The 55,689-nt window shown below is 64.4% G+C and carries 57 protein-coding genes (1 of these 57 only partly in view); 30 read left to right on the forward strand and 27 right to left on the reverse strand.

From position 1 onward, the window contains the following. Window positions 1-25: 25 nt before the first annotated feature. Window positions 26-268: a DUF2750 domain-containing protein gene (locus tag UC32_RS21180; protein ID WP_082072138.1), complete on the forward strand. Its 243-nt coding sequence runs from the start codon at window positions 26-28 to the stop codon at window positions 266-268. A 70-nt stretch (window positions 269-338) separates the two neighbouring features. On the opposite strand, the gene UC32_RS14750 is transcribed toward UC32_RS21180, so the two are convergent. Continuing rightward, window positions 339-866 (reverse strand): hypothetical protein, encoded by a 528-nt coding sequence (locus UC32_RS14750; protein WP_045731952.1) that lies wholly within the window; start codon window positions 864-866, stop codon window positions 339-341. Between the two features lie 695 nt (window positions 867-1,561). Continuing rightward, window positions 1,562-2,440, reverse strand: a complete 879-nt coding sequence (locus tag UC32_RS20400; protein ID WP_082072140.1) for a TIR domain-containing protein — start codon at window positions 2,438-2,440, stop codon at window positions 1,562-1,564. Between the two features lie 255 nt (window positions 2,441-2,695). Here UC32_RS20400 and UC32_RS14760 point away from each other — a divergent pair, with 255 nt between their 5' ends. Continuing rightward, the gene (locus tag UC32_RS14760; protein ID WP_045731953.1) at window positions 2,696-3,547 is read left to right on the forward strand and encodes a hypothetical protein; all 852 of its coding nucleotides are present in this window, start codon (window positions 2,696-2,698) and stop codon (window positions 3,545-3,547) included. On the opposite strand, the gene UC32_RS14765 is transcribed toward UC32_RS14760, so the two are convergent. Then, a complete protein-coding gene (locus tag UC32_RS14765) occupies window positions 3,544-3,996 on the reverse strand; it encodes a DUF488 domain-containing protein (protein ID WP_045731954.1) in 453 nt (150 codons plus the stop codon). The two genes, UC32_RS14760 and UC32_RS14765, sit on opposite strands and share 4 nt — an antisense overlap. 957 nt (window positions 3,997-4,953) lie before the next feature. Here UC32_RS14765 and UC32_RS20995 point away from each other — a divergent pair. After that, complete coding sequence (locus tag UC32_RS20995) at window positions 4,954-5,208, forward strand: hypothetical protein (RefSeq protein ID WP_235423677.1); 255 nt, start codon at window positions 4,954-4,956, stop codon at window positions 5,206-5,208. Between the two features lie 99 nt (window positions 5,209-5,307). Here UC32_RS20995 and UC32_RS14775 read toward each other — a convergent pair whose 3' ends face one another. From UC32_RS14775 to UC32_RS20600, 3 genes are all read right to left on the reverse strand, one after another. Next, complete coding sequence (locus UC32_RS14775; protein ID WP_045731955.1) at window positions 5,308-5,856, reverse strand: hypothetical protein; 549 nt, start codon at window positions 5,854-5,856, stop codon at window positions 5,308-5,310. Between the two features lie 96 nt (window positions 5,857-5,952). Continuing rightward, window positions 5,953-6,363, reverse strand: coding sequence for a hypothetical protein (locus UC32_RS14780; RefSeq protein ID WP_152642628.1), 411 nt, complete (start codon window positions 6,361-6,363; stop codon window positions 5,953-5,955). A gap of 130 nt (window positions 6,364-6,493) precedes the next feature. Further along, window positions 6,494-6,727 (reverse strand): hypothetical protein, encoded by a 234-nt coding sequence (locus UC32_RS20600; protein WP_152642629.1) that lies wholly within the window; start codon window positions 6,725-6,727, stop codon window positions 6,494-6,496. A 60-nt stretch (window positions 6,728-6,787) separates the two neighbouring features. Between UC32_RS20600 and UC32_RS14785 the strand changes: the two genes are divergently transcribed. Together UC32_RS14785 and UC32_RS14790 are read left to right on the forward strand one after the other, a co-directional pair. Further along, on the forward strand, window positions 6,788-7,366 hold the full coding sequence (locus UC32_RS14785) for a hypothetical protein (protein WP_152642630.1): 579 nt from the start codon (window positions 6,788-6,790) through the stop codon (window positions 7,364-7,366). Beyond that, window positions 7,353-7,775 (forward strand): DUF6228 family protein, encoded by a 423-nt coding sequence (locus UC32_RS14790; protein WP_052690598.1) that lies wholly within the window; start codon window positions 7,353-7,355, stop codon window positions 7,773-7,775. The genes UC32_RS14785 and UC32_RS14790 overlap by 14 nt, the downstream gene beginning before the upstream one ends. A gap of 201 nt (window positions 7,776-7,976) precedes the next feature. On the opposite strand, the gene UC32_RS14795 is transcribed toward UC32_RS14790, so the two are convergent. Beyond that, window positions 7,977-8,342: a hypothetical protein gene (locus tag UC32_RS14795; RefSeq protein ID WP_045731958.1), complete on the reverse strand. Its 366-nt coding sequence runs from the start codon at window positions 8,340-8,342 to the stop codon at window positions 7,977-7,979. 239 nt (window positions 8,343-8,581) lie between these two features. Between UC32_RS14795 and UC32_RS20405 the strand changes: the two genes are divergently transcribed. Next, window positions 8,582-8,869, forward strand: coding sequence for a hypothetical protein (locus tag UC32_RS20405; protein ID WP_152642631.1), 288 nt, complete (start codon window positions 8,582-8,584; stop codon window positions 8,867-8,869). A gap of 66 nt (window positions 8,870-8,935) precedes the next feature. Here the strand turns inward: UC32_RS20405 and UC32_RS14800 are convergent, their stop codons facing one another. Together UC32_RS14800 and UC32_RS14805 are read right to left on the reverse strand one after the other, a co-directional pair. Continuing rightward, window positions 8,936-9,520, reverse strand: a complete 585-nt coding sequence (locus UC32_RS14800) for an RNA 2'-phosphotransferase (protein ID WP_045731959.1) — start codon at window positions 9,518-9,520, stop codon at window positions 8,936-8,938. Between the two features lie 15 nt (window positions 9,521-9,535). Then, window positions 9,536-9,883: a hypothetical protein gene (locus UC32_RS14805; protein WP_082072144.1), complete on the reverse strand. Its 348-nt coding sequence runs from the start codon at window positions 9,881-9,883 to the stop codon at window positions 9,536-9,538. A 234-nt stretch (window positions 9,884-10,117) separates the two neighbouring features. Here UC32_RS14805 and UC32_RS14810 point away from each other — a divergent pair, with 234 nt between their 5' ends. After that, window positions 10,118-10,693: a recombinase family protein gene (locus UC32_RS14810; RefSeq protein ID WP_200896400.1), complete on the forward strand. Its 576-nt coding sequence runs from the start codon at window positions 10,118-10,120 to the stop codon at window positions 10,691-10,693. 60 nt (window positions 10,694-10,753) lie between these two features. On the opposite strand, the gene UC32_RS14815 is transcribed toward UC32_RS14810, so the two are convergent. From UC32_RS14815 to UC32_RS14825, 3 genes are read right to left on the reverse strand one after another with little or no spacing between them, the layout of a single operon-like run. Continuing rightward, the gene (locus tag UC32_RS14815) at window positions 10,754-11,770 is read right to left on the reverse strand and encodes a LacI family DNA-binding transcriptional regulator (RefSeq protein WP_152642632.1); all 1,017 of its coding nucleotides are present in this window, start codon (window positions 11,768-11,770) and stop codon (window positions 10,754-10,756) included. A gap of 37 nt (window positions 11,771-11,807) precedes the next feature. Further along, a complete protein-coding gene (gene iolB / locus UC32_RS14820; protein ID WP_045731961.1) occupies window positions 11,808-12,701 on the reverse strand; it encodes a 5-deoxy-glucuronate isomerase in 894 nt (297 codons plus the stop codon). 18 nt (window positions 12,702-12,719) lie between these two features. Then, on the reverse strand, window positions 12,720-13,460 hold the full coding sequence (locus tag UC32_RS14825) for a GntR family transcriptional regulator (protein WP_045731962.1): 741 nt from the start codon (window positions 13,458-13,460) through the stop codon (window positions 12,720-12,722). 280 nt (window positions 13,461-13,740) lie between these two features. On the opposite strand from UC32_RS14825, the gene UC32_RS14830 reads away from it, so the two are divergent. Both UC32_RS14830 and UC32_RS14835 read left to right on the forward strand, forming a co-directional pair. Then, window positions 13,741-15,159, forward strand: a complete 1,419-nt coding sequence (locus UC32_RS14830; protein ID WP_045731963.1) for a sugar porter family MFS transporter — start codon at window positions 13,741-13,743, stop codon at window positions 15,157-15,159. Between the two features lie 159 nt (window positions 15,160-15,318). Next, window positions 15,319-16,464, forward strand: coding sequence for an LOG family protein (locus tag UC32_RS14835; RefSeq protein ID WP_045731964.1), 1,146 nt, complete (start codon window positions 15,319-15,321; stop codon window positions 16,462-16,464). Window positions 16,465-16,495: 31 nt separating this feature from the next. Here UC32_RS14835 and UC32_RS14840 read toward each other — a convergent pair whose 3' ends face one another. Both UC32_RS14840 and UC32_RS14845 read right to left on the reverse strand, forming a co-directional pair. Next, window positions 16,496-17,437 carry a matrixin family metalloprotease gene (locus UC32_RS14840; RefSeq protein ID WP_045731965.1) on the reverse strand — a complete coding sequence of 314 codons (942 nt, stop codon included), beginning with the start codon at window positions 17,435-17,437 and terminating at the stop codon, window positions 16,496-16,498. Between the two features lie 27 nt (window positions 17,438-17,464). After that, window positions 17,465-18,655, reverse strand: coding sequence for a VIT1/CCC1 transporter family protein (locus UC32_RS14845; RefSeq protein WP_045731966.1), 1,191 nt, complete (start codon window positions 18,653-18,655; stop codon window positions 17,465-17,467). 278 nt (window positions 18,656-18,933) lie between these two features. Here UC32_RS14845 and UC32_RS14850 point away from each other — a divergent pair, with 278 nt between their 5' ends. Then, on the forward strand, window positions 18,934-19,158 hold the full coding sequence (locus UC32_RS14850) for a hypothetical protein (RefSeq protein WP_045731967.1): 225 nt from the start codon (window positions 18,934-18,936) through the stop codon (window positions 19,156-19,158). Window positions 19,159-19,287: 129 nt separating this feature from the next. On the opposite strand, the gene UC32_RS14855 is transcribed toward UC32_RS14850, so the two are convergent. Further along, window positions 19,288-20,814, reverse strand: coding sequence for a sodium:solute symporter family protein (locus UC32_RS14855; RefSeq protein ID WP_045731968.1), 1,527 nt, complete (start codon window positions 20,812-20,814; stop codon window positions 19,288-19,290). Window positions 20,815-21,076: 262 nt separating this feature from the next. Here UC32_RS14855 and UC32_RS14860 point away from each other — a divergent pair, with 262 nt between their 5' ends. Further along, window positions 21,077-21,652: a helix-turn-helix domain-containing protein gene (locus UC32_RS14860; RefSeq protein WP_045731969.1), complete on the forward strand. Its 576-nt coding sequence runs from the start codon at window positions 21,077-21,079 to the stop codon at window positions 21,650-21,652. Window positions 21,653-21,783: 131 nt separating this feature from the next. On the opposite strand, the gene UC32_RS14865 is transcribed toward UC32_RS14860, so the two are convergent. Beyond that, on the reverse strand, window positions 21,784-22,611 hold the full coding sequence (locus UC32_RS14865) for an endonuclease domain-containing protein (RefSeq protein WP_045731970.1): 828 nt from the start codon (window positions 22,609-22,611) through the stop codon (window positions 21,784-21,786). Window positions 22,612-22,899: 288 nt separating this feature from the next. Here UC32_RS14865 and speB point away from each other — a divergent pair, with 288 nt between their 5' ends. The 10 genes from speB (at window position 22,900) to UC32_RS14915 (ending at window position 36,982) form a co-directional block, all read left to right on the forward strand. Next, window positions 22,900-23,964 carry an agmatinase gene (gene speB / locus UC32_RS14870; RefSeq protein ID WP_045731971.1) on the forward strand — a complete coding sequence of 355 codons (1,065 nt, stop codon included), beginning with the start codon at window positions 22,900-22,902 and terminating at the stop codon, window positions 23,962-23,964. A gap of 79 nt (window positions 23,965-24,043) precedes the next feature. Next, window positions 24,044-25,720 (forward strand): thiamine pyrophosphate-binding protein, encoded by a 1,677-nt coding sequence (locus UC32_RS14875; protein WP_045732047.1) that lies wholly within the window; start codon window positions 24,044-24,046, stop codon window positions 25,718-25,720. A 158-nt stretch (window positions 25,721-25,878) separates the two neighbouring features. Then, a complete protein-coding gene (locus UC32_RS14880; protein ID WP_045731972.1) occupies window positions 25,879-26,376 on the forward strand; it encodes a MarR family winged helix-turn-helix transcriptional regulator in 498 nt (165 codons plus the stop codon). Then, complete coding sequence (locus UC32_RS14885) at window positions 26,369-28,582, forward strand: MDR family MFS transporter (RefSeq protein ID WP_152642633.1); 2,214 nt, start codon at window positions 26,369-26,371, stop codon at window positions 28,580-28,582. Before UC32_RS14880 ends, UC32_RS14885 begins: the two co-directional genes overlap by 8 nt. Before the next feature lie 185 nt (window positions 28,583-28,767). Further along, window positions 28,768-30,501: an ABC transporter ATP-binding protein gene (locus tag UC32_RS14890; protein WP_045731973.1), complete on the forward strand. Its 1,734-nt coding sequence runs from the start codon at window positions 28,768-28,770 to the stop codon at window positions 30,499-30,501. Next, window positions 30,498-32,576: an ABC transporter ATP-binding protein gene (locus tag UC32_RS14895; RefSeq protein ID WP_045731974.1), complete on the forward strand. Its 2,079-nt coding sequence runs from the start codon at window positions 30,498-30,500 to the stop codon at window positions 32,574-32,576. The genes UC32_RS14890 and UC32_RS14895 overlap by 4 nt, the downstream gene beginning before the upstream one ends. Window positions 32,577-32,623: 47 nt before the next feature. Beyond that, the gene (locus UC32_RS14900) at window positions 32,624-33,040 is read left to right on the forward strand and encodes an acyl-CoA thioesterase (RefSeq protein WP_045731975.1); all 417 of its coding nucleotides are present in this window, start codon (window positions 32,624-32,626) and stop codon (window positions 33,038-33,040) included. 64 nt (window positions 33,041-33,104) lie between these two features. Further along, window positions 33,105-33,362, forward strand: coding sequence for a membrane protein (locus UC32_RS14905; protein ID WP_045731976.1), 258 nt, complete (start codon window positions 33,105-33,107; stop codon window positions 33,360-33,362). Between the two features lie 109 nt (window positions 33,363-33,471). After that, entirely contained in the window at window positions 33,472-35,703 is a 2,232-nt protein-coding gene (locus tag UC32_RS14910; protein WP_045731977.1) for an McrB family protein, read from the forward strand. Beyond that, entirely contained in the window at window positions 35,690-36,982 is a 1,293-nt protein-coding gene (locus UC32_RS14915; protein ID WP_045731978.1) for a 5-methylcytosine restriction system specificity protein McrC, read from the forward strand. The genes UC32_RS14910 and UC32_RS14915 overlap by 14 nt, the downstream gene beginning before the upstream one ends. A gap of 11 nt (window positions 36,983-36,993) precedes the next feature. On the opposite strand, the gene UC32_RS14920 is transcribed toward UC32_RS14915, so the two are convergent. After that, window positions 36,994-38,649, reverse strand: coding sequence for a sensor histidine kinase (locus UC32_RS14920; protein WP_045731979.1), 1,656 nt, complete (start codon window positions 38,647-38,649; stop codon window positions 36,994-36,996). A 94-nt stretch (window positions 38,650-38,743) separates the two neighbouring features. Here UC32_RS14920 and UC32_RS14925 point away from each other — a divergent pair, with 94 nt between their 5' ends. Next, the gene (locus UC32_RS14925) at window positions 38,744-39,508 is read left to right on the forward strand and encodes a response regulator transcription factor (RefSeq protein WP_200896396.1); all 765 of its coding nucleotides are present in this window, start codon (window positions 38,744-38,746) and stop codon (window positions 39,506-39,508) included. On the opposite strand, the gene UC32_RS14930 is transcribed toward UC32_RS14925, so the two are convergent. Together UC32_RS14930 and UC32_RS20825 are read right to left on the reverse strand one after the other, a co-directional pair. Beyond that, window positions 39,481-39,891: an Hpt domain-containing protein gene (locus UC32_RS14930; protein WP_045731980.1), complete on the reverse strand. Its 411-nt coding sequence runs from the start codon at window positions 39,889-39,891 to the stop codon at window positions 39,481-39,483. The genes UC32_RS14925 and UC32_RS14930 overlap by 28 nt on opposite strands. Continuing rightward, window positions 39,888-40,142 (reverse strand): hypothetical protein, encoded by a 255-nt coding sequence (locus UC32_RS20825; RefSeq protein WP_200896402.1) that lies wholly within the window; start codon window positions 40,140-40,142, stop codon window positions 39,888-39,890. Before UC32_RS20825 ends, UC32_RS14930 begins: the two co-directional genes overlap by 4 nt. Between UC32_RS20825 and UC32_RS14935 the strand changes: the two genes are divergently transcribed. After that, entirely contained in the window at window positions 40,126-41,340 is a 1,215-nt protein-coding gene (locus UC32_RS14935; protein WP_235423678.1) for a glycosyl hydrolase, read from the forward strand. The genes UC32_RS20825 and UC32_RS14935 overlap by 17 nt on opposite strands. A 118-nt stretch (window positions 41,341-41,458) precedes the next feature. Here the strand turns inward: UC32_RS14935 and UC32_RS14940 are convergent, their stop codons facing one another. From UC32_RS14940 to bioB, 4 genes are read right to left on the reverse strand one after another with little or no spacing between them, the layout of a single operon-like run. Then, window positions 41,459-41,896, reverse strand: coding sequence for a very short patch repair endonuclease (locus UC32_RS14940; RefSeq protein ID WP_045731981.1), 438 nt, complete (start codon window positions 41,894-41,896; stop codon window positions 41,459-41,461). Between the two features lie 19 nt (window positions 41,897-41,915). Further along, complete coding sequence (locus UC32_RS14945; RefSeq protein ID WP_045731982.1) at window positions 41,916-42,350, reverse strand: pyridoxamine 5'-phosphate oxidase family protein; 435 nt, start codon at window positions 42,348-42,350, stop codon at window positions 41,916-41,918. A gap of 53 nt (window positions 42,351-42,403) precedes the next feature. Next, complete coding sequence (gene bsaP / locus UC32_RS20830; protein WP_082072146.1) at window positions 42,404-42,715, reverse strand: biotin synthase auxiliary protein BsaP; 312 nt, start codon at window positions 42,713-42,715, stop codon at window positions 42,404-42,406. Next, window positions 42,712-43,725, reverse strand: coding sequence for a biotin synthase BioB (gene bioB / locus UC32_RS14950; RefSeq protein WP_045731983.1), 1,014 nt, complete (start codon window positions 43,723-43,725; stop codon window positions 42,712-42,714). The genes bsaP and bioB overlap by 4 nt, the downstream gene beginning before the upstream one ends. Before the next feature lie 216 nt (window positions 43,726-43,941). On the opposite strand from bioB, the gene UC32_RS14955 reads away from it, so the two are divergent. The 4 genes from UC32_RS14955 (at window position 43,942) to UC32_RS14970 (ending at window position 48,689) form a co-directional block, all read left to right on the forward strand. Further along, window positions 43,942-45,669 carry a purine-cytosine permease family protein gene (locus tag UC32_RS14955; protein ID WP_045731984.1) on the forward strand — a complete coding sequence of 576 codons (1,728 nt, stop codon included), beginning with the start codon at window positions 43,942-43,944 and terminating at the stop codon, window positions 45,667-45,669. A 456-nt stretch (window positions 45,670-46,125) separates the two neighbouring features. Then, window positions 46,126-46,548 (forward strand): DUF6318 family protein, encoded by a 423-nt coding sequence (locus tag UC32_RS21185; protein WP_235423679.1) that lies wholly within the window; start codon window positions 46,126-46,128, stop codon window positions 46,546-46,548. A gap of 125 nt (window positions 46,549-46,673) precedes the next feature. Continuing rightward, entirely contained in the window at window positions 46,674-47,468 is a 795-nt protein-coding gene (locus UC32_RS14965) for a hypothetical protein (RefSeq protein ID WP_045731986.1), read from the forward strand. A 141-nt stretch (window positions 47,469-47,609) separates the two neighbouring features. Further along, the gene (locus UC32_RS14970; RefSeq protein WP_045731987.1) at window positions 47,610-48,689 is read left to right on the forward strand and encodes an alkene reductase; all 1,080 of its coding nucleotides are present in this window, start codon (window positions 47,610-47,612) and stop codon (window positions 48,687-48,689) included. 237 nt (window positions 48,690-48,926) lie between these two features. Here UC32_RS14970 and UC32_RS14975 read toward each other — a convergent pair whose 3' ends face one another. Next, a complete protein-coding gene (locus UC32_RS14975) occupies window positions 48,927-49,244 on the reverse strand; it encodes a hypothetical protein (protein WP_045731988.1) in 318 nt (105 codons plus the stop codon). Window positions 49,245-49,410: 166 nt separating this feature from the next. On the opposite strand from UC32_RS14975, the gene UC32_RS14980 reads away from it, so the two are divergent. Together UC32_RS14980 and UC32_RS14985 are read left to right on the forward strand one after the other, a co-directional pair. Further along, entirely contained in the window at window positions 49,411-51,903 is a 2,493-nt protein-coding gene (locus tag UC32_RS14980) for a Tex family protein (protein ID WP_045731989.1), read from the forward strand. Between the two features lie 94 nt (window positions 51,904-51,997). After that, on the forward strand, window positions 51,998-52,348 hold the full coding sequence (locus UC32_RS14985; RefSeq protein WP_045731990.1) for a hypothetical protein: 351 nt from the start codon (window positions 51,998-52,000) through the stop codon (window positions 52,346-52,348). Window positions 52,349-52,352: 4 nt separating this feature from the next. Here UC32_RS14985 and UC32_RS14990 read toward each other — a convergent pair whose 3' ends face one another. The 3 genes from UC32_RS14990 to UC32_RS15000 form a co-directional block, all read right to left on the reverse strand. Continuing rightward, entirely contained in the window at window positions 52,353-53,198 is an 846-nt protein-coding gene (locus UC32_RS14990; protein WP_045731991.1) for a YqjF family protein, read from the reverse strand. 76 nt (window positions 53,199-53,274) lie between these two features. Beyond that, entirely contained in the window at window positions 53,275-54,135 is an 861-nt protein-coding gene (locus tag UC32_RS14995; RefSeq protein WP_045731992.1) for an NAD-dependent epimerase/dehydratase family protein, read from the reverse strand. A 3-nt stretch (window positions 54,136-54,138) separates the two neighbouring features. Beyond that, the gene (locus UC32_RS15000) at window positions 54,139-55,059 is read right to left on the reverse strand and encodes an MSMEG_6728 family protein (protein ID WP_045731993.1); all 921 of its coding nucleotides are present in this window, start codon (window positions 55,057-55,059) and stop codon (window positions 54,139-54,141) included. Between the two features lie 156 nt (window positions 55,060-55,215). Here UC32_RS15000 and UC32_RS15005 point away from each other — a divergent pair, with 156 nt between their 5' ends. After that, window positions 55,216-55,689, forward strand: partial view of a hypothetical protein gene (locus UC32_RS15005; protein WP_015936212.1) — the 5' portion only. It continues 108 nt past the right edge of the window; 474 of the gene's 582 nt are visible here — the first part of the coding sequence; the start codon lies at window positions 55,216-55,218; the stop codon falls past the right edge of the window.

Genomic DNA, 55,689 nt, shown 5'->3' on the forward strand with positions numbered 1-55,689 from the left:
ACATCCAATGTGATCACCTTCCATAATGGTCAGTGGCCTCATTTTCAGTTGGCGTATTTGGCCCTATTTTCGGCTGGCGTCAACAAATTATTCCGGCTTCGAAAAAGTCATGATCCCTCTCAGTGAGTGGCAAGCAAAGTGGCTGCCCGGCCTGGAACGAGACGGGATACGTGTCGGGCTCAACTGGTCCGGCAACCGGGCAACGGGCTACGACGTGGAGCCCACTGCGGCCCTGACCTCCTTAACGACTCGCCAATCATCCCAATAAGCGCCCGGTGGAGGATCGGCTTACGGGCGCGCAATTCGGGCATGTTGAACGTGATGAGGCGAAGAGCGGTCTATTTCGTTGCGTCTACGTACCATCCCAACGTGGGTACAAACTCCATATCCCATCCCGCTACAAGGCCGGTGACGTTCTTGTGTTCGGGGTAATCCGGGACGTCGTTCGCTAACGCGGGAATGACGCCCGCATAGAACTCGGCTTTCAGCGCGGATAAATTGAGCCTCATACCTTCAATGACGCCCATCTCGAGACCAAGTTCAAGGCGGCCGCCGTCAAGCTGGGTCAAGACCCTATAGACCGGCCACGCATAGTTGCCTTCCTTGGCAGTTAGATCGCTCGTCCAGTGAAGATCCGTGGCCCGGCGCAGGATCAGAGCGCCACAATTGATCGATTCGTCGCCCACATACATGGGCAGTATCCCTGATCGAAGTTCAAACAGAACACCAATCACCAGACGCAGAGCGTCAACCCGCACATCGAGGATCTGGGCTTCTTCGAAGGCTTCCTCGACAAAAAATGGATTCTCGTCGGCCTTCCCGGGCAGTCCTGGAACGTCTTGGTGGAACAGATCGATGAGCTTCATTTCCCATTTCTAAGTGCAGGACCACTTGAGGTCGCCAAGGGTTAAGCTACTCCATCAAGCACGCTTACGAGCGTCGATAAGCAATCAATGGGCCGCAACCCTCATAGTGAGACCGTCCGCTGAGGGATCCCTGACCGGGCGCCGGCCAGATTCCTTAGAGCCAGGTGAGGCACCCAGAGCTGGCCGGCTGCACCACGCCATGCCGGGGCATCAGGATGGTGCTCCGGTTATGCGAAAGCCTCTGGAACGGTTCTACCTTTTGCTGTCCGGGGAACGCTGCCTGCCTTGAGTTCTGCACGCAAGATAGCAAAGATCAGGATGCCCATGGCCGCTGCTGTGAACCAGAGACCCGTGGATCCTTGAACGGCGACAACTGTGGAGACGATCAGGAATACCACTGCAACGATGAGTAGTCCCCATCGTCCGGTGGTCATCATTTCCCCAGTTCTGTGGGCTTTTGGATCATGCCATTGCCGAACCTAGCCAGAGGAATATGGGAGCACGCCATGCCGCGAGCCTACCCACTCAAGCATCGAACGCACGTCAGAGCCGAAACAGCGCAGACGATCAAGACCACTGGGCAGGGCTGAGGATGGATAAGCTCGTCCAGGCAGGGATACGCCATGGCAGTGAATAGCAACATCCCCACAGAAGTCCTCTGTACGGCGGGCCCATTCTCGCCGGCGTGCCTATGGTTATCCGAGAGCTATGCCGGTGAAAGTGCCGGCATCTGGGGACACGAGGTCCCGGTTAGATTCAAGCGTCACGTTGGCGTTAACCAGGGCTCCCCTGAGTCGTTCGCGGTTTTCCCATGCGTCACCTAGATCTATCCAGTTGATTCCAGCAACGTCGGAAATGTCCCGGGCCTGACCGGTCAACTGGGTCTCGTGGAGGCCATCGTCGTCTTTGACGAATGCAGGCTTGAGTTGAGCTTCGTCATCGGGTGTAAAAATGACGACGATCGCTTGAGCCTTGGCCATACCGGCATTAATGATTTCCATCGTGGTAGGCGAAGCCTTCCCGGTATCGGACGCGGCCTGCGTCCAGGTGATCGGCTTGGCGTCAAGGTGGCGAAGGAATTTGATCATCTCGTCTTTGGCTTGGGTGTTGCGACCGTGAACGATGAACACTGAGCGGCCGTCGCCTATTTTTTCCATTGCTACTGTCCTATCTGTCGAGGGTACTTCGCGTCCGGGTACATGGGCGGATGCCCTGTGTTTTACGCCACTGGGCTTCTGGAGTCCCTCGTCTTCATCGATGGTGAAGCCCCGCCTGAGAAGCTCCACGAGCAGTGGCTTGAAGGCTTCGGCATCTTGTCGCCTGCGGTTGCCTTCGCCGGAGGTGTAATAAACATGGTTGAGCAGGTCTAGGAACAGATCATCTGCATTGAGACTCTGACCGATGTGCCTAACCAGCGCGTTGGCCTTGTCGAGTTTGTTATCGCCTGGGGGATAGCCACCGTCTCCGAAGCCCGTCCAAAGAGTATCTATCTCAGACCGCGTGATTCGGGAGCTGGAACCCAACGCTTGGGCTATCAAGCCGCGCAGGCGAGAAGGAAAGATTGAGGACACCATTGGCCAATCCTAGGGGAGTGACACTCGGAAGATTTGTTGGGTAGCAGGACTGCTACCCTCTATCGCTCTCGGAAACGAGAGAATTACGTGAACGATCTCAATCGAGAGCTGCAGGACGTGCCAGTCCTTCGAGAAAGCAACTTGATATCAGTTCTCGAAATTGCACAGCCGATTAAGGTCCGCGAACCGGGTTTTAGAATCAAATATTTCCCCATCGGTCCGTGCATAATTATCGAAACACGACTGGGGGACTAAATGTTTGATCTGTTGCCGCTCGATGGAGACGGACGTAGCTGCTATCCGAAGGAGGCAGGTAGTCGTTGGGAGAGCACGGAGGTTCTTGTGGTGGTGAAGGCCGCTCCCCAACCCTCGGCCGCCTATGGCGACACCGTCTGTGTGGCAGGCATCCGAATGAGGGAGAGCGGCCCGGAGTGGATACGGCTCTACCCCATACCCTTCCGCTCCATGGAGGAATATCTCCAATTCACAAAATACGACTTGATCCGGCTGCAGGTGAAACCGGCGTCAAAGGATCCGAGAAGCGAAAGCTACATTCCAGATCGGTCCACGATAGAAGCTGTCGCTCATTTGGATCCGTGGAAACCGCGCCATCGATACGTATCGCCGCTTTCGTCGCAATGGACCATGTGCGGAATACTCAAGGCGCAAAGGGCCGGCAAGGAGTTCCCCTCGCTGGCGGTGATACGCCCTCGTGAGGTTCGAGACTTCAAGCTAACCCTTCACCCAGGCTGGACTCCGGAACAGGCACAAAAGCTCAAAGTGAACCTTGGCCAGGAAGATCTATTTGGAGATGCCCCCAAAGTGCAGCTGCTCGAGGCACCTCGGTTCGAAGGAAAATATTTGTACCTCTGTGAAGACAAGACTTGCAAGGGGCACGTCCAGGGATTGCTTGACTGGGAGCTTGTCGCGCTGGAGCGACGACTGAAGGACCGCGATGACGCCACTGCCATGTTCGAGATCCGCAAGAAATTCTTCACGCAGATGTGCGCGCCCGATCGTCGCCCACTGTTTTTCGTCGGGAATCAGTTGAAGCACCCCCTAGCGTTCAGCGTCATAGGGGTCTACAGATCCCAGTCGCTGAACTAGGTGCGAGACAGAGCTGAAGCTTCGGCCGAAACGGCCTCAAGCACCAGTCGACGATGGCAGCAAGCCTCCGATGCTTCAAAGCACAGAAGAGCCACATGTTCGGTCGCCGCGAGCTGCGCCAGATAGTGGATCGCAGCGTGAGCTGAGTCAGCGAGCAGCAACTCTCGATACCGTTCATGGGCAAACCCCGCGGCTTTCGTACCAGGAGCCCAGAACCCGTCACGGTTATCTTTAGGATTGCCGAGGACAGGAAGATGCTCGTAACGAATGCCAGCATCAGCCAAGGCAGCAGAAAGCGCGGTTTTTGAGAACCCCTTTTTCCGAGAGATAGCATTCAGGCGCACGTCTACCAGTACGTCAACCTTCCACGGCTGAAGATGATGAATGAACGACGAAATATCGTGGCCCTCGTAGCCCACACCGATAATCCCGCTAGTCTCCGTCCACATCACCCCATTCTTTCACGGACCGGACCGGACCTGAGCTTTCGTCAAGGGCCTCCTGTCGGGTACGCGATCACGAGTACAAACCGTTCCACTTCCTATCCATCATCGTGCCACTCGTGGCGACCTTGAACAGTCCGCTACTTGAACGGAGATACCAAATCCAGTGCCAGGCGTTCTTGCTTACCTGATCGAATCAAAAACAAGATACCCGCTGGAAGTAGAACAGTTCCCGATCCCAGCATTACTGCATGAACAGGCGTCGACGGGCAGCCGGCGGAACTATCGTCTTCAGCGCATGTGACTCCAGGCTGAAGGAAACCCACTGCAATCAGCGCTAAAGCCATACATAACGTAGCCACTCCTGTTACGCCCCAAACCCAGTTCTTCATCCGTCCATCAGACCATGCTTAGCACCTCGCGGAAACGGACAATACTCAAAGTCGTCCCTTTGGGGATCCTTTACCGGGACATTCGGGGCCCGAGTCTCATTCCCGTTTACAGGCACTCTCGTGTGGTTCATAGTCGAGGTATGCGGGTGGCCGGAATTCTTCCTTTAGACGCTCCTGACCCGCGGGCCGGATGGGCCGAGCGCCTGAAGCTGATGCCCATTCCGGTGATGGGCCTCGCGCCTCAACCATCGTTGGAGGACACCGACAGCGTTGGTGTGACCTGTGGCCAAGATGATCGTGGGTACAACGAGATGAGGGCGAGCATCACCTATACGCTCTGGCGAAACCCGGATGACCGCTCAGACCCGGTAAACCTCGCGGACCTCAACGAGAAGACACGCAGATCGATCGAGGAAGTTCCGCCATGGCCGCGGCCCCCTTGGCTGATCGAGTACGTGGAGCGCTTGCGTTACCCGCAACTTGAGGAGGCCGTGCGAACCACCTGGCACCGCGATCCTCCGAGCGTTCTTCGGTTCGAAGCCTGTTGGTTGACCATGTCAACCACATCCTCATGAACCAATATCGGCAAGAGCTCTGGCCGGGCAGCAACCCGTGGGACCAGCACGCACCCGCCGTAACCGGCCGGATGGTCAACAGCCAGGCCAGGACCGTCATCAACGGAGTCGATATGCCCGGTGCGGAGGTCGATACGGACCCGTTCGTGTACGGCATCGGAGCCCATCTGGCAGGCGGCGGCGTCGTGACCGCAGTACTTCCACGCGCTGAGCTCAAACGAATCCAGGTCCAGTTCACGACCCGGAGCTAACCGCCACACCCCAGCGTTCGAAAAGGGATGGCTCAGCAGACGGCCTAGTGCCCGATAGTGGATCCTTCAGCGGACACTGTCGCGAGGTGCAGGGGCATATCACGGCTTCGGCTTGAAGGCGGTGTGCGCTGATAGAAGTTCGTAGGTCGCATTGCGTTCTCTATGACTGATGCCAACCTGCAGCACAGGAGCCTCTGCCACATGCGCGTACAACTCAATCAGAGCGTCCTGGGTCGTCCACATAGCTGCCCGATTACCACGTGGGTCGGTCTGCTCATCGGACGACTGGCCAAACAAACCAATGAGACCGGCCCTCACGCCCGCATAACCGGCAACAACGGCAGCGGTCACATCCCGTTCATGCTGATAGGCAAAGAGGTTGACGCTAAAGAGGGACCCATCCAGAGCGACCCACGACGCACCCTCGGTCCGCATGTCTATTCTCGTAAAGAATCCTCGAGTCAAGGCGGGCAGTTCCGTCCCAGCCGGATCATCGACGACTTCGAGCTCGCACCCAAGATGCTCAAAGAACTCATGGAATTGGCCAGTATTCGAAGGCCAACCCTGCTCGGCGGCCGATTGTATGAATCGAACGATGACACTGGGATGGGGGTCGAGGGGCTCAACGATTCCTACGCTCTCGTCCATAACTGCACCCTACTCCGCAGACAATGACTGACGACTCTTCTCCGATAGAGGATCCTCCATCGAACGCCCTGGTTCTCTGCTCTGAGGGCGTGGGGGTTAGGTCAGCCGCAGCCTTAGGGCAACGGCCACCTCATCAGCGGGACCACAAATCTCGGGCGTGGAAAGCTGAAAGAGTGCATCCGCCAAGAAATCGCGATCCTCGGGATGCAGTGCAATATCTTCTCGGCCTTGCAATTCCTCAGCCCAAGCGCAAAGATCATCTGCACTAATCTTCCCGGCCCAAAATTCATCAAGTGCATGGCCGATATCCCGAGCAAAGACAGTGGCGAGCTCTTCCCGCGATGGCCATTCAAAAGTCGACAGTCGAGCCAAGGCCTCCTGCAACGGGCACCGCCACTGGATGAGGTCATACACTGCCTCTCGTCGTTGTTCCTGCGACACCAAGTAAGTTCCACCCTCAGTCCAATAATCGCGCAAGCTAATGCGAACTAACTGGAAGTCTGTCACGCTACCCAACGTCCGCTTGAGGATCCCTGAACGGGCGGCGTCCCCGATTCACCCGGGCTTACGAACAGGACCCTTTACCGTGCGGCGCGTCGCCGACAAACCGTGGCTGTACGCTCGTTCCATGGGGGGATCAGAAGAGCAGCGGGTACTGCCCGAGGGGTGGTCTTGGGAAGGAGTGGCCGGTCCTGAGCTGGCCTGGTTGGGCGTCGGTTTCCTTCAGGATCCGGTCGACGGCCCGCTCCCAAATGGATTCACCGAGAGCACGTGGATCCTGCACGCCCAGTTCTTCCGACCAGCTGAGCTGCCCGCTGAGCTTGAATCCGAGGATGGGATCGGTATACCCGGTTTCGGGTTCAACTCGCATCCCCCGGTGGGGTGGCTGAGGGTCACGTGGGCTGAGGTTGCGTCCCGTAAGGGCGTCCCGTTGCAGGGGCCCGCCGGTGACAACGGGTTGGAGATTCCACCGGCGGATTGTTGGCCGGCCCTGCCGAACGAGGACGACGCGGACTCCGTGGTGATGAATGCCGCCGATTCGTTCTGGCCAACGGAAGGCTCGCTGGGAAAGGCTGACCTGGAGTCCCTCATACCGATCCTCGCAGCTCACACCGGCTCAACCCGCATGGTTGGTAGGTTCTCGCCCGTCACTTCTTCCCTTGATCAAGAGGCCATGCATGTTTTCACCTTTGATCTCGCGACCATGCTCTCCTCTATGCTCGCCACAGGGGTTCAGGAGTTCAGCCCGGAGCTGTGGTGGCCTGAAGACCGGGCCTGGGTGGTGTGGACTGACTATGACCTAATGGGGACCAGGGTATTTGGCGGCACGGACCTGATTGACGCGCTGAAGGCGTCCCCCGAGATCGAGACGCTGGACTGGCATCGAGTCAGGCTGCGCCCTCCGGCGCCCCCGCGGCCGCCAAGCAGGATGGAGCTGCACTTCCAGGAGGTCCTCGCCAAACAAGAAGCCAAAAAACTGCAGCAGAAAGATGGCAATGGACAAGGTTGACATAGGCGGGACGCAGCGGCTGACGTTCGGGGATCTGCGGCGGGACCCCTGCGGCCAGGTGCTCGCTATGACGGTGACCGTGGAATTGGAGAGTCTCACCGCACGCCGGGAGGTAGCCGCTTCCTACGTGTCCGGATTCGCTGACCTGGCGGGCTTCTTCACCAGCTTGCTGGAGAACTGGCGCGGCTGGAACGGGGCCCGGACTTACAAGTCAATCGAACACGACCTGCTCCTGGAAGCGACCCACACCGGCAGCCATGTGGAGTTGCTGTTCAACCTTCAGGACCCGCAGTTTCACGACGTATGGTCTGTGCGCGGCAAGCTGACCCTCGACGCTGGCGAAGAACTCACTCGCGCCGGCGAGGACATCCAGGAACTGTTCAGACCGCTGAAGGGAGCCGTCCTGTAACACGGACCCCAAAGCTGGGTCGAACCCTGCCTCAGCAATCGGATATCCAGCCAATAGGAGCGGAGTATCTACCCTCGCCCCGGCCGATGATCCGCCCAGAGGTAAAATCGCGGCGAAGGCGATGTCTAGCCCTTCTGTTGTGGGAAGCGATAGGGCTAGATCTCCCCTGGGGGTTCTAAGTGCATCGCATGACGCGTTGTTTTAGCGCTTATCGTCAGGCGAAAGAACTTCAATACTGCGGTCGGTGCCCCTATGTATTGTCACGACGACGCCGCTTGACCAGTCCGCTATTCCGGCCTCGACTTCGGATTTCAGCGCGCTGAGGCGCTCATCGTCAGGCGCATACTCGTTGTTCATCGAGAATTCGATTCGGCACCATGGCATCATCCCGCCGTCGCCCCAAGTGCTGTTTATGGATGGCGCGGATCCGATGGACTTCTCGATGACCGGAGAGAGCTCGTTCGCAAGACCGTCGCAGTCGTCGGACGCGGAGTAGTCGCCCACACAGCCAGCTAGCAGTGGGGTCAACAACAGAAGTAGCCCAGTTGTCGCGAACGCATGTTTCATGCTCCGACCATACAGTCCCGGCAGATGCCGCCTCATGAGGCGCCCGTTAGCCGTTCGTTTACCGGACGCCGTGAGGAAAACGTGATCAGCTTTAGCATTGTGGGGCTCTTTCCCGCGGCATACTCTTTGAGCCTGATCGGGAATTGGGGTGCGGTCGAATGGCCGAAAAAATCAGACTCTCATCATTGGCCCTTGCGCTATCGGCTGTCCTGTGTGGGTGCGCAGGTCCTGCCACGCCGATGACCAAAGCCTCCCCGGAAACACCGATCCCCGCTGCGTCGGGCGTGCCAAGCCGGCTCTATACCCACTGCGGAATCAAGGAATTGCGCGTCGAGGACACGTTCTTCATTGCCGAAACACCATTGGACGACGGCCAGGGCAATCCACCTCCGGGATGGGGAAACCCCTATCAGGACGGCGTTGTGACCGTGTCCGGTTCAAAGGCTGTATTTCGGGACGACAATGGCCACATCGTCACCTTCCTTGCTCGTCCCGGCGCCACAGGCTTTCTCAATATCTGTTCCTGACAGGCGATATGCCGCCCGACAAGGGGATCCCTAACCGGACGAAGTTTGAGCAGCCACGGAGTGCATTCAGCCAGCCCGAAGAATGCGGATGAACTCCGCGGGGACATGCCTGGCAAGCCAGACCATGTCGCTTCCACGGTAGAAAGTAACGTCCGACGCCAAAGCGGCGACCGTATCGATGGTCAGAATCACGGGATGCTTGCTTTTACGGCTTCCGACTCGCACTGCAGTTTCGGCGTCTGCTGACATGTGCACATACTGTCTGCTCATCGGCTGGAGGCCACCACTGAAGATCGACCCGATACTTTCAGGTGACGTGCCATGAAAAAGTTCGGCTGGAGGGGTAGCAGCCACCAAGGCAATCGCTCCCGGCGTGCTGTGTCCGTAGAGTGCACGAATCCGTTGCCCCTGGATCTCGTGACGGGGTTTTGCTGCGAAATCAATCAACATCGGCAGGTCTGCCAGCTCTAGGTCAGACCATTCCGGTATTTCCCTGCGCAAAGCCTCCAGCAAGCCGTCTGTGGATGTCCAGCCGTGCTCGTCCAGCTCGAGTTCGAAGAGCCACGGCTCGTGTCGAAGCGCCCGCGATACGGCTTTGCTCAGTCTCGTAAGACCAATCTCACGGGCCCTGTCATCATCTTTGAAATCCATGTAGGTCCACGCTCGCTAAAACTCAATCAGGTCATCGACGGCGGCGTGCAGCCAGCTGTTGAAGTCAGGAAAATCACCCCTGGCTTCCCATCCCGGCGACGCCCAGTCATGCACCAGCGCCACTTTCTTGGTGTCCAGGTCGAAACAGGCGCAGTCATCGTTATCCTGACGTTTTGCGAACAGCACCAAATGACGGGACGGGTAGCGCCTGCGCATCCCATTTTGAAGCTTGCGCAGATGATCGCCTGTGAGTATCCACCACGGCTCCAGTTCGAAAAGTTCCAGCTCCACCAGCCGAAGGAGCCCGCGGGGATAAGAGAACCCCTCTGGCAGTTCTTCAGCTGTGAAAAGCAACTCATTCATTGGTCCTCCGGGGAAAAGCGACATCGGCCTGCACAAACATTAACCCTCGTGCACCAGACGGCTGCGGCCAAAAGGGGCGCACCATCGCCGAATCAACATCGCCCGTAAGCCGGTCGATCAGCGTGCTCAAACCGGCGGCCGGCAGGTTCTGCGCCGTTGCCCGAAGCGGTACGTACGTATGACCCGTACGGTGATATGTACGCTGGCGGGGGGAATAGTGCAACTATGTTCCTCATGACTGGAATGAAGATCGGTTATGCCCGGGTCTCGACGAACCACCAGGACCTCACCGCCCAACGAAACGCTCTCCTTGCCCTGGGGGTTGATGAGAAGCAGATCTTCGTCGATCACGGACTGACCGGAGCCAATCGGGTACGCCCGGGGCTCCGTGAAGCGATGGCGGCGTGCCGGGCCGGCGATACCCTCGTGGTGACTAAGCTCGATCGGCTGGCGCGGTCCCTTTCGGATGCCAGGGACATCGCCGACGAACTGACGGCCAGAGGGGTAGTCCTCAGCCTCGGGGGCAGCACCCACGATCCGAATGACCCTGTAGGCCGGCTGCTGTTCAACGTCCTGGGAATGGTGGCCGAGTTTGAAGCCGATTTGATCCGGATGCGAACCCGCGAAGGAATGGCCGTTGCAAAGGCAAAGGGGCGGTTGAAAGGAAAGCCGCCAAAATTGTCCAAGACGCAGCGAAAGCATCTTTTGACACTGCACGATGCCGGCGAGCACACGCAGGCCGAGCTGGCCGAGTTGTTCAGCGTGTCACGGACGACCGTATACCGCGAGCTTAAAAGGCGCGCCATCTGAAGTTTGACCGGCGCCCCTGCACAGGGTCCATTTCCCTCATCGAGGCGGGGGAGCCGCGGATCAGGCCGCGGGGTCCGAGGAACGGCGGACCATCAGCGCCGGTTCCAACTTGCGGGTTGCCGCTGGTCCGGCGGTCCCGGCGATCCGGTCAAGCATGGCCTGCGCCGCTACCAGTCCCAGTTCCCTGGCGTGCTGGTCGATGGACGTCAGGCCGATCAGCGGGGACGCGGCGAACTCAATGTTGTCGCAACCAACAATGGCCACATCGCCCGGGACCGCGAGGCCACGGCCCGCCAGCGCTTCCATGACGCCGATGGCCGTGAGGTCGTTATGCGCGAAAATGGCGGTGGGCGGCTCCGCCCCCGAGTCGAGGAACTGGTCCATCACCGCGCGTCCGCCGCGTTCGGTCATGTCGCTATGCACCAGCTGGGGCTCCAGCCCGAACTGCCGCATGGCATGAAGGTAGCCTTCGCGGCGGGCGGTATACGGAAGCCAGTCGGAGATGTCCACGTGGGCAATCCGACGGTGCCCCAGGCCGTGAAGGTGTTCCACGGCGAGTACGCCGGAACGGAAGTCATCCGTCAAAACCGAATCGACGCCGTCGGCCTCCAACTCCCGGGTGATCACCACGCCGGGTGTCCCGCGCAGGACCGCCGTGAGATCCTCGGACGTTCCGGTATACCCGGCCAGGATCACCCCGTCCACGCGCAAGTCCACGAAGGAACGCACTGCCTCAAGCTCGGTGCGCGGATCCGCGGAGCCGACGGCCACCATCACCTGGTTGCCGCTGCCGGCCAGCCCCGCGCTGAGGCCGTCATGAATGTCTGCGAAGACGGAGTTGTGCAGGTCCAGGTACAGCACGCCGAGGGTGTGGGTGCGGTGGCTGGCCAGCCGGCTGGCCAGCCTGTTGGGGGAGTAGCCCAGGGCGGCGGCGCTTTCCAGTACCGCCGTCCGCTTGGCGGGGGACACTTTGGGGGAATCGCGCATCACCAGGGACACCAGCGCCCGGCTGACTCCGGCCTCGCGCGCCACATCCTCCATGGTTACGGACCGCTGCGAAGGGGAAGTCTGTTTCACAAGACTCCACTATGCCAGCCGGCAGGCCAGCCCTGCGTCAGGCCCCGAACGGCAGGCGGGGGTCGATGTTCTGGCTGTCCCAGGTCTGGCGGACCCAGCCGTGATGCGGGTCGTCGCTGATCAGCCATTCCCGGACGGGGCCCGGGCCAGCCATGACGTTGAGGTAGTACAGGTCGTATCCCGGGGCGGCCATGGCGGGGCCGTGCCAGCCGTAGGGGACCAGGACGACGTCTCCGGTGCGGACCTCGGCGGAGACATCGATGGGCCGCTCATCCGAGGCGTAAACCCGCTGGTAGCCGATGGCGTCCGCGTCTGACGGTGCCCCGGATCCGGCGGCCACCTGGGTCTCGAAGTAGTAGATCTCCTCGAGGTGGGTTTCGCCGTCTTTCTCCTCGTCATGCTTGTGCGGGGGATAGGAGGACCAGTTCCCGGCAGGGGTGAGGACTTCGCAGACGATGAACCGGTCCGCTTCCAGCGCGGCCGGGGTGCCAAAATTGTGGACCTGGCGCGAGCAATTGCCCGCGCCGCGCAGTTCCACGGGGGTGTCCGCGGCGGGGACGAGCCGCGTGGGGTACGAGGCTTTGGCGGGTGCCGTCGCGACGGCGACCCGGCCGCCGTCGGCCGAGCTTATGGTCACGGCGCGGCCGGTGCCGGTGTAGAGCACGTCGCTGGGGCCGGCGAAGACCGAGGTCCGGCCGGCGAGCGGGTAGTCGGTGCCGTCCACGGTGGCGGTGAAGGACCCGTTAAGGGGTACCACAATGCGTTCCTCGTCCGCGGCGGGAAGTTCGACGACGGCGCCCGCGGCCAGGGTGGCCACCTTCAGGCCCGTGTGGGCCCACCCATCCACGGTGAGGGTTGAGTCGGACGTTCCGATCGAAACGTCCCAGGTGCCGTCGGCGGCGGAGCCCAGGGGGTAGACCCAGTTGGTCATGATGTGTGTTCCTTGCGGTTAGCGCTGTACGAGTGTCATTTCAAAGCTGTAGGAATCGCCGCGGTAGACGTGGTGTCCGGTTTCGATGTGCCGGCCGGTGTCGTCCACGGCCGTGCGTTCCATGGTGACCAGGGCCGAACCTTCGGCCGCGTCCAGCATGGAGGCCTGGTACTCGTTGGCCGTCACAGCCCCGATCCGTTGCGTGGCCAGCCGGAAGTTGACGCCGCCGCGGCGGAGAATCGAGTAGAGGCCTTCGGCTGACAGCATCGCTTCGTCCATGGAGGCGATGTCGTCGCGCACCCAGTTCTCCATCAGTGCCAACGGCTTCCCGCCCACTTTCCGCAACCGGGTGAAGTGGTACACCTTGGACCCGGCAGGCAGCTGAAGGACGGCAAGGGTGGCGTCGTCCGCTTCGATGTGGGAGAAGCTAAGCACCTCTGTGGTGGGCTTCTTGCCGTTGTTGGTGAGGTCGTCGTAGAGGCTGGAGAGTTCCAGCGGGCGGCGGACCTGGCTGGAAACCACCTGGGTTCCGACTCCGCGCTTGCGTACCAGCAGGCCTGAGCGCACCAGTTCGTCCATGGCCTTGCGCATGGTGGGCCGGGAGAGGTTCAGCTGCGCCGCGAGGTCGATCTCATTGTCCAGCCGGCTGCCCGGTTCCAGTACGCCGCTGTGGATGGCCGCCTCGATGCCCTGGACCACCTGGTGGTAGAGCGGCACGGGGGAGGAGCGGTCGATGCTGAGGCCCAGGTTGTTCGCCACGGTGTGTTCCTGTTCTAGTCGCGGCGTCCGGCTCCGCCCGGATGGGACGCAGCCGCTCTGCCGCCATATGTTCTCTTGATAGGACATACTTTCTGGTTCGATCGTAGCAGGCCGGGTTGTTGGGTCAAGGCTGAGTGCACGACGCCAGTTCCATACGATCGGAAATTAAATTGTTCTGACATTAAGACTTTCCCTTGACGCGGAAGATTAGAGCGCTCTAATCTAGTGGCACGCATCACATTCCAGACCGTTCGGTCCCTAAAGAATCTGAGAGGCAACAATGCTGTTGCAGAAATTTTCCCCCAGCGCCCAAGGGTCTACCCGCAGGGGATACCTGGCCCGCCTGACCGTCATCTCCACGCTCGGCGGCCTGCTGTTCGGCTACGACACCGGCGTGATCTCCGGCGCCCTGCTGTACATGAACGACTCCCTGAACATGACCGCCGTGGAGGAAGCCACGGTGGTCAGCGCCCTGCTCTTCCCGGGCGCCGCCGTCGGCGCTCTGACCGGCGGGCGGATGGCGGACAAGCTGGGCCGCCGCGGATCACTCCTGGTCTGCGCGCTGCTGTTCCTGGTCGGCGCCATTGGCTGTGCCATCGCCCCCAACGTCACCTTCATGGTTGCCGCCCGCATCGTCCTGGGCCTGGGCGTCGGCGCCGCAGCCGTTACTTGCCCGCTATACCTCGCTGAAATGGCGCCGGCCCACCTCCGCGGCCGCATGGTCACCATCAACGAACTCATGATCGTCACCGGCCAGATGCTGGCCTTCGCCATCAACGCCCTCCTGGACGCGCTGATCCACGACACTGAAGTGTGGCGCACCATGCTGGGCATCGCCTCGCTGCCGGCGTTGGCCCTGCTGGCCGGGATGCTCATGCTCCCCGAGTCACCGCGCTGGTATGCCATCCGCGGCCGGCTCGAGGACACCCGCCGCGTCCTGTCCATGAGTCGCACCCCGGAACAGGCCGCCGTCGAATTCGAGGAAATCGCCCGGACAGCCAGCACCGCCAAGGCTGAACGCAACCACGCCCTTCGCGACCTGAAGAACAACCCCTGGATGCGCCGCCTGCTCTGGATCGGCATCGGCCTGGCCACTGTCCAGCAGGCAACAGGCATCAACACCGTCAACTACTACGCACCCACCATCCTCGAAAAGAGCGGGCTTGGCGTCAGCGCCTCGCTGGTGGCCACCATCGGCGTGGGCGTCACCTCGGTGTTGATGACCATCCTGGGCATCTGGCTGCTCGGTTTCGTGGGCCGCCGGAAAATGCTGATCATCGGATTCTCCGGCGTGGTGGGCTCTCAGGCCCTGCTGGCCATCGTGTTCCTCCTGCCCCAGTCCGACCTGGCCAGCTACACCATCCTGGCAGCCATGATGTTGTTCGTGGCCTTTGTCCAGTGCTTCATCGGCACCTGCGTCTGGCTCCTGCTCTCCGAGATGTTCCCCCTGGCCATCCGCGGCTTCGCCATGGGAATCGCGGTCTTCGCCCTGTGGACCGTCAACGCCGCCATTTCCTTCCTGTTCCCCATCGTGGTCAACGCCCTCGGCTCCACCGGAACGTTCGGACTGTTCGTCCTGGTCAACGTTGCGTCCCTGGCCTTCGTTGCGAAGTTCGTTCCGGAAACGAAGGGCCACTCACTCGAGGACCTTGAGGCGCACTTCCGTGACGGTGAGGTTCCGGCGAAGGTTTCCGCCTAGCCTCCGGCCGAGGCTCCGCACCCCGGCATCCGACCGCATAGCATCGCGGGGTCGGGCCCAGCCCCTCCGGCACCAGCCGGGCGGGCGGGCCCCGGCCCCGCGTTCGCGTTGGCTGGCTTAGGCTGAACCCATGACCAGCGGCGGACGACGACGGCAGCCATGAGCCATTCCGGAAAGCTGGGGCCAACGCCCCGCAGCCTCGAAGTCGAGGACCTGGAGAGCTTTGACCGGCTGGTAACCGCGGGAGCTGTCCGCGCCCACGGGTGGCATGCGCAGTCCCTGGACCTTCGGGGCAGGTCGGCGGCGCTCAACCGGCTGGATGTGGAAGGCGCCCTGTTCCTGGGCTGCACGTTCGACGACGGGATGGAAAGCAGGCTCCGCGGCAGGGGTGCCCTGATCTTCCCGCGCCTGCAGGGGGTCCCCTTCGATCCTTACCGTTCAGCTCTTTACTCGCCCGCGGAACTGTACGAAGGGCTGGCCGGCGCCCCCTACGAGGAACTGCCGGATGCCCGGATCTACCACTGGAGCATCCAGCCGGGCCGGGAACACCGGGTGGAATCCACCCTGGCGTCATCCCTGCACGACCATGCCATCGGCGATGCGCTGGACGAGGTACTCCGGGCCGGCCCCTGGTCCGGGAAACGCATGGTGGGCGTCATGGGAGGGCACGCGGCGAAACGGGGGAGCGCGGACTACGCTGAGGCCGCGCGGCTGGGGCGGCTGCTGGTCAGCGGCGGACATGCGGTGGCCACCGGCGGCGGGCCGGGCGCCATGGAAGCCGCCAACCTGGGCGCCTACCTTGGCGGGTACGACGACGGCGGGCTGCAGGCCGCGCTCCGCCTCTTGGCTGCCGTCCCCGGCTTCCGCCCTTCCGTGTCCGCGTGGGCACGCGCCGCGGCAGCCGTCGTCGAACGCTATCCCGGCGGGACACCCTCGCTGGGCATTCCCACCTGGTTCTACGGGCATGAGCCGCCCAACTACTTTGCCACGCACATCGCCAAATACTTCGCCAACTCCATCCGCGAGGCCGTCCTTCTGGATGTCTGCCGGGGCGGCATCATCTTCCTCCCCGGCGCCGCCGGAACCGTCCAGGAAATCTTCCAGGACGCCTGCGAGAACTACTACGGCGCGCGGGAAAAGGTAACGCCCATGGTCCTGGTGGGCACCCAGTACTGGACCCGCGACTACCCCGCCTGGCCGCTGCTCCGGCAGCTTGCGGCGGGCCGTGCCATGGAGGACCGGATTTTCCTGGTGGATACCGTGGACCAGGCAGTGGCCGTGCTGCAGGACGGACGGGCGCTGTGAAGCCCCGGGCGGGGTCACTGCAAGTACAGGCCTAGAGGTCCTTCCGGCACTGGGCCTTGCTGAGCTCATACAGGCCGTTGAGGTCCCCGTCCGCGAGGCTCCCGGAGGCGCCAACGGAACCGCCGATTTCCGGGTACATCAGCTGGGCGGGATCCGCCACATGGTCCAGCCCCATCACATGGCCCAGCTCGTGCAGGATGACCGCAGCGGCGTACAGCCTCCCGTCCGGCCGGCGCAGCTCTTCGGTGATCTGCGGGGCATCCAGGTCCAGGCTGCCGGTGACAAACGTCTTGGGACCGCCGTCGAAACTGAAGTGGGTGCTTCCGCCCGTGCCGATCACCTTGCCTGCGAGTTCCGGGGAAGCTTCCGGCGTGGTCCAGGCGATCAGCAGCGGCGCCCAGCGCTCGCCATATGCTGCTGGCTGGTACGCGGCGCGCTGCGGTGAAGGCTGTTCGCCGGTGGTGCCGTCATAGACGAAGGTGATGCCGGTGGCGGCCGAAATGGTGCTGATCGCATCCGGGACGAGCCGGTCCGAACCGGCAGGGGCGAGCTGGTCATTCACCACGTAGTGGAGGGGGCGGCAGGGCGAGTAGCCCACGGGGGTGCCGTCGCCGTTGACCGCCAGGAAGCCGTAGGAGTCGCTGCCCACCGCCGGAACTTCCGGCTCGGCGAGCGGAGCGGATTCCTCCTCGTATCCCGGCGGGGGCGCGTCCGTGCTGGCCGCTGACGGTGCGCCGGCGGATCCGGGGAGGGGATCCTCCCGGCCTCCCTCGGGTTTCTCCTGAGAGAGCCCGGGGCCCTCGCCGTCACCCTCACCTGCGGTGAACAGCTGACTGATCCGCGGGTCGCCCAGGGCCAGGGCGCCTCCCAGTACCGCCGCGGTGCAGAGCGCGACAGCAAGCACGGCCCGGTAAGCCGGACCGTGCTTGCGTTGGGGGCGGTTCCCGGCGTGCCGGGGCGGGAATTCCTCCACTAGGGGGCTTTCACGGGTGGGCCGCCGCTAGCCGACGACGGTGCCGAAGACGAGCCCCAGCAGATAAGTGACGGCGGCCGCGCCCAGGCCGATGCCCAGCTGGCGCAGTCCCCGGGTGAGGGGTGACGTGCCGGACAGCAGGCCGACGATGCCGCCGGTTGCCAGCAATGCGACGCCCACCAGGGCGCCGGCAACCACCAGGGCTGAGACCCCGGTCAGGCCGAACAGGAACGGCAGGATGGGGATGATGGCGCCGGAGGCGAAGAAGCAGAAGCTGGACAATGCGGCTCCCCAGGCGGTGCCCACGGCCTCGTGCTGGTCCTCCTCCTCCGGCAGCTCGGGCTGGAGGGACAGGCTGGGGTCGCAGTCGCAGGAGAGCAGGCCCGTGCGTTCGGCCACCCGGTGTTCGGCTGCTTCGTGGGACATGCCCCGGGCCAGGTACACCAGCAGGAGCTCGTTGTGCTCCAGGTCCAGCTTGGGTGCCGCGGCCAGCGTGACCTGCGTGGGCCGGGTAGCTGCCAGGAGTTCCCGCTGGGACCGGACGGAGATGAACTCACCGGCGCCCATGGACATGGCCCCGGCCAGGAGGCCCGCGATGCCACTGAGCAGAACCACGCTGCTGGCGACGCCGGACGCTGCCATTCCCATCACCAGGGACAGGTTGCTGACCAGGCCGTCGTTGGCGCCGAAGACCGCGGCACGGAAGGTTCCGGCAAGGCGGTTGCGGCCCCGTGTTGCCAGCCCACGAACCACTTCCTCATGGATCTGTTCATCCGCGGCCATGGCGTCCGTGGCGTTGGGGTCCTTGGCGTAAGGTGATCGCCCTTCGGCGCGCTGCGCCAGCGCGAGCACGAACACTGACCCGAAGTGGCGGGCCAGGAAGCCGAGCATCCGGCTCCGGGCCGAGGCGGGGCGCGGTTTCCCGGCGTGGTCGCCGAGGAGTCCCAGCCAGTGGGCCTCATGGCGGCCTTCGGCTTCGGCGAGGGCAAGGAGGATCTCGCGTTCCTCGCCTTCACGGTTTTGGGCCAGGTCGCGGTAAACAGCGGCCTCGGCCCGCTCGTCGGCAAGGTACTGGCGCCACCGTTTCAGGTCTGCGGACGACGGTGCTGGGTGGTGGCCCGCTGCGCCGGCCTGCGGGGCGGACTCCGGGCTCGAATGGTGCTGGCTGGAATGATGCGGGGTTGAATGGTTTGGCGTGGACTGGGCGTGCTGCGACACGAAGACTCCTGGGCTGGTGGGACAAGATGTTCGGCCCCGTTGCAGAGCCAGCCTACTGCGAATTTCCGCGGTTTTTCGGCTGGCATTCCTCGCTTCCGGGTTTCGGTATGCCTCAATCCGAGGGCCGTTCCGGCGTTCCCCGTGGGGCTCTCCACGCACTGTCCACAGCCGGCCGATGGACTCTTGACCCTGCCCAACCGCGGTGTTGTGATGAAAGTGCGGCGCAGTGAGGCCGCCACCAACAAGAGCACGTCAGGCGAAGACACGGAGGTTGAATCATGGGCACCACCGGACAGCACCCGGACATGCCGCACCTGGACGCCGTGGAGGCGGACCCCGCATACGACTACGCCGAAGACACGCCGGCGGCCGGCGAGGACTGGGACGCCGAGGACGAATTCCTGGACCAGGAGGAGCCGGTGGTCCATGCAGCCCCGGTGGTGGTCGACGCCGAGGACCGTGTGGTTCCGCTCGATCCGGACGAGGTCCGCGAAAGCGGGTAAGCCGCGCCAAGGGGCGCAGGACGGACGACGGCGGCGCCTCCTCCCGCTGTCCGCGAAAGGAGGCGCCGCCGTCGTGCGTTGCCAGGATCCAGTGCATGCGGGGAAACCCTTCGGTTTCTCGCGGGCCGGTCAGCTGGCGGCAATCCGCTCGGCGGACTCTTCCTGGGAGTCCTGCCCTGCCACCCGCCGCTGCCAGTTGCGCATGACGTGCGGCGCGGTGGGGCGGGTGAACAGCGAGACACCGATGTAGACGGCTGCGGAGCTGGCCAGGCCGAAGTAGATCGGCTCGTTGGCGAACACTCCTGCCAACGGCTCTTCGGCGTTGATCTCCAGGATGATCATGGTGCCCAGTGTGACCACGGACCCGAAGGCCATGGAGGCTGCAGCGGCAATGCCAGTGCCACGCTTCCAGACGAGCCCGCCCAGGATGGCCACGAGCAGGCCTCCCACCAGGATGTCGTAGGCGATGGTGAGCGCAGCCACCACGTCCTTGGTGACGATGGCGACCAGAATGGCCACGATACCGAGCCCCAGGACCCACAGGCGGTTGGCCTTGACATCGTGCTCGGGGTTGTCCGAATCGTCAGTGTTTATGGATTTGCCGAACCAGCCAGCAACGAACGGCAAAACGTCGGCACGTGCCACGGTGGCGGCAGCGATGAGGGCGCCGGACGCGGTGGACATCATGGCTGCAACGGCTGCGGCGAGCACAAGGCCGCCGATACCGATGGGCAGCAGGTTCTGGGCCACCTCCGCGTAAACAACGTCCTTGCCCTCGGTGGCGACGTCGATGCTGGGCAGGGCAACGCGGGCACCGAGCCCGATGAGGGCGCCGGCAGCGCCGTAGAGGATGCAGTAGATTCCGGCGGTGGCGCCGCCCCAACGGGCTACCTTCGGCGTCTTGGCGGTGAACACGCGCTGCCAGATGTCCTGGCCGATCAGCAGGCCCAGGGTGTAGACCACGAAGTAGGTGATGATGGTTTCGACGCCGATGCCGTCGATCTGGAAGAAGTTGGCTTCCACGCGGCTGCGGATGCCGTCCAGTCCACCCGCGGCGTTGAGCGTGAAGGGCAGCATGAGGAAGAAGATGCCCACGGTCTTGATCACGAACTGCACCTGGTCGGCCAGGGTAATGGACCACATGCCGCCGATGGTGGAGTACACCAGGACGATGGCGCCGCCCACAGCGATGGCCACTGCCCGGTCCCAACCGAACAGCACCACAAAGATGGTGGCGTAAGCGCCGGTGGAGGTGGCGCACAGCATCAGCGTGTACGCGAGCATAATGATGCCGGAGGTGCGGGTGGCCTGGCTGCCGTAGCGCAGGGACAGCATCTGGGAGACGGTGTAGATCTTCAGCTTCTGGATGGTGCCGGCGAAGGCGAGGCTGAGGAGCAGGACACCGGCGCCGATGGCCACCACCAGCCACATGCCGGAGATGCCGAACTTATAGCCCAGGCCAACGCCGCCCACAGTGGAGGCGCCACCCAGGACAACGGCGGCCATGGTGCCGGTGTAAAGGAAGGGGCCCAGGCGGCGGCCGGCCACCAGGAAGTCGCTGTTGTTGCGGGTGCGGGACTTGCCCCACCAGCCGAACGCCAGCATTGCGACGAGGTACACCACCACGATGGCGATGTTGATGACACTTGCATCCATGAAGGGTTCCTTGGAGCTGATTGGCAGCCGAAGTGCCCGGCGGGGATCCGGACTGAACTGCGGAAAATGGAAAAAGGGGAGGAATCTCCCGACAATTGCCTTATAGGCAACAGGTGTTTCCAAAGATTAGGCTGTGACCGCAGTAACAGTCAAGGGGAAGTTCGTGGTCCGGGTCCGCGCGCCATGGAGGCGTCACACATGGTGGTGGCCATTAGTATTGCTGCAGAGCGGGGCCGGACTGCCGGCTATGAAAGGTTCGTAGATGAAGGCACTGCCAGTTGAGCCCAGCAATGTTCCGGTTGCCATCGGCTCCCGGATTCGCGCGGCTCGGCAGTCCCAGCGGCTCACCATCGAGCAGGTGGCGGACGCCACCGGGCTGACCAAGGGCTTCCTCAGCAGGGTGGAGCGCGACCTCACCTCGCCGTCCGTTGCATCCCTGGTGACGCTGTGCCAGGTCCTCTCCATTTCCATCGGCGACCTTTTTGTTGCGCCGGAGACCCATCTGACCAAGCGCAATGAGGGTCCGCGGATCTCCCTCGGCGGGCAGGGGATTGTCGAACGCCTGCTGACGGCCCGGTCCGAGCGGCGAATCCAGATCATCCAGGCTGTCATCGAGCCGCATGGCCGTGGCGAGTCCGAGCTTTACGCCGTGGACTGCGACGTCGACGTCCTCCACGTCACCAAGGGCAGCATCAGGCTGATCCTTACCAATGAGGAATACGACCTCAGTGCGGGGGATACCGTCACTTTCCCCGGCCGTGAACCGCACACCTGGATCAACCCCACCGACAAACCGGTGGAAGTGCTCTGGGTACTGGTGCCCGCCGCAAGCCGGTAACTCCCTCCTTTTCTGGCCGCGTACCTTCCTGCCCGGTTACTGTTGGCCATCCCGGCGGGAGCCTCCAGTTTCCGCAGGACGGGTTGAAGCGGAGCGCCCCGGCGTGGCAGTAACTGGGCTGGAACGCACGCTTACCTGCGCTGGTCGCGCGGGCCGGCCAGGACTGACCTGACGTCCGCCACAACCTGGCCCGGGTTGAACCAGATATGTTCGGGCATGTAGCGAAGGACGGCATACCCCTGGACGGCGGACAAGTTGTTGCGGGTCCTGTCCCGCAGCATGTCCTCCCGTTTGGAATGGAAAGCGAACCCGTCAATCTCCACGATCAGAAATCCGCCCAGCAGGAAATCCACCCGGCCTATCCCGGGCAGGAAGACCTGGGCGTCGTACGTGATTCCGTGTGTCCGGAACAGGTGCTGGGCATCAACTTCCACAATTGACTCTGCGCGGAGATCGAGTTCCTTCAGGATTCTGCGTGCGGGGCCGGAGCGATCGGCCTGGAGCCGGGATGCCAGCAGTTCACGCGGGACGCCATGCAACCTGATCGCCGACGTCGCGATTGCCGCTGAGGCTGGCGGTGCCAGGCAGCCCAAGGCATGAAGCGCCACATCCTCCACGGCGGCCACGGGCAGCGAAGGGTGTCCCGGGAACCTTACGGTGCGGTGCCGGATGAAGCCGTTGCCGTGACCGTGGCGGCAGGCCAGGTGGGGCTGCTCGGGAGGTGAACGGAGCCAGAGTCCGTAGTGTCCGGCGGCGCTGGCGCAGGTCAGCCGGCCGTTATGGAGGATCGCGGCGAGGAATGCCTTATCGCAATCCGGCAGGACAAAAACGCCGCGCCGGGGTTGGTGGGCGCCAAGCCCTGCGAGCCGTTGGAGGTCCCGTGGCGTGAAACCTGCCCCCAGGAGTTGACCGGACCGGGCTACGCCGCCTGACTGTCGAAGGTATTCAAGGATGTCCATGAGGCCATTGCATGATGTGCGCAGGGAGTGCGGAACCCGCGTTCGGCCGTATGTGGGCCATCGCGGACCCGGGTGTCAGTGCGTTCCCTCCCAGTTGCCTGCGCTCCGTTAGTTGTGTGGTGCCGGGATTGCGCGGTTCGCGGGTAGGGATGTGTCCGTGCGTCGGCGGCAAGTGGGCAGGACCGCACGCCCCCAGGATTACGAAGGTAAACACTTGATGCGCATTGGAAAACCGAGGTGTATGATGGCAGTCACACCAGCCCCTCACTCTTCAAAGGAGAAACCCGCATGGAAGAGCTGCGCATCGAAGCCAACGGCAACCTTGGACCCATCGACTCATCCCGGATTCCGCGTTATGCCGGGGCGGCCACGTTTGCGCGCCTTCCGCGGCTGGACCAGGTGGCCAAGGCAGACGTCACGGTGGTGGGCGTGCCTTTCGACTCAGGCGTCTCCTACCGGCCGGGTGCCCGGTTCGGCGCTAACCACGTCCGCGAGGCCAGCCGGCTGCTCCGCCCGTATAACCCGGCCTGGGACGTCAGCCCGTTCGAAAACATCCAGGTGGCCGATGCCGGGGACATGGCCGTCAACCCCTTCAACATCAACGAGGCCATCGAAACCATCCAGAAGAACGCACTGGACCTCACCTCCGGCGGCAGCAAGCTGGTGACGCTCGGCGGCGACCACACCATCGCGCTGCCCCTGCTTCGTGCCGCCGCAGAACGCGCCGGCGGCCCCATCGCCATGCTGCACTTCGATGCGCACCTGGACACCTGGGACACCTACTTCGGCGCTGAATACACCCACGGAACCCCGTTCCGCCGTGCGGTCGAAGAAGGCATCCTCGACACCGAGGCCATCAGTCACATCGGCACCCGCGGTCCGCTCTACGGGAAGAAGGACCTCGACGACGACCACCGCTTCGGTTTCGGCATCGTCACCTCAGCGGATGTCTACTACCAGGGCGTCCTGGAGACCGTGGCCAAGGTCCGTGACCGGATCGGCAACCGCCCGCTCTACATCTCGGTGGACATCGACGTCCTCGACCCGGCGCACGCGCCGGGCACCGGAACCCCCGAAGCAGGCGGCATCACCAGCCGCGAACTCCTGGAAATCATCAGGGGCTTCCGCGGCATGAACCTGGTGGGCGCCGACGTCGTGGAAGTGGCCCCGGCCTACGACCATGCCGAGATCACCGGCGTCGCCGGAAGCCACGTGGCCTACGAGCTGGTCACCCTCATGGCGGACAGCGCCGTGCCGGGCGACCGCTTCGGTGCAGCCACCGGCTACGCCGCCCAGGCCCTCGGCCAGGAAGCGCGCCGGCCTGCTGGCTTCGCCGTGGCCGGCAAGGAGTAGGGCCGTGAATCCCCAGCCGCTCCCCACCCTCGCAAGCTCGGCCGGGGAACCCTCGCGGCCGGAGGCCCCTGCTGCGCCTATCGGGATCGAGGACAGTTCCGGTGAGCGCAACGGCGGGGACCTCGTCGTCGAGACCCTTGAGGCCCTGGGTGCGAAGACTGTCTTCGGCATTCCCGGCCAGCACGCGCTGGGCCTCTTTGACGCGATGGGCCGCGGAAACCTGCACTTTGTCTCCTCGCGCGTGGAGAACAACTCCGCCTTCGCCGCGGACGGGTATTCCCGTGCCACCGGTGAGGTGGGCGTCCTGTTCCTGTCCACCGGCCCCGGAGCGCTGACCTCGCTGGCCGGGTTGCAGGAGGCCTACGCCACCGGCGTGCCCATGGTGGTGGTGGCCAGCCAGATCCCGCTGGAAGGGCTGGGGGCCCGGCGCAAGGGAATGCTCCACCAGCTCGATGACCAGAAGGCATCGGCTGCGAACGTCACCAAGAGCCAGCGGCTCATCCAGCACGCCTCGGGCATCCCGTCTGCCATCCAGGACGCCTGGACGGAGGCCATCTCCTCGCCCCAGGGGCCGGTATGGCTCGAGATCCCGCAGAACGTGCTGCTGGATCCCATCATGGTCCCGCCCGTGGAGGACGCGTTGGCCGAAGCTGCCGACAACCCGCCACGCGTCGAACTGGTCCGCGAAGCCGTGAAGTGGCTGCAAGGGGCCAGGCGTCCGGCGATTATCGCCGGCGGCGGCACCCGCCGCGGCAAGGCGGAAAAATCGCTGCTGTCCATTGCCGAGAAACTCCGTGCGCCCGTCATCTGCACCCCGGGCGGCAACGGTGCGTTCCCCTGGAACCATGAGCTGTCGCTGCAGTCATGGATCGAGGACCGGTATATGACCGACGTCCTCGAAGACGCGGACGTGCTGGTGGTCATCGGCTCGTCCCTGGGGGAGGTTACGTCCAACTACTTCACGTTCGAACCCCGCGGCCGGATCATCCAGATCGACGCCGAACCCCGCGTCCTGGAGTCCAACCGGCCAGGCTTGGGCATCCGTGCCGACGCGGGCCAGGCGCTGGCAGCCTTGGACGAGGCGCTGGCGCCTGCGGACGTCGCGGCTGACTGGCACGGTTCGACTCCTGAAGAGCTGGTAAAGGCGTCCCTCGCCAAGGTGAAGGCCAGGCTGGAGTCCCAGGACCTCGCCAAGGAACTGGCGTTCATGGCCGACATCCGTGAGGCTGTCCCGGCGGACATGCAGACGTTCTGGGACATGACCATCGCCGCCTACTGGGCCTGGTCCTGCTGGGATTCCCGCGAGGGGCAGTTCCACTCGGCACAGGGCGCCGGCGGCCTGGGCTACGGCTTCCCGGCTGCCATCGGGGCTGCCGTCGGCCTGGAAACGCTGGGAAAGCCCGCTGGTTCTGCCCGGGTGCTCGCTGTATCCGGTGACGGTTCGTCCATGTACTCCATTTCTGAGCTTGCCACCGCCAAGCAGCACAACGTCCCGGTCACCTGGCTGATCGTGGACGACGGCGGTTACGGCATCCTGCGCGAATACATGGTGGGTGCCTTCGGCAAGGCGACTGCCACGGAGCTCGCCCGCCCGGACTTCGTCAAACTCGCCGAAGCGTTTGGCGTGCCCGCCGTCAAGGTGGCCCCCGAGGACGTGGGGGAGGCGCTCAAGGCAGGATTCGCCGCCGACGGCCCCAACGTCGTCGTGGTTGAAACGCTCCTGAAAATGTTCGGCCCCACGCACCTGGGCGACTAGGCGGCCGGCGATCTCCACGCTCCTTCACTCCTGCGCAGGCAGGGGTGGGGGAGCGTCGGCGTTTAAGGGGATGCCCGACGACGGCCGGACAATTCGTTTCCCTAAGCAACCTTTTCCTGATACAGTTGCTTGCAGCAACTAATTCTTTAGGGAGGGTCATGTCTGTCGCACCGGCCACCGCCGCCGATCTCGTCGGCCATATCTTTGACCTCCAGCGCGCACTGCGCTGTGTCACCATGATCAACGTCAAAGGCCAGGACACCGGCATAGCCCTCCAGGGCGTGCTCAAGTTCATCGGCGAAGGGGAAACCCGCGCGGCGCACCTGGCAGAACGCCTGGGCGTCAGCCCCCCGGTGCTCAGCCGGCATATCGCTGAGCTTGCCGACGCCGGCCTGGTGATCAGAACTCCGGATCCTGACGATGGCAGGGCCCAACTGCTGGCCCTCTCACCGCGGGGCAAGGAAAAACTTGCAGAGCTCATCCGGCACCGGGCCGAGACGCTGCAGGGCTACCTCTCCGACTGGAACGAAGACGATGCCATTGCAACAGCCGCGATGCTCAACAAACTGACAGCTTCACTGAAGAATTCCATCCGGGCAAGGGCGGCCGGAACCACCACCGAACACCAGACCATGCAGGAGTCCCTCAATGGCTAACGTCACCGCCGCCGCGGACCTGGAGGAGCGCCACCGCGAACGCTCTGCCAAACAGGAATCACGGCAATCCAAGCGCCACGAACCGGGCGCACCCATGAACCACCGGCAGATCATGGAGGCCCTCACCGGCCTGCTCGCTGCCTTCTTCACCGCCATCCTCAGCAGCACCATTGTGGCCAACGCGCTGCCCACCATCATGTCCGAGCTCAAGGGCACACAGACGGACTTTGCCTGGGTCATTACGGCGGCGCTGCTGGCCAACGCGGCCACCACCCCCATCTGGGGCAAGCTGGCAGACCTGTTCGACAAGAAGGTCCTGGTCCAGCTGAGTATCGTGATCTTCGTGGCCGGCTCGGTCATGGCAGGCTTCTCGGAGAACATCCCGTTCCTGCTCACGGCCCGCGTGATCCAGGGCATCGCCATGGGTGGCCTCACCGCACTGGCGCAGGCAATCATCGGCTCCATCATCCCGCCCCGCGAACGCGGTAAGTACTCCGGTTACATGGGCGCCGTCATGGCCGTCGGTACGGCAGGCGGCCCCCTCCTGGGCGGCTTCATCGTAGACAGCTCGCTGGGCTGGCGCTGGACGTTCTTCGTCTGCGTGCCGCTCGCCGTCGTCGCCCTGATCCTGCTCCAAATCACACTGAAGATTCCGCACGTCAAGCGGCCCGCCAAGATCGACTGGCTCGGTGCCATCCTGCTGACCTCCGGTGTCAGCCTGCTCCTGATCTGGGTGTCCTTCGCCGGCAAGGCCGACTACTACGACTGGTGGTCCTGGCAGTCGGCACTGATGGTAGGCGGCGGCGTCCTGCTGCTGGCCCTGCTGGTGCTGGTTGAGTCCAAGGTGTCCGCACCGATCATCCCGCTGAAGATCATCTCCGACCGCACCACCGCCCTGGCCATTGTGGCCTCCGTTGCCGTGGGCGTGGCCATGTTCGGTTCCTCCACCTTCCTGGGCCAGTACTACCAGGTGGCCCGCGGCGCCACGCCCACCGAGGCCGGCCTGCTCACGCTGCCCATGATCGCCGGCAACCTTGTCGGTTCGGTGGTTTCGGGCCAGCTGATCAGCCGCTATGGCAAGTGGAAGGGCTTCCTGATCGGCGGCACCGTGCTGCTGATCGGCGGCCTGGCGATGGCCGGCACCATGGACCACACCACCGAACTCTGGCTGACCGGCATCTACACGGGCATCTTCGGCATCGGCCTCGGCATGCTCATGCAGAACCTGGTCCTTGCCGTCCAGAACACCGTCCGGGCCCAGGACATCGGCTCCGCCAGTGCCTCCGTTGCCTTCTTCCGCTCCGTCGGCGGCGCCATCGGCGTTTCCGTACTGGGCGCCGTCATGGCCAACCACGTCAAGGACCTTGCCACGGACGGCCTGGCGAAGCTCGGCATCGAGTCCACCGGCAACAGCGGTGCGACGCTGGACCTCAAGGACCTGCCCGCCCCCATCGCCGACGTCATGCGGGCCGCTTACGGTGACGCCACTGCCGGGATCTTCATGATCTCCGCCGTCGTTGCCGTTGTTGCCCTGATCGCCGTCCTCTTCATCAAGGAAGTACCGCTGCGCAAAACCGTGGACATCACTCCTGAAAAGGCCCTGGAGGCCAACGCCGCCGGCGAAGCGGGAATGACCGCCATGACCGGGCAGCTGCCCGTGGTTTCCTCCGGGGCTCCCCGTGACGCGGACAGCGGATACAGCACCGCCTCTGCTGCCCGGCCGGCGGGAATCCACGCAGGGCCGGGGACAGGCGCCGCGCCGGCAAAGACGTACGACGGCGGCAGGGCCGCGGCCGCAGCCGCGTCCAGGTCCGTAGCTACGGAGGACTTCGAGGAGGCTTTTGCCCGGACGTTCGGCAGCGAAGGGTTGGACCTCCGGTCCGCCGACTCTGTCGAAAAGGCGGCCGACGCCGTCGCCAGTGCCGCTGATACCCTCCGGAAGCTGCAGGACACACAGCACCTGCTGGCCCGGCAGCAGGCGGAACTGGGTGGCTTGGTGCTGGATATCCAGGAGCAGCTGCGGTCCCAGCGGGACCTCGCTGCCCGGCAGGAAGCGACGGCAGCCGAACTCCGCAGGGTGCAGCGCAAGCTGCTCAAGGAACGCAAGCTGCAGGCTGCTGCCGCCCTGTACCTGGCCGGGCGCGGCAAGCACAGTGCCGCCAACCCGACCTCCGCAGCTCCTGCCGGGACTCCTGAGGAACAGTAGGGAGTTTCCCGTGGCCAGCCACGCATGAGCAACAGGGCCGCCGCCCGAATCCGGACAGCAATCCGGGTACGGGCGCCGGCCCTTTTTGTCCAGGCAACCGCCATTGGTGCCGGCAGCATTAACTGGATCGAAAAGGTGGATTAAATGGGACTCCAATGTCAGTGGGCAACACTAGAGTTGAAACCATGCTCCTTACGCTCATACGGCGCTACTCCAAACCGTATTTTCCCTCTATCGCCGCAGTCATCTTCTTCCAGCTCGCATCCACCATTGCGGCCCTTTACCTGCCCAGCCTGAACGCCCGGATCATCGATGAAGGCGTCACAAAGGGGGACACCGACTTCATCTGGCGCACCGGTGCCGTGATGCTGCTGGTGGCCTTTGCCCAGGTGGCTACCGCCATCGCCGGGGTGTACTTCGGTTCAAAAACGGCCATGGCCCTGGGCCGCGACCTGCGCCGGGCCGTGTTCCGGAAAGTCACCAGCTTCTCGGCTAAGGACGTCAACGCATTCGGCGCCCCTACGCTGATCACGCGCGGCACCAACGATGTACAGCAGGTACAGATGCTGGTACTGATGGGCTTGAACTTCATGGTGGCCACCCCCATTATGTGCATCGGCGGCATCATCATGGCGCTGCGTGAGGACATCAACCTGTCCTGGCTGGTCTGGGTCTCAGTCCCGTTGCTGACCGTGGTGGTGGGGTACCTGGTGGTCCGGCTTATGCCGCTGTTCAGGTCCATGCAGAAGAAGATCGACCGCATCAACGCGGTCCTCCGCGAACAGATCATCGGCATCAGGGTGGTCCGGGCGTTCGTCCGGGAACCGTACGAAACCGGCCGGTTCGGTGAAGCCAACAAGGAACTCACCGATGTTTCGCTGAAAATCGGTGCCCTGTTCGTCCTCATGTTCCCCGCCATAAGCATGATCCTGCACCTGTCCACGGCCGCGGTGCTGTGGTTCGGCGGCCAGCGGGTTGACTCGGGGGACATGCAGGTGGGCGCCCTGACGGCGTTCCTCCAGTACCTGCTCCAGATCCTGGTGGCCGTCATGATGGGCACCTTCATGGCCATGATGATCCCCCGCGCGTCCGTCTGTGCGGACCGCATCGGCGAGGTGCTCGACGTCGAGCCCTCCATCCACGATCCCGAACGCCCGGTAGCCCCCTCGGAGCTCAGTGGCGTGGTGGAATACCGCAACGTCACCTTCGCCTACCCGGGCGCCGAGTCCCCGGTGTTGAGCAACATCAGCTTCACCGCCCGGCCGGGCCAGACCATCGCGATCATCGGTTCCACCGGTGCGGGCAAGACCAGCCTGCTCTCGCTGCTGCCACGTCTCTACGATGCCGCGGAAGGCGAAGTCCTCCTGGACGGTGTCCCCGTCAACAACCTTGACCACGCCGAGATCACCAAGCGCGTTGCCCTGGTGCCCCAGCGTCCCTACCTTTTCTCAGGCACCATCGAGCACAACCTGCGTTTCGGCAAGACCGATGCCACGGACCAGGAGCTATGGGAAGCGCTGCGGGTGGCACAGGGAGAATCGTTCGTACGGGAAAAGTCCAAGGCGCTCGAATCCCGGATCTCCCAGGGCGGCACTAACGTCTCCGGCGGGCAGCGCCAGCGGCTCTGCATCGCCCGGGCACTGGTGACCAAACCCCGTGTCTACCTGTTCGACGACTCGTTCTCGGCATTGGACGTTGCCACCGACGCCAGACTCCGCGCGGCCCTCAAAGACACCACTGCTGACGCGACGGTCATCATCGTGGCCCAGCGCGTTTCCACGATCACCGAGGCGGACCAGATCCTGGTGCTCGACAACGGCCGGATCGTGGACCGCGGAACGCACGAGGAACTCCTGGAAACCTCACCCACCTACCAGGAAATTGTTGAATCGCAGCTGAGCGTGGAGGAAATGGCATGAGCCCCCGCAAGAAAGACCCGACGAAGAACGGGCAAGACGCCGGGGCGACCGCACAGGACACCGGCAGCCCCGCTGAAACCGCCGTGGTGGAGGACGACGACTTCTACGAGGAGGAGTTCACGCCCTCCGAAGCCGATGGCGACATGTTCGGCGGCATGCCCGCGAAGAAGGCCCAGCACTTCTGGCCGTCGGCCAAGCGGCTGATGGGCCTGCTGAAGCCCGAGTCCCTGGGCATCTGCGTGGTGGTAGCCATGGTGGTGGTGGCTGTTGTACTGAACGTCATCGCACCCAAAATCCTCGGCCAGGCCATGGATGTGATCTTTGGCGGTGTGGTGGGCAAGCAACTGCCTGCCGGCGTGAGCAAGGACCAGTTTGTCGAGGGGCTGCGCCAACAGGGCCAGGACAATTTCGCGGACATGGTCTCCCGGATGGAACTGGTGCCCGGCACCGGAATCGACTTCAACAAGCTGACCATGCTCATCGCTGTGGTCCTGCTGATGTACTTCGTGTCCAACATCTTTCTGTGGCTGCAGGGCTACGTCCTGAACCGCATCGTCATGAAGGTGATCCGCAAGCTCCGGGACGACACCGAAAAGAAGCTCAACCGCCTCCCGCTGAACTACTTCGACACCCGCCAGCGCGGCGACGTGCTGTCCAGGGTGACCAACGACGTCGACAACATCCAGCAGGCGCTCCAGCAGGCCTTCGCGCAGCTGATCAACTCGCTGCTGACAGTGGTGGGCATCGTCATCATGATGTTCATCGTCTCCTGGCAGTTGGCACTGATCGCCCTGGTGGCACTCCCGCTCTCGGGCGTCGCAGCGGGCCTGATCGGCGTGCGGAGCCAGAAGCTCTTTGCGGCGCAGTGGAAGAATACCGGCACGCTGAACGGGCAGATTGAAGAGTCCTTCTCCGGCCACGACCTCGTCCGGGTCTTCGGCCGCGAGGCGGACATGCTCGAGCGGTTCGACGAGCGCAACGAGGCCCTGTACAAGGCCAGCTTCGGCGCACAGTTCGTCTCCGGCATCATCTTCCCGGTGATGCAGTTCGTGTCCTACCTCAGCTACGTGGGCATCGCCGTTGTGGGCGGCCTTCGCGTCGCTTCCGGCTCCATGTCCCTCGGTGACGCCACGGCCTTCATCCAGTATTCCCGCGAATTCACGCAGCCGCTGGGCCAGATGGCCGGCATGGCCAACATGCTCCAGTCCGGTGTGGCCTCAGCCGAGCGGGTGTTCGAGTTCCTTGACGCCGACGAGCAGGACCCGGAAACCGCAACGGAGCACCTGCCGGCCAGGACCGATGGCCACGTGGAATTCCGGGACGTCACGTTCAGCTACACCGAAGACCGGCAGCTCATCGAGAACCTGTCCTTCACTGCGGAGCCGGGGAACACCGTGGCTATCGTGGGGCCAACCGGCGCCGGAAAGACCACCCTGGTGAACCTGGTGATGCGTTTCTACGAGCTCAACTCCGGTTCCATCACCCTGGACGGCGTTGACGTGACGCACCTCAGCCGGTCCGAACTCCGCTCCAAGGTGGGCATGGTGCTGCAGGACGCGTGGCTGTTCGGCGGGTCCATCTACGACAACATCCGCTACGGCAACCTCGACGCCACCGAAGAGCAGGTCATGGCCGCGGCCAAGGCCACGTTCGTGGACCGCTTCGTCCGCGCCCTGCCCGAGGGCTACAACACGGTGATCGACGAGGAAGGCAACAACGTCAGTGCCGGCGAAAAGCAGCTGATCACCATTGCCCGTGCCTTCGTGGCCAACCCCTCACTGCTGATCCTCGACGAAGCAACCAGCTCGGTGGACACCCGCACCGAGCTGCTGGTGCAGAAGGCCATGGCCGCCCTCCGGTCGGACCGCACCAGCTTCGTGATTGCGCACCGGCTCTCCACCATCCGCGACGCCGACACCATCCTGGTCATGGAGAACGGCAAGATCGTGGAGCAGGGCAACCACAAGGTCCTGCTTGCGGCCGAAGGCGCCTACCACCGCCTGTATATGTCCCAGTTCGCCGGTGCCGACGCCGGTGACGTGCCAGTGGACGATTCGACGGCGGTGCACAGCTGAGCGCGAACGACGGGAACGGCGGCCAGCGGATCGAGGTCCCCGTTCCCATGCGCTGGGGCGACATGGACGCCTATGGACACATCAACAACGTGCAGATCGTCCGGATGCTTGAGGAAGCGCGGATCGGTGCCTTCGGTCCGCCCCGGGGTGCCGGACTTCCCGGTGTGGAGCCGGTGGCGTCGCTGTTCAACGATGTCCCGGACGGCATCATGGCCCTGGTGGTGGACCACAAGATCCGCTATGTGAGGACCCTGGAATACCGGAACATCCCGGCGGTGGTCCACGTGTGGATCGGTGCCGTAAAGGGTGCCAGCTTCGACATCCACTACCTGGTCCAGGATCCCGTCACGGGTGAGGACTGCGTGAAGGCCAGCAGCCATCTCGCTTTCGTGGATGAAGCCACAGGGAGGGTGCAACGGCTCACCCCGGAACAGAAGGAACGCATGGCGCCGTACAGGCACTAAGCCCCTGGACAGGACCCCACGGGGCACACTGGACTGGAACCACACCACAGCGAAAGGAAGCCAGATGGGCAAGAACAAGACCCGCGTCGCCAGGAAGAAGAAGACCTGGAAGGAGATGTCGCCGTCATCCAAGGCCGGCACTGTCATCGTGGCCATCGTCCAGCTCGCGCTGCTGGTAGCGGCGCAGCGGGATATCTCGCAGCGGCCGGCGGCACTGATTAACGGGCCCAAGGGAGCCTGGCGTGCGGCATCCTTCATTAACTTCGTCGGTCCCATGGGGTACTTCATTTTCGGGCGGAAGCGGTCCGCTCCGCGCACGTAATTCATCGGGCTAACGGACAGGAGCCGTCCGGGGTTAACCGGACAGCTCCTGACCGGGCGGCCACGCGGCTTTGAGCAGGCGTCCAGTTAGACCCTGTAAATTTGAATGCATGACCCCCGCCTCCACTGCTGCCATGACCCGCGCCCTCGGCATCTCAAAGGAGATCGAGGACGCAGCATGGTTTGTCCTGGGCCCGGGGCTGCAGGGCAAGCCATCGGCCCTGGACGGGCGGACACTGACCTGGACCTCCGAGGCCGCCGCGGAACTGCTGGACCGCCTGGAACGGGGCACGCCGGATCCCAAAGCGCCCATGATGACCAACCTCCGGCAGAACCTTGACGGCGCCTCCCGTGAAGCGAAGCAGCTGGCCGCCGAGCTTTTGTTCCTGCAGTCCCTGCCCCTGGCGCACGAGGTGAAATCGCTCAAGGTCAAGCGGGCCCGCGTGGCCGAGGCCGCCTCCTGGCTTGAGCCGCCCCTGGAACTGCCTGAAGAGCTCTACCAGGGCATGACGGACCACGGCGTGATCCGGGACCGCACGGCCGAGTTCAACTGGACCATCTGGGACCACCTCCGGTGGCTGTGCCGCTTTGTGCAGCATGTGGACCAGCAACCGCCCACCACCATCACCGCTGCGCTGCTGGACCCGCTGAAGTTCCACGCCCTTGCCGCCGGCACCCCGGTGGACCAGCCTGCCCTCCGCCGCAGCATCGAATTCCTGGCCTGGCCCAGCTATTTTGAACCCGTGGTGGCGGATGTGGAGCGGCAGGAAATCCGGGACGCCTTCGCCTCTCTGGTGGGTGGTGCCAAGGGGGATTCCGAAGAAGACATCACCGCGGACATCCACCGCATCCGCCTGCACCTCGATGAGCAAGCCGGCCAGCGCATCGACTGGTACGCCCGCCAGCTCGTCAGCCAGTGGCGCAAGGTGGGCGACCCCGGCCGCCGCGCGTGGCTGCTCCGGACCCACCACGATAACGCCGAGCTGCTCACCGCCTGGAAGGGCGAGGAAAAGGTTACGCTCGACGTCGAACACCTCCGCCTGTTGGAGCCCGGCGTCACCGCCGGGCTGGTCCAGCATGCCGTGGACGAGGACTACAAGCACCTTGGCTACGTGGAGCGCGAGGACACCAAGACTGCCGTCTTTGCCTTCCTTACCGTCATGAAGCCCGGCGACCTGGTCCTGTACCAGCACGCTGGCACCGTCCGGCTGGGCGGCGTGCTGGGCGAGCCGGAGTACAACGATGACAACCGGCGGCTGCGCCGGAAAGTGCGCTGGTTCGACGAAGGCCACGCCACCACCAGCCTGCCCCGGCACGTCCAGCGGCAGCTGGCAACCCCCGGCATCGTGGTGGACGCCACCCGTGTGGTGCAGGCGCTGCAGGCCCTCCTGCCGGCCGAAGCCGAGACGGAGCCCGACGCCGAAACGGAAGCCGCCGCCGTCGTGCAACCCCTTCAGGAAGGCTTCCGCCCGCTGACGCCGGAGTTCGCGGAGTCCCTGCACATGGAACTGGAACCCCTGCAGGAAATCGCGGACCTGCTGGAGGAGAACCGGCAGCTGGTGCTGTACGGCCCGCCCGGCACCGGCAAGACGTACCTGGCCAAGCACCTGGCAGCGGAGTTGGCTGATGACACCACCGACGAACGCGTCAAGCTGGTCCAGTTCCACCCCTCCTACGCCTACGAGGACTTCTTCGAGGGGTACCGCCCGGACAAGACAGACGAAGGCCAGGTCTCCTTCAAGCTTGTTGCCGGCCCGCTGCGCCGTCTCGCCGAGGAAGCCGCCAAGCCCGGCAACGAGAAGAAGCCGTACTTCCTGATCATCGACGAGATGAACCGCGCCAACCTGGCCAAGGTGTTCGGCGAGCTCTACTTCCTGCTGGAGTACCGGGACGACCGCATTTACCTGCAGTACAGTCCCAACGAGCCGTTCACGCTGCCGGACAACCTGTACATCATCGGCACCATGAACACGGCGGACCGGTCCATCGCCATGATGGATGCCGCCATCCGCCGCCGGTTCTCTTTCATTGAGCTGCATCCGCAAACCGAACCCGTCAAGGGCTCGCTGCTCCGCTTCCTCGAGGCCCGTGGGCTGGACACCACGCCGGCGCTGCTGCTGGACGCCCTCAACGGGGCCATCGACGAATGGGACCGGGACTTGATGATCGGCCCGTCCTACTTCATGAAGCCCGCGGCGCAGACACCGGCCGGGCTGCGGCGGATCTGGAAGTACGAACTCATGCCGCTGCTGGAGGAGCACTATCACGGCCAGCTGACCCGCGCGCAGCTGGAGGAACGGTTCGGGCTGGAGCAACTGCTGGGACGCCTTGCGCTCCGCTGACCCTGCCGGGCCCTTCACCCCGGAAAACAACGCAGTCGCACGCGGATCCGGCGGCGCCGCGCGGCACCTGGTGCTGGACGAACTGTCCCGCGGGATCGTGGAGCGGCTGGATCCGGCCAGTGCCTCGTTCCTGAATTCGAGTGGACTGGCCAAGGCCTCGCCCATGGGGATGGGGCTGTACCGGATTGAACCGGTGGGCAACGTGGGCTCAGTGCGTACATCGTCAGTGCAGTTGGATGTCCGTCCCAAGGACCGGCTGGGTCTTGGCCGATTGCTGTTCCTCCTGAGCTATGCGGGGGAGCAGGGTTTCCGACCGGACTCGGTGGCGGCCTTCGAGGAGCGGGAGCTGTGGAGTGCGCTGGCCGAGTCCCTGGCACAGCTGGCCGAACGGGCGCTGGGACGCGGCGTTCTGCAGGGCTACCACACCGTGGACGAATCCCTCCGCACGGTTAAGGGGCGCATCCGCATCTCGGACCAGATTTCCCGCAGGCCGGGCATGCTGGTCCCGCTGGAGGTCTCCTACGACGAATTTACCGAGGACATTGCCGAGAACCGGATCCTGCGGGCGGCCCTGGAACGCATGGGCCAGGTGCCGCGGGTCCGGCCCGAGGTACTCAGCCGGCTGCGCCTCCTCAAGGGCAAGCTCGACGGCGTCACCCGGCTTCCGTCGGGCGCGCCGCTGCCGCCATGGAAACCCAGCAGGATGAACCTCCGGTACCACTCGGTGCTGCGGCTGGCCGAGCTCATCCTCCGCAACGCGTCGGCAGAGGCGGGTCCGGGACAGCAGCAGACGGCCGCGTTCGTGGTGGATATGGCACGGGTATTCGAGGACTTCGTGGGCACCGCGCTGGGGGAGGCGATGGCCGCGTATCCCGGCGAGCTGCGGCTGCGGTACAACGCGCTGCTGAGCGAAGCCGTACGGGACTCGGACCGCCTCACCGTGCGACCGGACGCCGTGCACATGCTCGGTGGCCGTCCCGTGGTGGCCTACAACGCCAAGTACAAGGCCGCCACAGACACCGGCGCTTCCCTCACCGCCGACCACTTCCAGATGCTGGCCCACTGCACTGCGCTGGCGGTGCCAACAGCGTGGCTGGTCTACGCCGGCTCCGGGGACATCAAGCTCCGCCGGATCCTGAACACGGACATCGACATCGTGGAGTTCCCGCTGGATCTCTCCCTGCCGCCCGCGGAGATCCTGGCCTCAGTCCGGGACCTGGCCCGGCAGTCCTGGGGCGAAGTGGTCCGGGTTTCAGCGGGATCAACCACCGGTGGTTGAGCCCGTCGAAATCAGACCGGCACCCGGAACGTGAAGGTGGTGCCTTGGCCCAGTGTGCTGTCCACGCTGATGGTGCCGCCGTGGGCTTCGACGATGGCCTTGCTGATGGGCAGCCCCAGCCCCACGCCCGGGATGGCTGTCCGGCGGACGTTGCTGGTGCGGAAGAACTTGGCGAAGACTTCCGAAGCGTCCTCGGGGGTCATCCCCATACCGGTGTCCGTAACGCGGCATTCGAGGTGTCCGTCTTCCCGGGCCAAGCTGACCAGGACGTTGCCGCCGTCGGGGGAGTACTTGATGGCGTTGGACACCAGGTTGTCCAGGACCTGGGAAATCCGGGCGCCGTCCACGTGGGCCTCGAGCTGATCCGGCGTTTCGGCCGCCAGCACCACGCCCGATGCTGTTGCCCTCGGCATGGCGGAGGACACGCTGGCCCGCACCAGTTCCGCGACGTCCACGGTGTGCGGGGTGACGATGAGCTGACCGTTCCGGCTGGCAAGCAGGTCCGACACCAGGGTCAGCAGCCGCTCGGAGTTCCGGCGGATGATCTCGAGCATCTCCTCCTGTGATTCCTCCGGGTCGTCAGCCAGCAGGATCTCCACATAGCCGAGGATGGACGTCAGCGGTGTGCGGAACTCGTGGGAAACGCTCGAGACGAAGTCATCCTTTGCGGCCAGGGCATTCACCAGGTCCGTCACGTCGCTGAAGGCGATGACCGAGCCGGCGAACGCGCCGTCGCCGTCCCTCATGGCCCGGGCCGTGGTGACGAAAGCGCGCTGGTCCCTGCCGTCGCCCAGCCACACGAGGTAATCCGTGAAGGTTTCGCCCAGCACGGCGCGGCGGACCGGTCGGTCCTGCACCGGGATGAGGGTCTTCCTGTCCGGACCGAACACCAAAAGCTGGGACTCGTTGGGGTCCGGGTTGTCTTTCGGGCTGGCCAGCAGGTGGTTGGCCCGCTGCTTCCGGTTCATCAGGACATCGTGCCCGTCCGCGTCGACCGCCAGGACACCCAGGTGGACTGTATCCAGGACGGTGTTCAGCAAAGACTCCTGCCGCTGGCTGGTGCGGAGATTGGCCTGGAGCTGGGCGTCCTTGTCCTCCAGCTCGCGTTGCTGGCGCATCATGCTGAGCGTGAGGACACTGACCGAGATCCCGATGCCGAGCATCATGACCGGCAGCAGCAGGGACCGGGTGAGGTCCTGGGCCGTGACGTTCCCCTTCAGGAGCAGTGGAACCCAGATGATGGCCAGCGGCGCCAGGAAGGACAGCCACAGCGCGGCCTTGGGATAGTACCCGGAGGCGCATAGCCAGATGACCGGGAAGACAGCCAGCAGGCTGATGCCGGTGAGGCTGTCCTGCCCGCCCTCCCTGCCCACGGCTATGGATACGAAATCCAGCAGGGGGATGACCAGGAAGCTCGTGAAGGGCAGCCGCTCCCACGGAATCACGTAGCACAGGACCATAAGGACCAGCTGCGAGACGACGAACGAAGCGAAGAGCGGATTGCCCATGGTTCCGGGGAAGAAGGCCCACACCAGGAACACCGTCAGCAACGTGGTGATGAACAGCGGCATCTGGCTCATGGCTACGCGGTCCCGCAGGCTGTATTCGTGGAACTGTCGCCGGAAAAAGCGCAGCCCTCCCGACGACCATGCCACCGGGTTAGCCATTGACCTGGGACATTAGGGCGGACGCATGCGAGACCATACCAGCAGGATATCCGCAGCCAGCTATACTTCTGACGTTGGCTGCTGAGGGGGCGCTATGAGTGATGCACGTGTGGGACTTGTCATCGAGGATGACCACGACATCCGGGAACTGGTTCGCACTGTGCTGACCCAGGCCGGATTTGATGTAACGGTAGCCAGCAGTGGCGCGGAAGGTGTCCTGGTGGCCAAGACCATCAGCCCTGACGTCATCACCCTGGACCTGGGCTTGCCGGACATCGACGGATTCGAGGTTTCGCGGCAGATCCGCGAATTCTCCGATGCCTACATTGTGATGCTCACGGCCCGCACGGAAGAACTGGACACCCTCATCGGGCTGGAGTCCGGCGCCGACGACTACCTCACCAAGCCCTTCCGGCCGCGTGAACTCCGTGCCCGGGTGGCGGCCATGATGCGGCGCCCGCGTTCCTCCGCCGAAGCCGCGGACACCCCCGCCGAGGTCCCGGCTGAGGCCGGCGGCCACCCGGAGCGGGGCAACTACAGCCACAACGGGCTTGAGCTCAGCTACGCCTCCCGGACCGTCCAGGTGGACGGCACGGAAATGAACTTGACCCGCACGGAATTCGAACTCCTGCACGCGCTGCTGGAAGCCGGGCGGACTGTCCGGACCAAGTCGGACCTGGTGCGCCGGCTGCGGGACGAAGATTACGACGTCGGAAGCTACATCAGCGAGGCGGACGAACGTTCCGTTGAGGTCCACATGGGGAACCTCCGGAAGAAGCTGGGCGACTCGCCGCAGCAGCCGCGCTGGCTGCAGACCGTCCGCGGCGTGGGTTACAGGCTGGCGCCCAGCGCGCACTGAGCCTGCAGCCGGTGCGTGGTCTGGCGGCTGCATTGGGTGATGTTCCGCAGGAACGCGGCGGCCAGGTGGGGAAGGACGACGGCGGCGTCCGCCGCACGTGCCCCGGTGCGGATTTCGCTTTCAAGGCTGGTTGCCAGTCCCGCCAGCCGTTCCGCGCCCACCATCTGGCTGGAGGTCTTTAGGCTCAGGACAGCGTCCACGGAGCCCTCCAGGTCGCCCGTGGTCAGAGCCAACCGGAGCTTGCTGAGCCGCTGGGGCAGGCATTCGATGAAGTTCCCAACGAACACCTTGCTGTAGCCCCCGTCCTCTTCAAGTTCTTCCCGGAGACGGTCCAGCACTGTCTGGTCCACCAGCGGCAGGGGGGCGTCATCCGAGGGGCTCACGGGGTTCCTTCCAGCTGACGTTTTTCAGTCCGGCAGCGCATCATCGGAGTGGGGCGGGTGTGCAGTTTCAGGTTAGGACCGGCGCCCCGGCGCAGCGCCGTTTCGGGAAAGAATTGAGGGTTTCTTGATGACCCTGCGGCTGCCAAACCCAATACTTGAGCCAGTGCATTCCGCACTGGAACCTTGCGGCCGTGGCCGCCCGTCAGTTGGGGATGGGTTGTGTTGGCAAAATCGTTGAAGAGGTTAGTCATTGCTGCGTTCGTGGGAGCCGGCCTGGCCCTTGCGGCTGTTCAACCGGCCGCGGCGGCCGCCGGCCCGGCAGCACAAATTGTGTTGAGTCCGGCGTCCGGTCCGGCGGGGTCCGCAGTGACGGTGGCGGGTACGGGGTTCAAGGCCGCCACCACCGGAACGGTGACCATCGGTTCGGCAACGTTCGCGTTCAAGACCAGTTCCTCCGGTGCCTTCAGGACGGGAGTCACCATTCCGTCCGGGGCCACCAGCAACGTAACGCTGACGGCCAAGACCTCGTCCGTCAAAGCGTCCGCGGTCTTCGCCGTCCAGGCAGCCGCCCCGCAGCCGCCACCGGCCAGCAACGCTCTCCTCCGGTTCGGTGCTGCTACCGCCGGAGGACCCCTGGCCAAGGCCGAACTCGATCAAGTGTCAACCATCGCGGGAGAGAACCCCACCATGGTGCTTTTCTACAAGGACTTCCTCCAGGCTCCGCCGCTGGCTGAGCTGGACGCCGTCCAGGCGCGGGGTGCCACGCCCCTGGTGACGTGGGAACCGTGGGCCTGGGGCGGCGGATTGGATCAACCGGCCTATGCCCTGGACCGGATAGCTGCCGGCGACTTCGACGCCAGGATCCTTGAGTGGGGCCAGGCGCTTACGTCCTGGGGCAAACCCGTGATGCTGCGTTTCGCCCATGAAATGAACGGCAACTGGTACCCCTGGGCGGAAGGCGTGAACGGCAACCACGGCGGGGATTATGTGGAAGCCTGGCGCCACGTCCACGACGTTATGGACTCCACCGGTGCGGGCAACGTCCAGTGGGTGTGGTCCCCGAACGTCCCTTACTGGGGCTCCACGGACTTTGCCGGGCTCTATCCCGGTGCGGACTACGTGGACATTGTTGCCCTGGACGGCTACAACTGGGGCACCTCCCAGTCCTGGAGCAGCTGGGTGGCTCCGCAGGACCTGCTTGGCCCGGGTATCGCGCAGCTGCGGGGGCTTGCGGCGGGCAAGCCCATCCTGATTGCGGAGGTAGCGTCCAGCGAGCTTGGTGGTTCCAAGGCCTCGTGGAATACGGCGCTGGTGTCCTACCTTTCAGCGCAGCCGGACGTGATGGGCTTCGTCTGGTTCCACCTCCAGAAGGAAACCGACTGGCGCATCAACAGCAGCGACGCTTCCGCGGCCGCATTCAAGTCGGCACTCGCTTCCCGGAGGACGTAGCGGGAAAGAACGGATTAGGCGGCTCCGGCGTGTGGCGAAGAATTGCTCCCGGCGGAGGCATCTCTCCATCCTCGCGGGCAGGTCTTAAGAAGGCTGCGCCTGACGCAGAAGGATCAACTCAAGTCCGCCGCGGCCGGGTTTCAAGGAACCGCACCAGCTGTGACTCGAGCGCGGAACTGTCTTTGAGTTCGCATTCCCAGATGGTGAGGACCTCCCAGCCGGCATCCTCAAGCTTGCGGCGTTGCCCGGCGTCGCGTTCCCTGGTGCGGGTGCGCTTATCGGCCCAGAAGCCTGCGTTGGCTTTGGGGGCATGTTGGCCGACGCGGCAGTCGTGGAAGTGCCAGAAGCAGCCGTTGACGAAGATGACTTTATGGCGGCCGGCGAACACCAGGTCCGGGTTGCCTGGCAGCTTGCCCCCGCGAGCGGCGCCGTGGAGCCGGTACCGGTAGCCTTTCGCGTGCAGGAGCCTGCGCACCAGGAGCTCGGGCTTGGTGTTCTTGCCCCGGATGCGGGACATGTTCCAGCTGCGTTGCTCGGGAGTGAGCCTGTCCGCCATGCTTCCAGTCTAGGAGCGACTAGATCTCCCGTTCGGGCTGCTCTCCGAAGTTGAAGTGCCGGCCGCTGACGGAGCTGGGAACGATCTCCACGTAGAAGTCCTTGAGCGTGGGAACCCAGGTCTTCAGGCCCAGCGCCTCCACCGGTTCCAGCTCAGTCGAGTTGCTCAGCACGCGTGCACTGCCGCGGAGGACCACGGACCACGCCTGGTCCGAGAGGATGCCGTCGGTCTCGAAGAGCACCTTGGAATTAATAGTCAACTGTGCCAGCTTATTGCCGGGAGCGGTCCGCAGGTAGATCTTCCGGTCAGCCGTGACGTAGTTGACCGGGAAAATATCCGGTTCACCCGCAACGGAGACCACCAGCCTGCCATGCTTGGTTCCCGCCAGGAGTTCCCAGGACTGCTCGTCGGTGAGTTCGAGAACGGGTTGCCCATCTGCGTGTTCAAACATCATGCAGCCATTCTTCTACGGCTTGTAGAAAAGCGCTAGGGGCTGGTGGCGTTTTTTCAGGGTGTGTTGTCAGGAACGGTAATGACGCCATGACGTGAGCAGGCCGCCCACCAGCCCAGCGGTGTGACCTGGACCTTCAAGCGGCGCGCGCAGTGGCCGCAGAACCGCGGCGGTTCCAGGTGCAGCCTCGACGCGCACTGCAGGTGGGCGGACGACGGCGGCGTGGTCCCGCCGTCGTCCGTTTCCTTCCTGCGGTGGCTGCCTTCGCCGCGGGCCAGTTCGCGTGCGTTCTCTCTCCGGGGCTCGCCGCAGAGGCCGCAAAACGGGGCCTCGACCTCGGGGTGGGCTCCGGCCGGGAGCGGGCTCACAGGGTCTTCTGCAGTTCCCTGATGGGCATGTTGAGGTCCACCAGGAGGTTAAGATCGGCGGTGGCGGGGCGGCCCAAGGTGGTGAGGTAGTTTCCTACGATGACCGCGTTGATGCCGCCCAGGAGCCCTTCCCTGGTGCCCAGATCGCCAAGCGTCAGCTCGCGTCCGCCGGCGTAGCGCAGCACCGTTCGGGGCATGGCCAGCCGGAAGGCCGCGATGGCCCGGAGGGCGTCTTTGCCGTCCATGATGCCCTGGTTTTCGAGCGGCGTTCCCGGCCTGGGGTTGAGGAAGTTCAGCGGCACTTCGTGAGGCCCAAGTGCTGCCAGCTGGGCGGCGAGTTCTGCCCGCTGGTGGAGTGACTCGCCCATTCCGAGGAGCGCCCCGCAGCACAGTTCCATGCTGGCAGCCTTCACCATGGCGCAGGTTTCGAGCCGTTCCTCATAGGTGTGCGTGGTGACCACCTGCGGGAAGAAGCTGCGGGCGGTTTCGAGATTGTGGTTGTAGCGGTGGACGCCCCAGCCGGCGAGCTGGTCCACCTGCCGTTGGGTGAGCATGCCCAGGGAACACGCGATGTTGATGTCCACCTCCTCGGCGATCCGGTCGATGGCGAACTTGACCTGGTTCATCAGCTTGATGTCCGGGCCGCGCACGGCGGCCACAATGCAGAACTCCGTGGCGCCGGTAGCGGCCGTTTCCTTGGCCGCCTTCACCAGTTCCGGGATGTCCAGCCAAACGCCGCGGACGGGACTGTCAAAGAGCCCGGACTGGCTGCAGAAGTGGCAGTCTTCCGGGCAGCCGCCGGTCTTGATGGAGACGATGCCTTCAACCTCCACGTCCTCGCCGCAATGCCGGAGCCGGACCTGGTGCGCCAGCTCCAAGGCCTGGGGGAGCGCTTCGTCCGGGAGAGTAAGGACCTCCACCAGCTGGTCTTCGGTGAGGCCGGTGCCCTGCTCCAGGACCTGGGCGCGGGCTGTTTCCAGGATGGGCCAGCTGTGGACGGTGGCAGTCATGGGTGGTCCTTTGTCTCGCGGGATGTACCTTTCCGACGCTAGTTCCAGGGGTGCCGGCCGTTTTTGTGGGGTGGCAACAAGAAGCCTGACCGCCCGTTGTTGACTGGAGCAGTCAAGGCTTTACATCACTGAAACAGGACCGTGACGGGACCGTCTCTTCGGCTGGATAGCGTCTCCCGCAGACCCTCGAACTCCGAACGAAAGCGACGCACCCCCATGAGCCACGACTCAGACACCACGCAACTGCTGGAGCCTGCCGCACCGCCGGGCGCCGGCGTCGTCGGCGGATCCCCGGCCACTCCCACCGCGGGAAACGCGGCCGCACTGAACGCCACCAAGGAGAGCCTTGAGGACTACACGCTCCGGTTCGCCCCGCGCTCGTACCGTAAATGGAGCGCAGGCGTGGTGGCAACCAGCGCTTTGGGCGGCATCGCCTACCTGGCGGACTTCTCCATCGGCGCGAACATCGGGATTTCCTATGGCACGGTGAACGCGATCTTCGGCATCCTGGTGGCCGCCGTCATCATCTTCGCCACCGGCTTTCCGCTGGCCTATTACGCGGCCCGCTACAACATCGACCTGGACCTGATCACCCGCGGCTCCGGCTTCGGGTACTACGGATCCGTGGTCACCAACGTCATCTTCGCCACGTTCACGTTCATCTTCTTCGCGCTGGAAGGCTCCATTATGGCCCAAGGCCTGGAGTTGGGCCTGGGGATCCCGCAGTGGCTGGGATACGCCGCATCCACGGTGATCATCATCCCGCTGGTGATCTATGGGATGAACACCCTGGCCAAGCTGCAGGTCTGGACCACGCCGCTCTGGCTGCTCCTGATGGTGGTTCCCGTGGGGTACCTGCTGATTTCGCACCCGGAGAGCATCGACAGCTTCTTTGCCTACACGGGCGAGTCCGGCGACGGCGGTCCGAACCTGGCTTCCGTGATGCTCGCGGCCGGCGTGTGCCTGTCCCTGATGGCGCAGATTGCCGAGCAGATTGACTACCTCCGGTTCATGCCGCCGCGCACCGACGCCAACCGTGGGGCCTGGTGGCGGGCCGTCATCCTCGCTGGACCGGGTTGGGTGATCTTTGGGGCCATCAAGCAGATCGTGGGCCTGTTCATCGCCATCTACCTGATTGCAACGCTGGACCCCGCGGCATCCGCCACTGCCAACGAGCCCGTACACCAGTTCCTGGGCGTGTACCAGGAGATGATGCCGGCCTGGCTGGCGATGACACTGGCTGTGGTGCTGGTGGTCATTTCGCAGATCAAGATCAACGTCACCAACGCCTACTCCGGCTCACTGGCGTGGACCAACAGCTTCACCCGTATCACCAAGACCTACCCGGGCCGGATGGTGTTCGTGGTGGTCAACCTGCTGATCGCCCTGGTCCTGATGGAAGCCAACATGTTCGACTTCCTCAACACCATCCTCGGCTTCTACGCAAACTGCGCCATGGCCTGGGTGGTCACTGTTGCCTCCGATATCGCCATCAACAAGTACCTGCTCAAGATTTCCCCGAAGGTGCCCGAGTTCCGCCGCGGCATGCTCTACGCCGTGAACCCGGTGGGGTTTGTATCGATGCTGGTATCCGCGGGCGTTTCCATCGCTGTGTTCTTTGGTGCTTTCGGGTCCGGCATCCAGCCCTATTCACCCATCTTCGCTGTTGGCCTGGCGCTGGTGTTGCCGCTGGCGCTCGCCGTCCTGACCCGCGGCCGCTACTACCTCCGCCGGATCGACGACGGCATTGATCTGCCCATGTTCGACGCCGATGGGAACCCCAGCGACGCAAAGCTCACCTGCCACGTGACCGGCCTTGAGTTTGAGCGCCCCGATATGGTGCGCTCGGCACAGGACGCGCCCGACGGCGGCCCGCAGTACGTTTCGTCGCTCGCCTTGTCGACCGATAAGACAGGGGAGTTGGTTCTTCCGGCGCAGAAGTAGCCGTCCCGGAGCTCTGCGGTTGGAGCTGTTGCAGTTGGGGGAAGCCGGTGCCTGGGGCACCGGCTTCTTCCATGTGACTTCCGCACCGCCTGGCGGGGTGGTAGAACCGGAGTCGGATGCCTGTGGATAACTCTTATCGCCGAGATGTGACCTGGGCTACCCTTGAATCACTGTCCGGAGCAAGCCGTCTTGAAACTACTGGGGGAGTAGCGGCCCATGACCTCGCGCAACGTTCGTACGTCCGCTGGCCCTCGAGCTGGCGTAGTGGCCCTGGCGGTTGCCGGGGTGTTCCTGCTGGCTGGTTGCTCAGGCGGAGCGCCAGCGGATCCGGGGACCGGCTCGCCCAGTGCCTCGGGGTCAGCCTCGCCCAGTCCTTCGGCAACGCCTACTCCGACCCCCAGCGCTGTCTATAAGCCTGCCGATGCATCCGGCCCCGCCCAAAACGTCCCCGTCCCCGTGCTGCCGGAGGTGGCGAAGACGGAGACGAAGGAGGGTGCGGAGGCTTACGCGAAGTACTGGTTCAGCGTCCTGAGCTATGCCTACGAAACGGGCAACGTCGACACGTTCGAACAGGTGGAGCCGCCGGGATGCACTGCTTGCGTGAAGGTTAAGGAAGTCATTAGGAACTGGCACTCGGAGGGTCGTTGGTTGGTGGGTGGCAAACTGACCACTCCCGTCGCGAACACCACCTTCGCGAAGGCCCAGGACGGCCGATATCAAGTTGCCGTGCAAGTTCATCAAGAACCTTTGTCCTACATGCGTGCCGACGGGTCAGTTGCTCGAACGGATCCTCAGGCACCCGATCAGGGCAACCTCCTCATGTTGGACTACAAAGACGGGACTTGGCTTGCGAGTGAACTCGGAAGCATCGTTGGTTGACCATGTTTCGGTTCAAGCGGCTCTGCATAGTCGTGGTCACCTCAAGCGCCATCTTGCTTGCTCCACTTCCAGCTAAAGCGGCGGATGATCCGGAGTTCGGCGGTGAGTGGAATCCTGGATTGGGGATGAGTGGACACGTTTGGGACTCCGAACGCAACGAATTTGTCACTCCGGAACCGGGCGCAGTGAACACTGACCCCAACGAGTACAAGTATGAACTGCAGTGCCACCTCGGCGGGGGAGATTTCGATACCCCCTGCCTGGCCCGCCAGTTGGAGTGTAAGAACGGCCCCGACGGTGAAGAAGGCATCCCAGTCATGTGGCTGTCACGGCCGCGGGGCGTTCCCGGCGCCGTGTGGGCGCCGCATTCCGGCCCTACCTGCCTGTACGACGCCAGGCCCGAGGACCTGCTGCCAAGGATCGCAGCGGACATCCAGCGCGAGTTCCAGAACCTGCCCGTGAGCGCAGGATCTGTCACCGCGCAGCCAAGCCCGCACACCCTCAGGGGCGCCGAGACCAACTTCTACGCGGAGTCAGTGGAGCAACAGTTCGACATCACCATGTTCGGCCAGCAGGTCCACGTCGTCGCCACTCCGGTGCAGTACACGTGGAACTACGGTGACGGGACTGTCTTCGGCCCGCAGCCCTCGATGGGCGGCCCGCTGCCCCAGGACCGGTGGGGCGAAAAGACCCGGACCAGCCACGCCTACGGGGCCACGGGTGACTTCCAGGTAGTGCTGACCACATACTTCCAGGGAACTTACTCCGTCAATAACGGCCCTGCCCTCCCGATTCCCGGCCAAGGGCAGTTCAGCGCCCCGCCACAGACCATCAGCGTCTGGCGGTCGCTCACCAGGAACTACGCCGACGACTGCAACGCCAACCCGCAGGGACAAGGCTGTCCCGGCACCGCCCGTTAACAGCCGGTGTCCAACTGGCCGGTTCGTCCCGGTCCGCATACACAGGACAGCTGTCCTGTGATTCGCCTCGCATCCGGAATAGTTGCACGCGCTTCTTAGTTGGCAGGAAGAGTAAGCCTTCAGCCCCCGAAAGGAACGCGCATGCTGTTTTCCACCCTCACCCTCGGCGAACTTGAGCTCCCCAACCGTCTGGTCATGGCGCCACTGACGCGCGTCCGCTCCGGCGAGGCAGGCGTCCCGGGGCCGCTCGTCGTCGAGCATTACCGCCAGCGTGCCTCGCTCGGCCTGATCGTCAGCGAAGGCACCCACCCAAGCGCCGGTGCACGTTCGTACGCCGGCCAGCCGGGGATCTTCACCCCCGAACAGGTTGCAGGCTGGAAGAAGGTCACGGACGCTGTTCACGCGGAGGGTGGCCGGATGTTCGCCCAGATCATGCACGGCGGGCGCGTCTCGCACCAGGACATCACGGGCGGCGCGGAAATCGTGGCGCCCAGCGCCGTTGCCGTGGAAGGTACCGTCCACACACCGGCCGGCAAGCAGCCCTACCCGGTGCCGCGTGCCCTCGACACGGACGAACTGCCCATGGTCATCCAGGAACTCGTCAACGCCTCCCTCAACGCCATTGAAGCCGGATTCGACGGCGTCGAGCTGCACTCCGCCAACGGATACCTGCTGCACGAGTTCCTTGCCCCGAACTCCAACATCCGGACTGACAGCTACGGCGGTTCGCCCGAGAACCGTGCCCGCTTCGTCATTGAAACCGTGAACGCCGTTGTGGCAGCAGTGGGGGCCAACCGAGTGGGCATCCGCATCTCTCCCGAGCACAACGTCCAGGGCATCGCTGAGACGGACGCAGCGGACGTCCGCGCCACCTACGAAGTGCTGGTGGACAGCATTGCCCCGCTCAACCTCGCCTACCTCAGCGTCCTCCACCACGAGCCCACCGGCCAGCTGGTCCAGGACCTCCGCAACCGTTTCGGCGGACCGTTCCTGGTGAACACCGGCTTCGGCGTGGTGACCACCCGGGAAGAGGCAGTGAGCCTCGTAGCTGACGGACATGCAGACGCCGTGGTGGTGGGCCGGCCCGCCATCGCCAACCCGGACCTTGCCCGGCGCTGGAAGGAAAGCCTGCCGCTCAACGAGCCGGACGCCAGCACGTTCTACAGCACTGGTGCTGAAGGCTACACGGACTACCCCTTTTACCAGGACAGCAACTCGTAGCAGCCAGCGACCACATGCGATGAGGGCGGTACCCGTGATCGGGTACCGCCCTCATCTGCTGCTGCACGGTGTGCTGTCCCGGCAGCGAAAAACCGGAAGCCATCCGACGACCCCCGGCCTACTCGGATTTTTGGCCCGCCGGACCCCTTTGGAAGCCGGCGGTGATCAGATGCTACTCCACCGAATTGACATTTACTAGGGCCCTTTTCGGCCGCAGAACGGGTGCCGGTTGGCGGGCTACAGAAACGCCTCGCGGCCCGTCCCTTCCTTCATGACGAGCCTGTCGTCCTGGATGGAGACAAGTACGCTTTTGGGCTTTCCGCTGACCTTGGTGATGGCCTTCAGTCCGCGGTTGGTCACCTCAACGCCCACCTGGGAACCCTTCGCCGGCAGTTCGACAGAGACCTCGGAGGCGATCCCGAGGATTGGATTGGTGGAGACATCAACCTCCCGCCACACCTGCTTGCCGTTGACCGTCAGGGTGATGTTGGCCTCCTCGAACCCTTCCTGAAACACAATCAGCAGTTCTTTCATGGCGGCCTCTTCCTCGAGCATTAATGGCCTAAGACGGCATATCAACTACAGCACTTCGCGGACGGGAGCGGAATACCCTTACCTGCCGCGCGGCCCCGGGAGGGCGGCTCCCCAACGCCCAATCGCGGTAGCCCTGGCATTTCCGCAGCCGGTGGAGCGCAACAGGCGGGTAAGGCAAGATGTTCTCGTGACCCAGCAGCCGCAAGCCCCTTCCAAGCCCGCAGCACAGCAGCCGGACGACGCCATCTACGCACAGATTGCCGAGGAGCTGGGCGTCAAAGCCTGGCAGGTAAAGGCTGCCGTCGATCTGCTTGACGGCGGGTCGACGGTCCCGTTCATTGCCCGGTACCGCAAGGAAGCCACCGGAACGCTGGATGACGGCCAGCTCCGCGACCTGGAAGAACGGCTGCGCTACCTCCGGGAACTTGCCGACCGCCGTCGCGCGATCTTGGAAGCCATCGAGGCCCAGGGCCAGCTGACCCCCGAGCTGAAGAAGGCCATCCTGGCAGCGGACACCAAGTCCAGGCTTGAAGACATCTACCTGCCTTTCAAGTCCAAGCGGCGCACCAAGGCACAAATAGCGCGCGAAGCTGGACTTGAGCCGCTCGCCGACGCACTTGTGAAACGGCCCGAGCTCGACCCGGAGCGCGAAGCCGCCAAGTACCTCAACTCCGAACACGCCATCGGTGACGCGGCTACGGCCCTCGCCGGTGCCCGCGCCATCCTCGTGGAGCGGGTCGCCCAGGACCCAGATCTTGCGGCCACGCTCCGCGAGCGTCTCTGGACGCAGGGCCGGATGGTGTCCCGTGTGAAGAAAGGCAAAGAGACGGACGGCCAGAACTTCGCCGACTACTTCGACTTCACCCAGGCGCCCTCTGGGATGCCCTCCCACCGTGTGCTGGCGCTGCTGCGTGGGGAGAAGGACGGCGTCCTTGAGCTTGATCTCGCCGAGGCGGATCCCGCGGACGACGACGCCCTGGCCGCCTCACGGGCACGCTACGAGTCCGCGGTGGCAAGGTTCCTCGGGGTCGCCCACCGCGGCCGGCCCGCCGACGCGTGGCTGATGCAGACCGCCCAGATTGCATGGAAATCCCGGGTGCTGGCCCGGCTCACCGCTGACCTGCGGGGCAGGATGTTCGCGGCGGCCGAGGACGAGGCAGTCCGGGTGTTCGCCGCGAACCTCCGGGATGTCCTCCTGGCTGCGCCGGCCGGCAATCGGCCCACCCTCGGCCTGGACCCGGGGCTGCGCACCGGCGTGAAGGTTGCGGTGGTGGACGGTACCGGCAAGGTGGTTGCCACGGACACCGTGTACCCCCATGCTCCGGCCAGGAAATGGGATGAGGCGTTGGCGTCGCTGGTAAAACTGGCGCGGCAGCACGCCGTCGAACTCGTGGCCATCGGCAACGGAACGGCATCTCGGGAGACTGACAGGCTTGCCGCCGAGCTGATCAAGCTCCTTCCGGACGTGGACCGGAAGCCGCAGAAGCTGGTGGTCTCCGAAGCCGGAGCATCTGTCTACTCGGCCTCGGCGCTCGCCGCCGCCGAACTCCCCGGCATGGATGTTTCCCTTCGTGGCGCGGTATCCATTGCCCGGCGTTTGCAGGACCCCCTCGCGGAACTCGTGAAAATCGATCCCAAGTCCATCGGCGTAGGCCAGTACCAGCACGACGTCACCGCATCAAAGCTGGACCGGAGCTTGGACGCGGTGGTGGAGGACTGCGTGAACGCCGTCGGCGTCGACGTCAACACCGCCTCGCCAGCCCTCCTGAGCCGGGTGGCCGGCGTGGGGCCCCTGCTCAGTGAAAACATCGTGGCGTACCGAAACGAAAACGGCCCATTCGGCAAGCGTTCGGACCTCAAGAAGGTGCCACGGCTGGGTGCCAAGGCCTTTGAGCAGTGCGCCGGGTTCCTCCGGATTACCGGGGGAGCAGAGCCGCTTGACGCGTCCAGCGTGCACCCGGAGTCCTATGCCGTGGCCCGGAAGGTCCTGGTGGCGGCAGGCTCGGCGCCGGCCTCGTCACTGGATCCCCGAGACTTTGTGGACGACACCTTCGGCCTGCCCACCGTGACTGACATCCTGGCCGAGCTCGACAAACCGGGCCGTGACCCGCGCCCGGCGTTCACCACTGCCTCGTTCTCCGAAGGCATCGAAAAGATTTCCGACCTGAAACCCGGAATGGTCCTGGAGGGTACGGTCACCAACGTGGCCGCCTTCGGAGCTTTTGTGGATGTGGGCGTGCACCAGGACGGGCTGGTCCACGTGTCCGCCCTGGCGAACCGCTTCGTGTCCGATCCCCGCGAGGTGGTGAAGTCCGGCCAGGTGGTGCGCGTCAAGGTGCTGGAAGCGGATCCGGACCGTAAGAGGATTTCCCTGACGCTAAGACTCGACGACGAACCGGGCCAGCGCGGGCAGGCTCCCCGCAGTCCGGGGGCGGGCGGGCAGCGCCCCGCGGGTTCGTCTGCAGGAGGCGCCAAGGCACGCGATTCACGCAAGGGCGGCCCGGGTGCCGTGCCGCAAGGTGAACGAAAGGCCGGCGGGGGCCAGGGCGGTAAGAGTGCAGGAGGCCGAAACCCGGGTTCCACCGGCGGAGGCTCCGGCAGCCACGGTTCTGCTCCCCAGCCTTCGCCTGCGAACACGGCCATGGCCGAGGCCCTTCGCCGGGCCGGGCTGGGGAAGTAAGCCCGGACCCACCGGGGAAACACGCGGCAGCCCCGGACCGGGCCAATGGAGCCGTGGGCTTTCGGGCGGGGCAGCTTTCTGCAAGGGTGGGGCCATGACCTATTTCCTGGAGTACACGATCCCTGCCGCATCAAGCGACGCCGAGTTTGAGTTTCCCCACGATGAGATCAATTCCGGCACCACCATTCCGCTGGCCCAGACCGACGCCGAGGTGGTCCACTCCTCGGAACTGCCCGCGCGCACCAGCATCGTGGGCGCGACGGTACCCGAAGCAAAGCTCGAGGCTGAGCAACTGATCTCGCACAGCCGCGCCTCGGAAGCCGCGCTGTACTTTGATCCCTCAGAGTCGCTGGGCACTGGCGTTGGAACGCTCGTGGCCACCTTCACGGACGGCGGGGGCTGGCAGGACACGTCGGCCGAGGATCCGCAGGGCCGCACGTTTTAGCGGGTCATCCCGGAACCTGGCTCCCCAGCAGGCGCGGCTTGCCGAACCTCGTCTGCACCCCCGGCGAGTAGAGCACGGACTCCGGCGGTCCTTCCGCCCTGATCCCCGCAGACTCAACCAGCCCGTCCGCCAGCGTATGGACAGCTGCGTCAAAGAGCGGCCAGGGGCTGTGCGTATTGGGGATGAAGGCGGTCCGGCCGAAGAAGCGGCCGTGCATGCCGAACCGTGCCGTCAGGAAGACGGACAACGGGTCTGCCGCCGCCGCGCCGAGTCGGGGAACGACCGTAAAATCGCTGCCGACCCGTGTACCGCCGAAGCGGCGTACCGAGTAGCCCACCGGGAAGGCCCCGCCGCCCGATGCCGTGGTTCCGGCCTCCGACGGGCTCGTGAGCAGTCCACCGGCCCCCACAGGAAAGGCCGGCCAGCGCCGGATCCTTGACCAGACGTAGGGGATTCCCACTGCCCGGGTGGCCATCACCACCGGCAGCCGGTTGGCGTCCAGGCTCAGGAACACCACGCCGCGCGTCCCGTTCGGCTCACGTGAATAGAGCCGAACGTTGACCTCGTTGAAGCTACCCAGATAGGGGATGCCGGGCCCGCGCCCCAGCCCGGCCTGTTCCATCCGGAATCCAATCAGGCCCACCCAGGAACTGCCATCAAAGACGTCCGGCCGCACTCCTGCCGGCATGAACTGCGCGGCCACGGACTCATCGATGCGCCAGTGCAGGAAAACGGCGTCCAGCCAGCGCTGGTCGGAGAGCACGGGGGCGGGCAGCCCGGGAGGGTGGGGCCACTGGTTGTCCGTGGGCCGCACCGCATGCGGACCACCGCTGGGAGGTGGAACAGTCATGGCTGAAGCCTAGACGGCGCGAAGCGGCGCGGGAGACCGACGGCATGAACTCCTGGCCCGTCACCGTCCGAGCCCCTTACGGGTGCCGTACCCCGTGCCCGCCCAGGACTTCCCGGTATCCTTCCCGGAAAGTGGGGAAAGTGAACGGGAAGCCGCTGGCCCGCAGGAGCGCGTTGGAGCATCTCTTGTTGCCGCCGCGTGCAGGCCCAGCGTCACCCACGGCCGGTTCGGGCAGCTTCATTTCGGTGGCCAGGAACCGGAGCACCGAGCCCAGGTCCGCGGCCTCGTTGTCCACTCCGATATAGACGGGCGCTGGGGCGCTTTCCATCGTCGCAAGATGCACGACGGCGGCAGCGGCGTCATCCCGGTGGATGCGGTTGGTGTACCGGACGTCCTCCGGGATCACCGCTGAGCCGCTCCGCACCTGGTCGATCAGCCGGGTCCGGCCGGGACCGTAGATACCGCCGAGCCGCAGGGACACCGCCGCGGTACCGGAACCGGCAAGCCTCGAACGCAGCAGGTCCTCGGCCTCCACCAAAACCCTGCCGGAGAAACCGCCCGGCTCCGGTGCCTGCCCTTCGTCCACCCAACCGCCGCCGGCGTCGCCGTACACAGCCGTGGACGAGACAAAGAGCACCCGGCCGGGGATCACGCCGTCGCGCTCCAAAGCGTCCAGTACGTGGGACACGCCGTCCACATAGGCGGCGCGGTACGCGTCTTCACTGGGTGCGTCCGCAGCAACGGCAATCACGACGGCGGACGTGTCCGCCGGGACCGGCGGCAGCTGCGCGGAGCTCAGGTCAGCCGTCACGCCTTCGATGGCTGCCGGAAGTTTGGAGGGCGAGCGGCGCCAGCCGACGACCCGGTGGCCCAGGGCGGCGAACCGAAGCCCGGCCTCCGTGCCCAGGTCGCCGCAACCCGCCAGAAGGATAGTCATGGGTTACGGTGCCTCCACAGGGAAGAATACGCGCGGGTCCTGCAGGAGGGCCGGGTAGGTGAACGCGGAACGGTCGATGATTTCGGTGACAGTGAAATGCCTGCCGAACCTGCCGTCGTCCAGGGTGATGGGCCGGCCCGTCACCTGGCCCACGGCGAATTTGGCGCCCTTCTCGAACGGAACGGCAACCGGGGTCTTTCCCGGCAGGGTGGAGAAGGCTTCCTCCTGGGCGAGCCGCTTGCGGGTGGGCTTCTTGGCCTGCGGCTTGGGCGCGGCCTTCCGCGACTGCTTCGAGGGCCGCCGGGACTTCTCCTCGAGGTACACAGGGGTGTAGTCGTCGTCCGAGCCGGGCGCGCCTGCCGTGGCGGCATTGCCCCGGCCGACAGGCGGCAGCGCCACTGTGTCCAGCGTCTGGGGATGCACGTCCGCATGCGGGTCCCGGAGGATCCACAGGATTTCGCCCTCGGGCTCCTGCGGCAGGAACTCATGCCGGGGTTCGGGCCAGATGTAGTCCATCTCCGGAATCGCGTCAGAAAAGAGGGGACTGTAGAACTTGGAATCCTTGTGGACCAGTTTGGACCGGTGGCTGAGGTGGAAGTCCGGCTCGCCAAGCCACGGCGGCAGCAGGATCTTCGACGCGTAGTCCGGATGTGCCGCCTGCGGGGCGAACTCGGCGATGTTTGCGCGCGTGTTGTCCGGGTGGCCGCGTTCCATCCATTCGTCCACCATGGCCAGGCCGTACATGGTGAGGGCCGGGACGTAGCCCATCCACATCCGGATCGCCGGGTGGGTCTGCCACCCGTAGCCGGGAAGGACCAGCGCGCGGAGGGTCTGCAGGGCTTCCACCCGCTGTTTGCCCAGCCGGGCGGTGTCCAGTGCAGCGGCGCTCTGCCGGAAATCAGGGTACGGGAGGAAGGTTTGCATCCATTCAGTCTGACGGCACGTTGCTGATGTGCCAATTGCAGTGCCGGGCGCCACAGGAAGGCACGCCGGATGTCCAAATAGTGGACGGTTACATACTTGCGGGAGGTCAAACCACTAAGATCACCGCAACCCATCCCGCGTTTTGGAAGCTACCTCATGACATTTTCAGCTGAAAACCCCGCCTCCCGCCCCGCGCAGCCCCGCTACGGACTGATGCTCGGTCCCGAGGCCAATGGCATCCTTGTCCTCGATGAGTTCACCATCGACCCCGCCGCTGCCCGCCACGAACAGCACGGTTTCCGGGCCGGCATGGCCACCGTCGCCAGGACCATGCGCCGCATTGCCGCCCTCCGCGTAGTGATCGCCCTTGTGGCCATCGGCAACCTTCCGCTTTTCCTGCTCTCCAGCGGATGGTGGATCTACGCCGTCTCACTGGCCCTCGTGATCGGGGTTCACACGGCGGTGACGCTGTTGAACCGCCACGAACCGCGCCTGAAGCAGCGCTCCGCACTGGAGCTCCACCTGCACCGCGAACGCAGCGCTAACTACCGGAAGGTGCGCGACGCCGTGAAGTACATGATCGATACTCCGGCACGCATGAACGAACACCTGTACCTGGAACTGCTCGCC

The organism is Pseudarthrobacter chlorophenolicus (genome assembly GCF_000962805.1).
In the GTDB taxonomy this organism is placed as follows: Bacteria; Actinomycetota; Actinomycetes; order Actinomycetales; family Micrococcaceae; genus Arthrobacter; species Arthrobacter chlorophenolicus_A.

Excerpts from the sequence above, each read along its gene's own strand:
- UC32_RS14965 (WP_045731986.1), top strand. The coding sequence starts at position 46,674 with ATGAGTGGACACGTTTGGGACTCCGAACGCAACGAATTTGTCACTCCG.
- speB (WP_045731971.1), top strand. The coding sequence starts at position 22,900 with ATGGAAGAGCTGCGCATCGAAGCCAACGGCAACCTTGGACCCATCGAC.
- UC32_RS14775 (WP_045731955.1), bottom strand. The coding sequence starts at position 5,856 with ATGGACGAGAGCGTAGGAATCGTTGAGCCCCTCGACCCCCATCCCAGT.
- UC32_RS20600 (WP_152642629.1), bottom strand. The coding sequence starts at position 6,727 with ATGCGAGTTGAACCCGAAACCGGGTATACCGATCCCATCCTCGGATTC.
- UC32_RS14955 (WP_045731984.1), top strand. The coding sequence starts at position 43,942 with ATGAGCCACGACTCAGACACCACGCAACTGCTGGAGCCTGCCGCACCG.
- UC32_RS14985 (WP_045731990.1), top strand. The coding sequence starts at position 51,998 with ATGACCTATTTCCTGGAGTACACGATCCCTGCCGCATCAAGCGACGCC.
- UC32_RS14800 (WP_045731959.1), bottom strand. The coding sequence starts at position 9,520 with ATGGATTTCAAAGATGATGACAGGGCCCGTGAGATTGGTCTTACGAGA.
- UC32_RS14890 (WP_045731973.1), top strand. The coding sequence starts at position 28,768 with ATGCTCCTTACGCTCATACGGCGCTACTCCAAACCGTATTTTCCCTCT.
- UC32_RS14790 (WP_052690598.1), top strand. The coding sequence starts at position 7,353 with ATGGACAAGGTTGACATAGGCGGGACGCAGCGGCTGACGTTCGGGGAT.
- UC32_RS14905 (WP_045731976.1), top strand. The coding sequence starts at position 33,105 with ATGGGCAAGAACAAGACCCGCGTCGCCAGGAAGAAGAAGACCTGGAAG.
- UC32_RS14970 (WP_045731987.1), top strand. The coding sequence starts at position 47,610 with ATGCTGTTTTCCACCCTCACCCTCGGCGAACTTGAGCTCCCCAACCGT.
- UC32_RS14765 (WP_045731954.1), bottom strand. The coding sequence starts at position 3,996 with ATGTGGACGGAGACTAGCGGGATTATCGGTGTGGGCTACGAGGGCCAC.
- UC32_RS14900 (WP_045731975.1), top strand. The coding sequence starts at position 32,624 with ATGCGCTGGGGCGACATGGACGCCTATGGACACATCAACAACGTGCAG.
- UC32_RS14850 (WP_045731967.1), top strand. The coding sequence starts at position 18,934 with ATGGGCACCACCGGACAGCACCCGGACATGCCGCACCTGGACGCCGTG.
- UC32_RS21180 (WP_082072138.1), top strand. The coding sequence starts at position 26 with ATGGTCAGTGGCCTCATTTTCAGTTGGCGTATTTGGCCCTATTTTCGG.
- UC32_RS14880 (WP_045731972.1), top strand. The coding sequence starts at position 25,879 with ATGTCTGTCGCACCGGCCACCGCCGCCGATCTCGTCGGCCATATCTTT.
- UC32_RS14795 (WP_045731958.1), bottom strand. The coding sequence starts at position 8,342 with ATGAAACATGCGTTCGCGACAACTGGGCTACTTCTGTTGTTGACCCCA.
- UC32_RS14995 (WP_045731992.1), bottom strand. The coding sequence starts at position 54,135 with ATGACTATCCTTCTGGCGGGTTGCGGCGACCTGGGCACGGAGGCCGGG.
- UC32_RS14760 (WP_045731953.1), top strand. The coding sequence starts at position 2,696 with ATGTTTGATCTGTTGCCGCTCGATGGAGACGGACGTAGCTGCTATCCG.
- UC32_RS14860 (WP_045731969.1), top strand. The coding sequence starts at position 21,077 with ATGAAGGCACTGCCAGTTGAGCCCAGCAATGTTCCGGTTGCCATCGGC.
- UC32_RS14835 (WP_045731964.1), top strand. The coding sequence starts at position 15,319 with ATGAGCCATTCCGGAAAGCTGGGGCCAACGCCCCGCAGCCTCGAAGTC.
- iolB (WP_045731961.1), bottom strand. The coding sequence starts at position 12,701 with ATGACCAACTGGGTCTACCCCCTGGGCTCCGCCGCCGACGGCACCTGG.
- UC32_RS14940 (WP_045731981.1), bottom strand. The coding sequence starts at position 41,896 with ATGGCGGACAGGCTCACTCCCGAGCAACGCAGCTGGAACATGTCCCGC.
- UC32_RS14975 (WP_045731988.1), bottom strand. The coding sequence starts at position 49,244 with ATGCTCGAGGAAGAGGCCGCCATGAAAGAACTGCTGATTGTGTTTCAG.
- UC32_RS14855 (WP_045731968.1), bottom strand. The coding sequence starts at position 20,814 with ATGGATGCAAGTGTCATCAACATCGCCATCGTGGTGGTGTACCTCGTC.
- UC32_RS20405 (WP_152642631.1), top strand. The coding sequence starts at position 8,582 with ATGACCAAAGCCTCCCCGGAAACACCGATCCCCGCTGCGTCGGGCGTG.
- UC32_RS14990 (WP_045731991.1), bottom strand. The coding sequence starts at position 53,198 with ATGACTGTTCCACCTCCCAGCGGTGGTCCGCATGCGGTGCGGCCCACG.
- UC32_RS14810 (WP_200896400.1), top strand. The coding sequence starts at position 10,118 with ATGACTGGAATGAAGATCGGTTATGCCCGGGTCTCGACGAACCACCAG.
- UC32_RS14885 (WP_152642633.1), top strand. The coding sequence starts at position 26,369 with ATGGCTAACGTCACCGCCGCCGCGGACCTGGAGGAGCGCCACCGCGAA.
- UC32_RS14805 (WP_082072144.1), bottom strand. The coding sequence starts at position 9,883 with ATGAATGAGTTGCTTTTCACAGCTGAAGAACTGCCAGAGGGGTTCTCT.
- UC32_RS14830 (WP_045731963.1), top strand. The coding sequence starts at position 13,741 with ATGCTGTTGCAGAAATTTTCCCCCAGCGCCCAAGGGTCTACCCGCAGG.
- UC32_RS20825 (WP_200896402.1), bottom strand. The coding sequence starts at position 40,142 with ATGACTAACCTCTTCAACGATTTTGCCAACACAACCCATCCCCAACTG.
- UC32_RS14895 (WP_045731974.1), top strand. The coding sequence starts at position 30,498 with ATGAGCCCCCGCAAGAAAGACCCGACGAAGAACGGGCAAGACGCCGGG.
- UC32_RS15000 (WP_045731993.1), bottom strand. The coding sequence starts at position 55,059 with ATGCAAACCTTCCTCCCGTACCCTGATTTCCGGCAGAGCGCCGCTGCA.
- UC32_RS14925 (WP_200896396.1), top strand. The coding sequence starts at position 38,744 with ATGAGTGATGCACGTGTGGGACTTGTCATCGAGGATGACCACGACATC.
- UC32_RS14910 (WP_045731977.1), top strand. The coding sequence starts at position 33,472 with ATGACCCCCGCCTCCACTGCTGCCATGACCCGCGCCCTCGGCATCTCA.
- UC32_RS20400 (WP_082072140.1), bottom strand. The coding sequence starts at position 2,440 with ATGGTGTCCTCAATCTTTCCTTCTCGCCTGCGCGGCTTGATAGCCCAA.
- UC32_RS20995 (WP_235423677.1), top strand. The coding sequence starts at position 4,954 with ATGAACCAATATCGGCAAGAGCTCTGGCCGGGCAGCAACCCGTGGGAC.
- UC32_RS14945 (WP_045731982.1), bottom strand. The coding sequence starts at position 42,350 with ATGATGTTTGAACACGCAGATGGGCAACCCGTTCTCGAACTCACCGAC.
- UC32_RS14750 (WP_045731952.1), bottom strand. The coding sequence starts at position 866 with ATGAAGCTCATCGATCTGTTCCACCAAGACGTTCCAGGACTGCCCGGG.
- UC32_RS14920 (WP_045731979.1), bottom strand. The coding sequence starts at position 38,649 with ATGGCTAACCCGGTGGCATGGTCGTCGGGAGGGCTGCGCTTTTTCCGG.
- bioB (WP_045731983.1), bottom strand. The coding sequence starts at position 43,725 with ATGACTGCCACCGTCCACAGCTGGCCCATCCTGGAAACAGCCCGCGCC.
- UC32_RS14865 (WP_045731970.1), bottom strand. The coding sequence starts at position 22,611 with ATGGACATCCTTGAATACCTTCGACAGTCAGGCGGCGTAGCCCGGTCC.